This is a genomic window from Listeria valentina (assembly GCF_011800755.1).
GTDB lineage: Bacteria > Bacillota > Bacilli > Lactobacillales > Listeriaceae > Listeria > Listeria valentina.
The window spans coordinates 55824-103901 of record NZ_JAATJW010000003.1 but is presented as its reverse complement, the minus strand read 5'-3'; the positions used below and the strand labels follow the sequence as shown (position 1 = coordinate 103901).

Below are 48078 nucleotides of genomic sequence, written 5' to 3'. Positions count from 1 at the left end.
GATTATAGTATTTGTAAGGATTGGAGATATAAATAATAAATCTTGCGACTCTTAATCAGCGGGTCGGGGGTTCGAACCCCTCATAACCCATTGGGTGCCAAACCCACGGAACAGGTAAACGTTGGTGCGAAAGCATTTGGAAAACGTTTAGGCTGTTCCTTTTTTTTGCAAACAATTTTGGTGACTCTAAAATCATGATAGAACAACAGATAAACATACGCGATCCGTGATGGATGGAAAGCTATCTATCAGATGTCTATCTGAACTAGACCTAGAAGCTGCTTCTGCGGTGAATATGCTATATAGAGATGCACATAAAACCGTAAAAATTACTGGTATTTTATTATAAGTTAAATTGTATGAAACATTCACAAAATATCCACAGATTTTTTGTCGAAGATATGTTAGTCTGAAGTTGTACTTATCCCAGTGTCATCAATTCTCACAGATTGATGGCTTTTTTGGGGAGAATGGGGGGATAAAAAGGGTATTGATTTAGACAGAAGTTTTGACAAGAAAAAATATTAAAATTTTGGAGGGGTTAGCATAGTCAGATAACTACATATGAACCATTTAGAAGTTTTGGATAAAAAGGGAACAAGTGCAAAGATACTATTAATGCAGTGAAAATTAAAAAATGACAGTAAAAGATTAAAATGATGGATGAAATTAAGAATATTGAAAAGCTACATAATTTTTATGCGCTGATGTTAAAAAATGGGAAGATAAATTAAAACTACCTGATATGTCTAGATCTGATTTTAGGCTCTACTAATTTTATCAAAATAATTATGCATAAAAATTAGCTATTCATTGCATAACGAATTTTGTCTAAGGATAGTAAAAGATTTATTGACTTGTAATGCATTTTATTAGACAGAACATACTAAGAGGAGTCGGTGATATTGGAAGAAAAGGAAGGATTTTTAAAAAGCATATTAGACAATGATAATGGAAACGAAATAAGGACCGAAAGTATGATCGTTTCAAAGAATGTTTTGAAGTTACCACATACTACAATTCAATTAAGTAGCATTTCCAAAGTAAATGTAGGGAAAACAGAAAGGAAATTGAAAATCCCGTATGCTGCTATAGTAACTTTAATTATTTCTTGGTTTATTGTTAAATACATTAATGGCTTCTTGGGAATAATTGTTGCGGCTTTATCAATTGGATATATATACAAAGTAATTAAGAATAGACCGGGGAACAAAACGTTTCTTAATTTATTATTAAATTCTGGTATAACGTACAGTGTTTTTTTTCCAGATAAAGAGTTTGCCGAAAAGGTTCGAGGTATTATAGAAGAAGCATTTAACGGGGTAATTAACAGCACTCAAAAAATAGATGTGATTGAAAACCACGTTTATGATATTTCGGGAGATAATAACAGTGTGAATTCTAATAATTCATCTGTTTTAAACGATCATTCTATAAACAATTCTGGTAATAATAATTCAGGAAATAGTTCTATTGGTCATCAATATAACTCTTCAGTAACTCAGGTTTCAAATGACCAATTAGAGTGGAATAAGATTCAAGAAGAATTAAAAAAAGTAGTATCAGCAATTCAAGACCCGTCTTCAACTGTGAAAGTGGCAAGTGAAAAAGCTTTGGAGCTTGCTGAAAAACAAGATAGCACATCATTTATTAATTTTATAAAGCAGAATAAAGGTGAGTTTTCATCTTCTTTATTTAAAGCTGTTGCTAGCGGGATATTGGTGGAGACATTTGCGAAGCTCATTAGTTAAAATGGCGTAAATTAATAAGAAAGCTGAGCTATAGCAAGATTTCGCCAGCATCAATTGAAACACACAAAGATTCTGGAACTAAAAAATAGATAAGGCTAACCAGCTATAATAATAGAACAGAAGTCGCTAAACGAGGCCATTCATGAATGGAGTTGTTAGCACTTCTGTTCTATTTAAGTTTATATTCTAGATTCATTGTCATTGTTTCACATGAAACATTTTAAGATTGAAATTAATATTTTCGGTACACATCGATCGTGTTGCCAAAATTGATATAGTAACGGCCATAGTTGTACATCATCCCGTATTTCTCCCGGTAAGCATCTACTGTGCTCCGCAAAAATTCCTCTGTTACCTCTAGTTGCTCCGCCACTTCATGATATTCCGTTAACCCAAGATAAAAGCATCGGATAATTTCATCAATCGGAACTAGTTCCTCAAATGCACGCCGCCGCGCAAAAATTTCTTGCTTGCGATTGGGTAAATTATTCTGATCTACAATATTCCCGTAAGTATATCTCCAGTGCATCAACTCTTCTATTAGAAGACAGCGCTTTTCAATTTGTGTCTTTCGGCTATCAATAAAAATGGTGCCATCCAGAAAAAGTCCCGGAAGCTTATCTGGCATTTTTTCTTCCTTAATAGTTATAAAATCTTTGTAATCATTCACGAGTTTTTCATACATATTCACTCACTCCCCGCGGTGGAGCCTCTTTTTCATATCTATATACGCCAAAATGTCGCGCATCTCTTCCTCCGTAACATCAGCATCAAGGTGAGCGGCAATCGTTAGCACATGCTCGTTCTTGTCATTTGCACTCGCTCTTGGAGGAAAAAAGGCATCAATCGGTTGATTAAAAATGCCCGCAAGCTGATAAAGAACATCTTGGCTCACTTTGCGCTCGCCATTTTCATAGCGACTAATCGTTTGGCGAGTTGTCTCAAGCTCAGTTGCTAAAGCTCCTTGGCTCATTTGGCTATTTTCACGAAACTGGCGGATTTTATTTCCTACAAATTTGTTGAGCTCCATATCCGATCTTCTCCTTTTATAGAATAGTTTCAGTATAACACGCTGTAACCTATTTGGAAACAATTTAGCGTTTTTAGCACCAATTAATTTACATGTAACCAATTTGGTGCTAAAATACATACAGAGATAAAAATTGGAGGGATTGAAAACATGGAAGGAAATAAGATTGATACGGGAAAATCGATTTTGAAGGGAGGAGGCTAAAAATGGATCAGTACTTACATTCGATTTTTGGAGAAAGCAATGTCATTTTCCAAGTTTTGCTATACTTTCTAGGTGTTAACTATCTATTTCAGCTTTTTCTCGCCATTAATCGAAGAAAAATCACGTGGCGCTTTGCGATTCAGGCCCTTTTAAAGAAATTAGCCATTTTTCTAGTGATCGCGGTCGCTCATCAAACAGACCTTGTCATTGGAGATGGGAATATGGTGCGCGACGGAACGGCCTTTTTTTACCTAGCGAATGAGCTGCTCACAATGATTGAAACACTGATGCAACTAGGGGTGAAGGTCCCAAACGTTTTAAAAAATCTAGTTGAAGTGTTCAAAACAAATGCTGGAGAAAACCATGAAAATAAATAAGGCAAGAAACGCAGGAGTGCTGGATAAATAAAAAATGGGCTAGCGCGATAAAGTGGCACTAGCTCATTTTGATTGGTTTATTTCGAATGCTTCTTGAACATGTTGTGTGTGAAAAACAAGTTGCCTAGTAAGAAAAGGCTGGTCATATAAAACACAATCGGGTATCCAAATGCTGCAGAAACACTTGACCCAATTAGCGGCCCCGCCACATTACCAAGACTTTGCGAACTTTGATTGTATGAAAAAATGCTGCTAAGCGAGTCGCGCGGTGAATTTTTGTTAATCAAGGTGTTGATAGAAGGCATTAGCGCGCCAGTTGTGAATCCAAGCAAGAATCGAAGCAATCCAAGTTCAAGCGGGTTTTGTACCCAAGCCATTGGCACCATGATGATAGCGGCAGCGATAAGTCCGCCAATTAAAACTTTATGATTACCAATTTTGTCACCAAGCTTCCCAAGATACGGGGAAGCAATCAAGGCAGAGATTCCTGGTGCAGAGGTGATAATACCACTAATTAATGAGATATTATTGTCGCTCCCAAGGAGTTCACGAATATAAAGCGGTAAAATCGGACTGATGGAAGTATTGGCAATTTGAATGATAAAAGTCGTCAAGAAAAGACCAAGAATCAGATTTTTGCCTGGCAACCGCTGGAATAACTGCCGTGTTGTAAGCATCTTTTCGCGGATTACAGGTTTGAAATCTTCCTTCAAGAAAAATAAAGTCAGCAAAAAAGTCAGTAATAAAACGAATCCGGTAATGAAAAAAACAGGTCGGTATCCAAATATGTCTGCAAGAAACCCGCCGATTAACGGACCGATCAAAGTGCCCGAAATCGTCCCAGTAGAAAGGAATCCAAGCGTCCATCCGCTTTTATTTTGCGGCGCTTGCGAGGCGACGAGTGCTGTTGCATTAGGTATGTATCCCGATAAAAGACCATTAAGTGCTCGCAAAAGAACCAGCTGATAGACGTTTTGAACAAGACCAAGGCAGCCCATCGTGATTGTCATCCCAAGTGATGCCCGGAGTAGCATCAAACGGCGGCCTTTCCGGTCTGCTAATCTCCCCCAAAATGGCGAGACGAGAGCGGAAGTAAGAGCCGTTGCGCTGACAGCAAGCCCTGACCAAACATTTAACTCCGTATGATCTGTCACGCCAAGGTCTGAAATATATAAAGACATAAACGGCATGACTAGGTTAAAACTGACACCCGTTAGGAAACAACCCAGCCAAGAAATATAAAGATTTCGTTTCCAATTTAATTTTGCATCCAAGAAAAATCGCTCCTTTGTTTGTTTTATCGTACTCCGGTTTTGCTAAATTGTAAACGAATGTGAACATTTTGTGACAAACGATGAAAATACCTTCCGTTTAGCGAAAGATTTGCTAGTTTCTTGTGAATCCCGTTGCTATACTTAAATGGAATGGAGCGGTTCTGATAAGGAGCTTAAGCCATTCAAAACTTCATGAAAAAGGGAGAATCAAGATGAAAAAGACTATAAAAGTAAGTTGTGGAGTTTTAGCTTTGTTGGTGGGCTTGTTTTTACCAAGTTCTGTACTTGCAGTAGAGGCGCCAGAAGTAGACAAAGACGAAAAGGTTGTTAGCGAAAGTCAGGTACAAAACGAAGTCAAACAGCAAGATGCCGTGCAAGAAAATGAATCAAAACAGCTTGAAAAAGATGTTCCAGAAGTGAAACCGGAACAAGGAACAGATAAACAAGCTGAAAAAGCACCACAAGAAGCAGCGAAGCCAAAAGAATCTGTAAAAGCAGATGACAAAAAAGCTGTAGCTAAAAAGGATGCGAAAGTTACAACACCACTTGCTGTAGCAAAAGCAAACGTGAGTGTAGAAATTAATTCAAGCGTTACACCTGCATACTTTGCAGAAGGAAAATCTGGTGTGGCACTAAGCTTTAAAACAAATCCAGTTCTTTCAACAATTGGGAAGAAATCAGTTGTAATTGAAGCAACAAATGGCACAACAACAGAAGAAATCTCTGTAAGCTACACAGTAGTTGATACAAAAGCACCTGTTTTGAGCTTATTTGAAAATAATCTTGAATTCTCGCTAGATGAAGGATGGTTTGCGGACGAATTAGTAGACGTATCGGATAACTCTGGTGACTACGAAGTCTTCTTTGCGGATGGATCGACAACGCTTAATACATCAAAAGCTGGTACGTTTTCTGCGGTAATCGTAGCACGTGATGCAGCGGGAAATGAATCTCGAGTTACATTTACCTATACGGTAATTGATGACGAAGATATGTTTGATTACGCAGCACCACAAATTGATCCAGTGAAATCAACTGCAACAGACGTTTATGGAACAACGAAACCAAATGCTTATGTACAATTAGGAAATGAAAATGGCGACGTTATTGGTGAAGCGATTGCAGATGCAAACGGAAACTTCCATATTCATTTGGCAACACCACTGAAGAGCGGTTCAGTTGTCCTTATCTGGTCGTTTATCCTTGAAACGGGCGAAATGAGCGATATTGGCGTTTACACTTATGGAGATACAAGTCTTTTGGAGAACACAGGTATCAAACCTCTTCAAACAGCGAAAAAACCAGTTAAACCGGCTAAACCAGCAGCGCCAGTTGTAAAAACAGTTGCGAAAAAAGCTGATCCAGCAGCACTTCCAAAAACTGGGGATGCAGAAACAGGCGGACTTGCTGCGGCGGGAACATTTCTTGCTGTACTAGCGGGCTTATACTTAAGAAAAAGAAATTAATAGTTAAGTGAAAACCGGCAGTTTTGTTTCTTGCCGGTTTTCGCTTTAAAAAGACGATCTCCCTTATAAGTCCAGTTTCCATCTGAACTTTTAGGGAGATCGTCTTTGTTTAATTTTTAAGTTTCGCAAATTCTTGTTCGCGCAGCGCTACGCGTCTAATTTTCCCTGAATCCGTTTTAGGGAGCGAATTCACAAATTCAATTCGGCGAGGGTATTTATACGGGGCGGTGATTTTCTTGGTAAACATTTGTAGTTCTCGTTTTAGCTCATCACTGCCCGTGTAACCATCCTTGAGCACAATGAAGACTTTCACGACGGTGCCACGAATTTCATCTGGGCTTGCCACAACCGCAACTTCCTTTACGGCTTCATGGTGCGTGAGCGCATCCTCAACTTCAAACGGCCCAATGGTGTATCCCGAACTGATAATAATATCGTCATTGCGTCCTTGGAACCAGTAATAGTTAGATTCATCGGCGTAAGCCCGGTCTCCGGTGACAAAATAATTACCACGGATGGCTTTTTCCAGCCGTTCAGGTTCTTTATAATACGTCTTAAAGAGCGCCGGGAAATCTTTCCGAACTGCAATATCGCCAATTTCACCTTGCGGAACCGGATTGCCAGCTTCATCGACAATAGCCATATATTCTGGCATAATAGGTTTTCCCATCGAACCTGGACGGATTGGAGTATCAACCAGCGTGCCAATCAGAAGTGTGCTTTCAGTTTGGCCATAACCATCGCGCACTTTGATTCCGAATGTATCTTGGAAAACATTGATAACTTCGCGGTTAAGTGGTTCTCCGGCAGAAACGGCGCTTCTAAGATGGGATAAATCGAATCTATCCAAGTTTGGCACTTTGACCATTAAACGATACTCGGTCGGCGTACAGCAAAGGACATTAATTTGCTGCTGTTCTAGCAATTTCAGTTGGTTTTCAGGTGAGAAACGTCCGCTGTACATGAATCCCGTTGCGCCTTTTCCGAGGACAGAAAGAAACGGTGACCAAATCCATTTTTGCCATCCAGGACCAGCTGTTGCCCAAACGCGGTCATTTTCGCGAATATCAAGCCAGTGATCAGCCGCAATCCGAATATGGGCGTAACCCCAGCCATGAACGTGTACGACGCCTTTCGGGTTTCCAGTTGTTCCGCTTGTGAAAGCAAGTAAACATGGATCATCTCGGTGAGTTTCAACGGGTGTAAAAGTATCAGAAGCCTCTGCCATGACTGCTTCGTAACTTGTCCATTCCGAGTCTGTTTCATCAAGTAAAATGCGCATTTTTACTAAGGAAGCAATATCTGGAATTTTATTAACTTCTTGATGGATTCCTGCATAAGCAATAATTCCTTTCACGCCGGCTTGGTGAATGCGATATTCAAGGTCGTGTGCTTTCAAAAGTTCAGATGCAGGAATAATAATGGCACCAGCCATCCATAAACCCATATAAATCGAATAAGTTTCAAGCAAGCGAGGCGTGATCACAATAATGTGATCTCCTTTTTTAATTCCTGCTTGAGTAACGACATTTGCAAATTTACGTGCTTCAGAAAGTAGCTCGTTATAGCTCCAGCTTCTTTCAGGTTCGCTTGGAGATTTCCAAATCAATGCCGTTTTATCAGAGGCGAATTTTGTGATTTCGTCCGTAATGTTATAAATTTCGGGTGCGATTAAGTTTTCTGAATACAAAATAGATTTCCTCTGTTTAAAAAATTAGTACCTGATATTAAAACATGGTAATATATTTAAATCTAAAAAGCAACTGTAAAGAAAAGTGAGATTATGCTAAGATGAAAAAAACGGTTGAGAAGTGAGGAACGGAAGTGGAAAAAGAGAAATTTATGCGAGAAGCTATAAAAGAAGCTGAAAAAGCACGGGCGCTTGGCGAAGTACCGATCGGAGCAGTTGTAGTATTAGATGGAGAAATTATTGGTCGTGGCCATAATTTACGCGAAACGTCCCAAAACGCAATTACACACGCGGAGCTTCTAGCCATTCAAGATGCTTGCATCAATCGAGGTTCCTGGAGACTTTCGGGGGCAGATTTATATGTCACACTTGAACCTTGTCCCATGTGTAGCGGCGCCATCTTGCTTTCGCGGATTCATAAAGTTTACTACGGAGCGAGTGACCCAAAAGCAGGAACAGCGGGAACACTGATGAACCTGCTAGAAGACGATCGTTTCAACCACACCTGTGAAGTTGAAAAAGGACTCCTGCAGCAAGAAACGGCAGAATTGCTTACCTCGTTTTTTAAGGATTTAAGGGAGCGTAAAAAAAATTACAAGTCCAAAAAAACCGAGTAAGCCTTTTTTACTATTTTAGGGGAATCCCTATTTTTATTTTTATATGTGAAGTTTCGAGCAAAACTCTAGTTCAAGTCTAGCAAAGGCTTCAACTTTATCTGTTTCAATTGTGTACATCAATCTATAAAAAAGCTACTAAAGAACTAAATGATTTTCAGGCGAAATAGGATAAAATATACTGTATACAGAACTAATTCTAGTTTAATAATTTTTCTTATAGTGTTTGCGAAAAAGTATTTTGTAGTGAAATTTACCTATGATTGTGAAAGGGAGAACAACCGCTGGTGGTTGATGCCGAATTTTTTCACAATCTTTGCAAGCGCTTGAAAAAGACATGCAAAACGCAAAAAAAAGGAGGGGAAAAGGGTGGATACTTTGTTTCTAGCCCGCTTCCAGTTCGCATCAACAACGATCTTTCACTTTCTGTTCGTGCCGCTATCCATTGGACTTGTGTTCATGGTTGCGCTCATGCAGACGTTGTATGTTGTGAAAGGAAAAGATGTTTACAAAAGAATGTCGAAGTTTTGGGGACACTTGTTTCTAATTAACTTCGCAGTCGGTGTCGTAACCGGAATCATCCAAGAATTCCAATTTGGGATGAACTGGTCCGATTATTCTCGTTTCGTAGGGGACGTATTTGGTGCTCCGTTAGCTATTGAAGCACTTCTCGCTTTCTTCATGGAATCGACATTTATCGGTCTGTGGATTTTTGGTTGGGATCGCCTCGGAAAAAAACTTCATTTAGCATGTATTTGGCTTGTTTCGATCGGTACGATTCTTTCAAGCTTCTGGATTCTTGCTGCTAACTCGTTTATGCAACACCCAGTTGGCTTTGAATTTAAAAATGGTCGTGCTGAAATGAATGACTTTTGGGCACTAATTACGAATGGTCAACTACTCGTTGAATTCCCGCACGTTATTTTTGGTGCATTTGCAACGGGAGCTTTCTTCGTTGCAGGAATCAGTGCTTACAAGATGCTTAAAAAAGAAGATACAAACTTCTTCAAACGCTCTTTCCAAGTAGCGCTTGTACTTGCTATTATCGGTGGATTTGGTACAGCGTTCAGCGGGCACTCGCAAGCACAATACTTGGTTAAAACACAACCAATGAAAATGGCTGCGACTGAAGGTGTTTGGGAAGATACCGCGGATCCAGCGCCTTGGACAGCGATTGCTGGAATTGACGTGGATAACCGCAAAAATACATGGTCAATTGAAATTCCGTATGCGCTCAGCTTCTTATCTTATTCCACATTAAGTGGTTCGGTAGAAGGAATGAACACACTTCAAGCGCAATATGAACAACAATATGGACCTGGCGATTACATCCCACCAGTGCGCACTTCATTCTGGAGCTTCCGTATCATGGTGGCTGCTGGTATGCTAATGATTCTTTTCGCACTAATTGGTGTTGTACTTGCATGGCGTAAGAAACTCGAAAATGCAAAATGGTATTTACGTCTAATGGTACCAATGTTATTCTTCCCATTCTTAGCTAACTCAATGGGTTGGATCATGACAGAAATCGGACGTCAGCCATGGGTTGTTTTCGGATATCAAAAGACGGCAGACGCTGTTTCGCCGAATGTTTCGGCAGGCTCACTGCTCTTCTCGATTATCGCTTTCTCAACGATTTATTCAATCTTATTGATTGTTTTAGTTTATCTATTTATTCGCGAAATCAAAAAAGGACCTTATGGTGAGAAGAAACAAGAAAAAGTTTCCGTCGATCCATTTGATAAAGGGGGCGACGAAATTGTCACTGAATGAGCTATGGTTTCTGCTGATCGCTGTTTTGTTCGTCGGATTTTTCTTCCTTGAAGGATTTGACTTCGGTGTAGGAATGTCTACACGTTTTATGGCAAGAAACGACTTGGAACGGCGAGTTCTTGTAAACACAATCGGCCCGTTCTGGGATGCCAATGAAGTTTGGCTACTAACAGCAGGGGGCGCAATCTTTGCAGCTTTCCCAAACTGGTATGCGACAATGTTCAGCGGCTACTACATTCCGTTTGTCGTTCTATTACTTGCACTTATTGCACGCGGTGTTTCATTTGAATTCCGTCACCAAAAAGCAAGTGCTGCATGGCGCAATTTCTGGGATTGGATGGTTTTTGTCGGCAGTATCTTACCACCTTTCCTATTCGGCGTTTTATTCGCCAGCTTGATTCAAGGAATGCCGATCAATCATGACATGAATATGCACGCTGGTTTCTTTGATTACATTACAGTCTTCTCTGTTTGGGGCGGCATAACTGTAACAATGCTATGCTTGCTTCATGGCTTGATGTTTATTACGATTCGTACTGAAGCTGAAATTCAAGAACGAGCTCGCCGAATGGCTAAACGAGTTTGGTGGATTACGATCCCCGTGCTTGTTGTTTTCGTAGTGATGGCGTTCTTCTTCTCGGATATCTTCCAAGTGCGTCCAGTACTTGTTCCACTAATGATTGCGGTCGTTGTTGTGATGTACGTGCTTTCAGCGGTGTTCTTGTGGAAAGGGCGTGACGGATTTGCCTTCACATTCGGAGGACTTGGTATTGCAATCACCGTTGCAACACTTTTCGTCGGCTTGTTCCCACGTGTAATGATCAGTTCGATTGATTCAGCATTTGATTTGACCATCTATAATGCGGCATCGGGAAATTACTCTTTGACCGTGATGACGATTGTAGCGGTAACCTTGTTGCCGTTTGTGCTCGGCTATCAAATCTGGAGTTACTATGTTTTCCGTAAACGCGTTTCGAGTAAGGAGAAAATGACGTATTAATGGGAAAAGATCTATTTAAATATAAAGGTATTAAAAAAATACTAGCGATTTTAGCTGTACTCACACTTATTCAAGGTGCAGCGATCATCGTTTTGGCTCGTGCCCTCGCCGATGCAGTGACAGACCTGTTTCACGGCGAGGCACTGTCCTCTGTGGCGTTACAAATGATCCTCTTTACTGGGGCGTATTTTGTACGCCATTTTTTAAATGTCTGGAAAAAGGGGATTGTCTACCGCTACGCAGCGGAAACAGGGAAGCGTATGCGTGAAGAACTCCTTAGCAATTTATTTATCCTTGGTCCGCGCTTTACCCGCGCCGAAGGAACAGGGAAAATTGTGACCATGGTAATGGAAGGCGTGCAAGATTTTAGACGCTTCATCGAGCTTTTCTTGCCTAAATTTATGAATATGGCCATCATCCCAGCGATGATCTGGATTTACGTGGTTACGCAAAATGGGACGTCAGCTTTCATATTATTTGTAACTTTCCCAATCCTCATCCTTTTCCTCATTATTTTGGGGCTAGCGGCCAAAAAACAAGCCGATTCACAATTTGAGTCTTACCGGATTTTGTCGAATCACTTTGTTGACTCGCTAAAAGGACTGGAAACGCTCAAATATCTAGGCTTAAGCCACAATCACGAAAAAAGCATCCAAGGCACGAGTGCAAGATACAGACGAGCGACGATGCGAACACTTCGCGTAGCTTTTCTTTCTTCGTTTGCGCTCGACTTCTTTACGATGCTTTCAATTGCCATTGTCGCTCTTTTCTTAGGGCTAGGCTTAATTAATGGCACGATCACGCTATATGTGGCGCTAGCGATCTTGATTTTAGCACCAGAATACTTCCTGCCCGTTCGTGAACTGGGAACTGACTATCACACGACGCTTGACGGGCAAGATGCCGGTCGGAATATCCAGACAATCATTGATCGTGGCGAAAAGGAAAAAGCGGCGCATCCAGGGGAGCCAGCAGATGCTTACGATGAAACGACTCGTTTTGCGATGGAAGGCATCTCCGTGCGGCATGAAAGCGGTGAGACCGCATCGCTTGCTGGGGCTAACTTCGAAGTAAATGGCTACGAAAAAATTGGCATTATCGGTGCAACCGGCGCCGGCAAGTCGACCATGATTGACATTTTGAGTGGGTTTTTGGCGCCGACAGAAGGGCATTTTGAAATGAATGCTAAAAAACAAGTGATGCTTTCGGATGCAGCTTGGCAACAGCAGGTCACTTACATTCCGCAACATCCTTACTTATTCCATGATACGATCGCCGGGAACATCAAGTTTTACCATCCGGATTCCACACAAGAAGAAGTGGAACGTGCAGTAGGTGCGGCAGGTCTTGCGAGCGTCGTAGCTGATTTAGACGCCGGGTACGGAACGGTTGTCGGGGAAGCTGGACGGACACTTAGCGGCGGCCAGGAACAGCGGGTTGCGCTTGCGCGGGCATTTTTGTCGAATCGAAAAGTAGTCTTGCTTGACGAACCGACGGCGCATCTGGATATTGAAACGGAAGCGGAGCTAAAGGCGCCCATGCTTGAACTTTTCGAGAATCGGCTTGTGTTTTTTGCGACGCACAGACTGCACTGGATGCTCGAAATGGACCGGATCATTGTACTCGATAAGGGACAAATTGTTGAGACCGGGACACACGATGAGTTGCTTGCGAGAAAAGGGTTTTACTACAAGCTAGTAAAAGCTCAGTTGGAGGAGATATAATGCTAAAAAACAGTTGGATCGGTCCTTATATCAAAGAAAATCTCAGACTGTTTATTCTCGTTACATTCCTCGGCGTACTCACATTTTCTGCAGGTGCCGCTTTGATGTTCACCTCAGGGCATTTGATTTCGAAATCTTCGCTCATGCCAGAGTCGATTATGGCTGTTTACGTGTCAACCGTTGGCGTGCGCGCGTTTGGGATTATGCGATCCGTTTCTCGTTACGTTGAACGACTTTCGAGTCACTCGCTCGTTTTAAAGATTTTGGAGAAAATGCGCGTCAGACTCTATCGCATTCTAGAACCGCAGGCGCTACTAATTAAATCGCGCTACCGGACCGGAGATATTTTAGGTTTGCTTGCGGATGATATTGAACATCTGCAAAACTTTTACTTAACGACGATGTTTCCTGCTGTTGTGAGCGTGGTTCTCTATGCCGGCGTTCTCATCGCGCTTGGAGCTTTCTCGATTCCATTCGCGATTTTGATGCTCATTTTGATTGGCTTGCTTGTCTTTGTTCTACCTTGGCTTTCATTGCTTTATGCAAAGGGAAAGAATGCTTATTTGAAGCAAGGAAGAAATGGCCTTTATAGCCAGTTTACGGATGCCGTTTTTGGCTTAAGCGACTGGATGTTTAGCGGCCGCGAAAAAAGCTTTATCAAAGGCTATGAAAAAGATGAAAAAGAGCTGTTAAAAGTGGAAACCAAACAATTTCACTTCGTCAATTGGCGGGACTTTTTCAGCCAGCTGATTGTCGGAGCAACCGTTGTCGTGATGGTTTACTGGAGTGCAGGACAGGCTCATGATGGCGCATTTAATGGAACCTTCATTGCTGCCTTCGTACTGGCCATTATGTCGCTTGGCGAGGCTTTTGTGCCAGTTTCAAGCGCCGTTAGTGATAAATCGCTTTATCAAGATTCACTCGATCGGCTAGACAAAATTGAAGATCCAAGTTTGCCTGACTTTGAACATGAGCTTGAACAAAATGTGCGTATCGAAACGAAGAGCGTAGCACTTGAGGCTCGGGCGCTTTCGTTCCAGTATAATGAAAAAAGTCCGTTTGTCTTGAACCAGTTTGATTTTAAGCTTGAGCAAGGGCAAAAAGTGGCGATGATCGGGCGAAGTGGAACCGGGAAGTCTACCTTTTTGAAACTTGTACAAGGTGCGCTTACGCCGACGAACGGTGAGGTGTTGATGAACGGGGTCAAGGTGGAAGAAATTCGGCCGCAGATGGCGGAAGTAGTCTCGATGCTCAATCAGAAGGCGCATTTATTTAGCACATCAGTGCTAAATAATATCCGGATGGGGAATCAGGATGCGACGGATGAGGAAGTGTATGAGGCGGCACGCCAAGTTAAGATGCATGACTTCATTATGAGCATGCCAGATGGTTATCACACGCAAATGACGGAGATGGGGGCGCGCTTTTCTGGCGGGGAACGTCAAAGGATTGCACTCGCTCGGATTCTTCTGCAAGATACGCCGATTGTCATTTTGGATGAGCCAACGGTTGGACTCGATCCGATTACGGAACGCGAACTTTTGCAGACGATTTTTGAGACGCTTGAAGGAAAATCGGTTATTTGGGTGACGCATCACTTGGTTGGTGCTGAAAAAATGGATACGGTCGTTTTCCTTGAGGAAGGCTCGATTTTGATGCAAGGGACGCACGCAGAACTTATGGCGAGCAAACCGCGGTATCGCAGGCTTTATGAGCTTGATCGGCCAATCAAGTTGAATTAAGATGGGAAGTGGAGCTTTTGCAGTGAGTTTATCTCGGTGCAAAAGCTCCTTTTTTGGTATAATGGTGCCAGAAACGAGGGATGAGACATGAAGGAATTTGTAATGGGCGTTGATATTGGCACATCTAGCACAAAAGCGGTTCTTTTTACGGAACAGGGGAAGGTTGTTCACCGACATGCGATTTCTTATCAAATGAAAACGGATACGCGCGGGAAAGCGGAACTCGATCCGGAACAAGTTTTTGAAGCTGTTTGTGGAGCGATTCGAGGCGTCATGCTAGAAAGTAAGGTAAATAAAGATGAAATTTTGGCGGTCTCATTCAGTGCGGCAATGCACAGTTTGATTTTGGTAGATGAAACGGGAACGCCGCTTACGAAATGTATCACGTGGGCTGACGGAAGAAGCTCAGGCGCGCTTAATCGAATGAAACAAAAATTTGATCTAGAGGAACTTTATCAAAAAACGGGGACGCCGATTCATGCGATGAGCCCGTTTGCGAAATTATGTTGGCTACAGGAAACGGAACCAGAAAAATTAAAGCGAGCTAAACGAATTTGTGGGATTAAGAGCTATGTATTATATCGCTTTTTTGGAAAGTGGGTGATTGATGCATCGCTTGCATCTGGATCGGGTTTATTCAACCCTGTCACAATGAAGTGGGAGCAAACAGCGCTCGACTTAGCGGGTATCCCAGAAAGCAAGCTTCCAGAGGTTGTCGTAGAAAGTGAACAGCTTACAGGGCTTTCGGAAGCGTTGCAAGAGAAGCTGCATCTTGATGCGGATACGCCGTTTGTAGTGGGCGCAAATGATGGTTCACTTGCAAACCTTGGCATTCAAGCGCTTGGTGAATCAGATGTCACGGTGACCGTTGGAACGAGCGGAGCGGTTCGAAAAATCGGGCATTCTTTCTTGCCAGATGAGCATGGCAGAACTTTTTGCTACCGGTTGACGGACGGGTTTTTTGTGCGTGGTGGCGCTGTGAATAATGGCGGGAAAATTGTTGAGTGGGCGCTTGAACAGCTTGCACCGCGTGCGATTCGAAATGAGCGTGACTATGAAAAATTAATGGCGCAAGCAGGAAGAATTCCTCTTGGTGCGGAAGGATTGCTGTTTTTACCGTATCTTTTAGGGGAACGGGCGCCGTACTGGACAGATGATATTCGGGGTGCGTTTTTAGGCTTGTCAGAAAGTCATACGCGCGCGCATATGGTTCGCGCGATGATTGAAGGCGTCACGTTAAATTTATACAGTGTTTACCAAGAAATTCAAGCGGAAGGCGATGTTTTGTACGTAACGGGCGGGATTGCTCGGCAAGAAATTTGGTGTCAGCTTCTGGCAGATGTATTTGGGCATGAAGTTCGCGTGCCGTATACTGTTGAAGGCTCAAGTCTTGGTGCAGCCATTATCGCGCTCGAAGCCTTTCAGAAAATCCAAGGTTTTAAACTGGACGGTGAACCAGAAATCACAGCCCGTTTTTTCCCGGATTCCAAGCGTCATGAACGCTATTTAGCTTGGCATGCAGTTTTTGTAGAAGCCGCAGAAGCGCTTATGACAAGCAATCGGCGAATCATTGAATGGTTGAATGAAAATTAAAGCTGTTTACTTGTCGCGGCTTTTGGGGATAGGTAAGTAAAATTAGAAATGAGGTTGTAGCTTATGAACCGAAAAATTGTTTGGATTGCTTTGATTTTGATTGGGATTTGCTTGCTCGGAACTATTGCTGCAACACTTGTCAGCGTATATTTAGCAGGTTGAAAATTAAATGGAGATTTTACTTGTGTTTTTTTACTAAAAAAGATACACTATTAGTTGAGTCCTTTTTGTAAGGATTCCTAAATTATGGTAGCAAATTTGCCGTGCTAGACGGGGAGATAGCGGCGCCCTGTAACCCGCAATCCGCTCTAGCGGGGTTGAAGTCCTCAACTGAGGCTTATATCTGTTTGGTCAGCCTTTGACACGTGGTGTTGACGATTTGGTCTTGCGCAATGGAAGCCTGTGAACCATGTCAGGTCCGGAAGGAAGCAGCATTAAGCAGTGTTCTTCTATGTGCCGCGAGGTAGCCTGGTCTGAGCTAACGATCAAAGAAGCGCAGGTGGATGTATGTCGAATTGAGGTGCACGGCGTTAAATATGAATTTACTTAAATCTTCTCTTGTTAGAGAAGATTTTTTTTGTTTGTAAAAAAATAATGTAAGCCGTTGGTTTTAAGCTGTTTACTATTAGTTTTATTGTATAAATGTGAAGAAAAATACAAAAATAACATTCGCTATTTTGTTTTTTATCTTATATACTATATTTGTAAAAAATAATAAGGGGGATACTATGAAATTTTTAAAAAGAGGGCTTAGTCTTGTATTTGTATTTGTTTTAGCTTTAACTGTTGTCGCTTGTGGTGAGGAGGCTAAAACCAAAACATTTGAATTAGAACAAAACGGAGCGACGATGGAAGTCACTTATACATACAAAGGCGATAAGGTGCTTAAGCAAACGAGCAAAAATAAAATTCCTTACTCCGCTATGGGGGTAACATCAAAAGATCAAGCGAAGGAAAAGTTACAATCAACTGTTAAGCAGTATCAAGGAATCAAAGGCTTGAAGGAAAATATCACTTACGGGGACAATGCAGTGAGTGAAACCGTTGCAATCGACTATGAAAAAGTGGATTTGGATAAAGTTTCTGGCATTTCTGGCATAATGATAGAAGGCGATGCAAAAAACGGTATCAGCATGAAACAATCAGAAAAAATGTTGAAAGATCAAGGATTTAAAGAGAAAAAATAATAAGAAGAAACTTTGTTTTACTCTCGTTTGATGAGGACGGAGCTTTTAAAAGTTAGCGAAAGCATTTTGTTTTGAATCAAGTGAGAGGATAAGTTTATTAGAAAAGGGTACTTATGTGATCATAAGTATCCTTTTTTTGATTTAAGTTAGTGAATTTGTTCGCTAAAACTGTTAAAATAGGAAATGGATTTGAATTTTGAAGTTGAGGATGAAGTTTATGCAGCGCTTAAAGAAAAAAAGAACCATAGTAATAACAAGTATTCTAATTGTACTTGCTGCTATACTCTTAACTCTAGGAGTTATTTTTGGTGTATTCCAGCGACAAGAGGTGCTAGATAACTATGATGTCGCTTATGAAATGGATGGGAAATTGTATGATGTATTCCCGATTTCATCAACAGATATCGGGCTCGACAAGAAGAAAGACAATAAGCATCTTTATTTCCGGGTGAATAGTTATTATAATCTCGAGTATTTCTTCCGGATTGCTTATAATCAATTTGAGTTAAATAAACCATCTGTGGATAAAAGTTTTGCTGGAAAGCTGGATTATCGCGTGGCAGATAATGCTTACGTGACCCAAGAAGACGTTTTTCGAACAAAGAAGGATCGGTATGCAGTTTATTCTTTCCACAACAAGACGGGGAAAGAAATCTACCGATATGATCCAGAAACCACTTCAACGGATGAGTATGTAACAAGAATCAAGCCGACGATTTTGCAGGGCTACAAAAAAAGCGATATTGCAAGCTACGATGATTTTCTTGATATCACAAAGTTATTCCAAGATAAACTGAATAAGAAAGTAAATGTGCGTGTGGATGATTCCAAGCGCATGGTGATTTTTTCGATTAAAGATAACTAAACAGAAAAAGCAGAGATTCCCGTAAAGCCTTATTATGCGGCTTTACGGGAATCTCTGCTTTTTTTTGGTGCTAGCTTTTCTTTTGGTGGCGTCGTTCAGGGCTTTTCCAGACGCCCGTTCCGTGACCAAGGATAGTTTTCACGGCAGGAATGAAAGTTGTTACAATTGTTGCGGCGCTGAGCATCCAGTAAAACAATAAATAAAGCGGGGAAAAAAGAAAATATTTTAGCTTGCGCCCCTTTGTATCAATCAGTAAAGCCGCAAAAATTTGTAAAAGACCAGCCGTTATTTCAAAACAAACGAAAATACCTGAAAGGACAAGCATATGTAAGGTAGTTTGATATTGCTGTGTGAAGAGTAGGTATCCAAAAGTAAAGGCAAATGTGAGTGACGACAACCAAAAGAAAAACGTCCAGATAATGCTAAGCGTTTGATCAATAAAAATACTAGTTCGACCAATATTTTTGAAGGGGTGGAAAAAAACCTTTTTGAAATTGGCCAGCCAAACTTCGATGCCGCCTTTTGCCCAGCGCTTGCGTTGCGTATAAAGGGACTTAATGGTTTCTGGAACTTCCATGAAGAACATGATATCTTCGGCAAAAAGAGAGTGCCAGCCCACTAATTGATGATCCCAAGCAATGCTGATATCTTCTGTCGCTCGATCTTGTCGAAACAATCCTATATCAATCAATGCTTCTTTCCTGTAAATGGTATTTGCACCACTATACGCATAAATAACTCCAAATACACCTGTTTGAGTACGTTTGATAATACCTACAATGCTTGAAAATTCAACTGTTTGCGATTTTCCGACTAATGTTGAACGGTTTTGCACGATGGCGTTAGAAGTGACGGCTGAAATATTACGGCTTTCTTGTCGAATAAAGTAATTTACGTATTTTTGTAAAGCACCGGGTTCGGGTACGATATCTGCGTCATTGCTTAAAATTAAATCTCCTTTAGCAAAACCAACACCAACGTTAAAAGCGTGTGCTTTTCCTTTGTTTTTTTCAATGCGAATGACGCGAAGTTTATGATGCTCTTTTGCCAATCTTGCAAGAATTTCAGGTGTAGAGTCAGTTGAACCATCGTCCATGACAAGTACTTCGTAGTGTTGATAATCTAATTGTGTTAAAAGATAACTAAGTGTATCTTGAATAATAATCTCTTCATTGTGCACGGGAACCATGATCGTAATAAATGGTTCTATTTCAGTTGGTATGGGAATCCATTCTTCTTGTTTATGACGGAATAAAAAATTATAGCAGATAACGCCTGTGATCCAAGCAATCCCACCTAATACAGGATAAGTTAGTAAAATGACAAATAAAACGGTTAAAAGGAAATCTAGTATTGGAAATCCGGTATTTATTATTTTCATTTTAACGGAACCTCGTTTTCTTGATAAAGTTTTTGGATGCTGTCATCATCAAGATTTTGATCTTCAGAAACTGTATAAGTACGAACAGATTTACGAAATTCTTCTGGACCAAATCGTTTGTTATAGAAAGTATTTAGCGCCTGTTTTCTCTTAGCCAATTGATTTTCATCATGCATGACTTTTCTTTGCAATTGGTGTTTGGTTTGGTGATTGTTCCAAATAGTTAACAGGATAAATAAACCAATGATTAATAAAATAGCAACTAAATAATAGTGTTTTAGAAAGTCAAAAATGCGAAGGGCGGAATCGAAAGCATTATAAACGATGACTTCATTTTGGCGAAAAAGAATGGGAAACAAAATGAGAGCAAATGGCAGAAAAACTAGCAGCCAAGCAAGAAGAACAATAAGCGTTTGACGAATCTTCAATCCCCAGTGTCCCTTCTCAAAATAAGAATCGGTAATCATTTTTTTCCGAATGGATTTGTTCTTTTGAGTGGTTTTCATTACTGGTCACCCTTTTCTTTAGACTTTGAACGGATTTTGGGGATAATAAAACCTGCTAGCCATCCCAAAATGGCGGAAATAGCAATGACCATGAATAATGGAATAGACATTTGTCCAAATAAAAAGTGGACGGTCACGTGTTGGCGGTTAAAAACCATAAATAAGATGATTAGTACAATAAGTATGATATTGATAATCAGCTTGATGGATATTTTTTTAGATTCGTTTTCCAAGGATAACCCCTCCTCAAATATAGATTTTCATGATTAATACTAGTATTCCCGCTAAGTTTTATGAAAAACATCTAGGGTAAACAATAGAAGAATAAAGAGTAAATAGAATTTTTAAGGATCCTTAAGAATTTCTTAGTGTTTGCTATGTATAATGGAGTTTATCAATTGAATGGGGGAAATGGTTTTTATGAAGCGAAAAACGTTTATGGGATGGGGCTTTTTGGTTTTAAGTGTCTTGGTATCCAGTATTGCAGCTTGGGGAATTAGCGAAAATCGGAGTTCAAAGAAGGAACTAAAAGCGGAAGCGACTCCGCAAATAAATTCGGTGAACGAAAAACTGGAGGTTCTAGAAAATAAATATCACGCAAAACTGGGTGTATATGCGACGAACGGTAACGAAAAGATCAAATATAATGCGCAAGAAAGGTTTGCTTATACGTCAACGTATAAAGCGATTATTAGTGGTTTACTTTTGAAAAATCGTACGGAAGAAGAGCTGCAAAAAACAATCTTATTTTCAAAAGAGGATTTAGTCGATTATTCACCGATTACAGAAAAATTTGTGGATAAGGGAATGACGCTCAAAGAAATTATTCATGCGGCGGTGGCATATAGTGATAATACGGCGGGAAATCTATTATTTGATGAAATTGGTGGCACGAAGAAGTTTCAAAAGGCATTAAGAAAAATTGGGGATAATACGACGATTGCCTCTCGCTATGAGACGGATTTAAATTCAGCGGTTCCAGGGGATTTACGCGATACAACGACCCCTGAAGCGTTTGGAATGGATTTACAGCGTTTAACGGATCCTGAATACTTGAATCCACAAGCGTTAAGTTATTTCAAGCAAACTTTAGTTGATAATACAACAGGAGATAAACTCATTCGAGCGGGTGTTCCTGAAGGCTATATTGTAGGCGACAAGACGGGTGCGGGATCTTATGGAACGCGAAACGACATAGCGATTATTTTTAAAGAAAACAGCAAGAAAGCCCCGTTTGTCTGGACGGTCTTCTCCAAAATGGATCAGGAAGATGCGCAATATAACGATCAGCTGATTGCGGACGTAGCCAAAGTGCTAAGCGAAGAATTTGAACTATAAAACTAAAAAACAGAGACTAAGGCAAGCGCTTTTTTGAGCGGATTTGTTCCTTAGTTTCTGTTTTTTTTTTGCAAGAAAGAGAAGTTACTGCACAACGGTAAATTTGATGATTTTGAACCTAATGAGCCTAAAAAATTGAAAATGGCTTCATTGCTTCACTTGTTTTGAAAGGGAGTTTGTCTTCTAAAAAATTTTGCAACTGCTGGAAATTTAAAATTAATGGTTTGAGTTGTGCGAATACCCCTGTAAGGTGAAGTGTTTGCAGAACGGAGTTGACCTTAGTTTCTTTTACTTGTGCCATCTGTGCAATTAATTTAGGTGTGACATAGCTTGGCAAAAGAATGGACGACTCATTTTCTAAGGCTTTCCCCGCTTTTCCTGCTATCTGAAATAAAGTCCACGCTACCTTAATATCTGAGGATCTATCAGCAATTCGTGTGGCAAAGGAAGTCGCGATAAACTGCGTAATGATTTTTTCAAACGTGCGATGGTAGTTATGCGGATCGAGGTGTAAGTGTGATAAGAGAAACTCTTTATTAATTTGAATAATTTCAGTATCGTTAAGAGCAACTACTTGATACGGGAGACAATATTCCGGTTTCCCATCTGCTGGACTTTCAATCAGCGACTCGATATTAAGGACATTTCCTTCGTTTAAAAGGGCCGTGCTAATCATTTCGCCTGTACCGTTTTGAACTTGTACAAGGAGCTCTCCTTCTTTTACGACTAAAACTTGATCGGTAGAAGAATGAACAGTACTATAGCAAACATCATTGGCATGGAAGTAAAGTATCTTCCAAAAAGGTTTATACCAATCTTGCTGAGTAAGCAAAGTATTTAAAAGCATTCTAAGCGCTTCCTTTCTTTTTAGCCTTATTGTTCAGAAATTGAGCGTTTTTTGATCTTCGACATATTTTAGATCTATTGATTTTAAAAAGTCTAATTCCTCTAGGTGAGAATCTTTTTTTATTTGTCTCATTGCTTCTATATTGATTATGTAAAAAACGCTCATTAAAACAACAACTAAACTTTACCGAAAAAAAATTTGAAAGTAAATCTTTCTAGAAGAAAAAAAGAAATGTTTCCAAAGGTAGTTGTCACAAATTCGTCATATTTATATACTTAAGAGGTGGACTTTGTAAGGAGGAATTATTTTGGGCACAATATATGGTTACGTTAGAGTATCAACAGATGAACAAAAAGTTTTTTTGCAAGAGGATGCTTTAAAGAAGTATGGCTGTGATGTCGTTGTTGTTGAGAAAGAATCTGGAAGAAAAGAAAAAAGGAAAGCACTAAGTAATTTGATGAGACGCATTAAGCCAGGCGATACGCTTGTCATCTGGAAGCTTGACCGGTTAGCGCGCACAACCAAGCAGTTAATCACCTTATCTTCAAAACTCCAAGAAAAACAAGTGACATTAGTTAGCTTGCAGGAAAATTTGAATACAGACACGCCGCTTGGCCGCTTTTACTTTACCATTATCGCTGCGATTTCTGAAATGGAAGTGGAAATGATTCGTGAAAGAACGCGCGCAGGGATTGCTTCTGCGAAAAGGAGAGGAAAAACACTAGGTCGGCCCAATATTTCACCGAAACTGGTTCGAGAAATTCAGAAGCTAAGCAAACAAGGCCATTCTGTTATCGAAATTGCACGTCGATGTGAAGTAAGCGGAAATACCGTTTATAAATACATGGCAGAAGAGAAAAAACTACCTTCTTGAGCAAGAAGCAAAAAAGCAAGGTTGGTCAAATTTGTAACCATCCCAGTTCAAAAAAGTAGAAATCAAGAAAAGCGCAGCTTTTCTCGATTTCTACTTTAATTTGTTTATTTCGTTTCGGAATTTTTCGATTCAGTAGATTTTTTTGCTTCGGATTTAGCAGTTTGATCAGGCTTTGGATCATCTGGAAAGACGATCGAAAAAGTATCACGTTTGATTACTTTGCTGTTTCTGCTTTCCTCTGGCATATCAGACTTTAATGCCAATTGAATCACCTCAATTCTACTTGTATTATAGCACAATCACCAGTTCGTGTAGCGGGATACACACTTATCATTTTGCGTGTGTAAAATAAAAGCTCTATCTAGGGCTTGTACACGACTTTTCTGCAGAATACTTGGCATGAAAATTGCATTTTAAATCAGTAAAGGTATATTCATCTGCTGGATTTGATATTGCAAGGTGATAGGCTTAACGTTAAAATAAGAAAAGAGAAGATTTTTTATAAAAGTTTTTTGTGATGACTTTTAAGCCACAATCTCGTAAGTAAAAGTCAGGTATCCGAAAAATCTTCAGAAACTTTTCAAGAAACGGTAGGGATTGTTGGATGAAATTAGCAAATAGTCTGTTTGTAGTTTGTATCGGACTGATGATCGTCATGTTTAGTCCTTCTTTTGGAAAAAACGGTGCAGCAAGCATGCCGATGATGGTTACAGGGCTTGTCATTGTTGTGATCGGAGCGATATATGTTTTTAAAGGTCTTAAAAACAAAAAAGGGCAAGGAGGGGATAAAAAATGAAGGTTTCGCAAAAACTTTATATTTCCCAAAAAGAGTGTTTTACAGCCATTATTAATTCAGTTATTTATGATATTAAAAAATCGACGGGAAAAACGAAACAAGTTCGGCAGCTGCAAGGCTTTTCTTATCAGCGGACAATGTCAAATGGCATGAGAACGACAACAACCATTAGCGAAGTTGTGCCAGATGAAGTCTATCAGTTCACAACAGAAACGCTTTCTAATACACATACCACGACCTATACGATTACGGAAACAAGTGAAAATACTTGTGAAGCCACTTATACCGAAAAAATTGCAGCTGATAAAACGATGCGTAAGATGAATAATGCGATCGTAGGCTTTATGTTTGGTTTCTTTCGGAAAAGACGCGTTCGTAATTTACTAAAAGCGATTGAAATGTCTGTGATTAATGAAAGTAAAGCGAAAAAGAAAGCTTCAGAGCAAGAAGTGAAGCCGGGGAACTGATTTTTAAAAGGGAAAGCATTCACTAGTCAATTTAGTGCGTGCTTTTTTGTCACTTAGTAGAAGTTTCTCCTTATCAAACGAAGGGAAGTAAGCTATAATAGTACTACTAAGATCGAGAGGGAGAGTGGAAGATGGCATATCAAGCATTATATCGTGTGTTTCGGCCACAGTCGTTTGATGATGTTGTCGGACAAAGCCATGTGACGCGTACACTGCAAAATGCAATCACTCAAAATAAAACGTCGCATGCCTATTTGTTCAGTGGACCCCGAGGAACAGGGAAAACGAGTGCAGCCAAGATTTTTGCCAAAGCAATTAACTGTGAAAACCCGGTCAATGGGGAGCCCTGCAACGAGTGCGAAACGTGTAAGTCGATTACAGAAGGCTCAAATCCCGATGTCCTCGAAATTGATGCAGCGAGTAACAATGGCGTCGAAGAAATTCGTGATATTCGCGAAAAAGTAAAGTACGCCCCCACAGTTTCTAAGTATAAGATATATATTATCGACGAAGTGCACATGCTTTCAACAGGAGCCTTTAATGCGCTACTTAAAACGCTTGAAGAACCTCCTAAACATGTGATTTTTATATTGGCGACAACAGAACCTCATAAGTTGCCGCTCACCATCATTTCTCGGGTGCAGCGTTTTGATTTTAAACGAATCACCACACAAGATATTACGGAACGAATGGCTTATATTTTAAACGAAGAAAAAATTCCGTTTGATGAAAAAGCACTTGCCATTATTGCACGAGCGGCTGAGGGCGGAATGCGGGATGCGCTTAGTTTGCTCGACCAAGTTATTTCCTATGGTTCTGAGGAAGTAAGCGTAACAGATGCACTTGAAATCACTGGTTCTGTTTCGCAAAACTTGCTTACAGAACTCGTTAAAAGTATTATGGAATGCGATGCCGAGCAAGCGATCCGAAATTTATCAGCGCTACTTGCGGAAGGCAAAGACCCTGTTCGGCTGGTAGAGGATCTACTCGTTTTCTTCCGAGATATTTTACTTTATCAAAAGGCGCCGCAACTCGAGGAATCACTTGAGCGAGCTGTGGCGGACGAAGCCTTTCAAGAACTTGCATCAGAAGCGAATTCTGTTCGAATTTACGAGTGCGTCGATTTGCTTAACAAGGCGCAACAACAAATGCGGTTTTCCAATCATCCGGGAATCTATGTTGAGGTGGCTGTGGTTCAACTTACGCAAACAAAAGGTTCTATTACTGGTGGTTCAAGCGGTGAATCCGGTGCGAGAATTTCGAATGAAGAAGTTCAGAAACTCCAAACTGAACTGAGTGCGCTTCGTCGTGAAGTGGATGAGCTAAAGAAAAATGGCGTAAAAGCAAGCGAAACTTCTTCAAGTGAAAAATCGAGCCGTCCGAAAAAAGCGGCTATGAATAGCAGCAAGGGCTTTAAAGCGCCAGTGGGCAAGATCAATCATGTGCTTGGCGTGGCAAAGAAAAAAGATTTACAGATGATTCGAAGTGTATGGAGCGAGTTATTATCTATGTTGATTGCTTCGCAGGCGGCGCTTTTAAATGATGCGGAACCCGTAGCTGCTTCGGATGATACTTTTGTGTTAAAATTTAAGCATGAGATTCACTGTCAGATGGCCATGGAAAATGCTTCGTTTGTTGAGACGATCGAAACCAGTATTTCAAGGCTGACGCAGGCTAATTATCATTTTATTGGTATCCCAGAAGATCAGTGGCATGATGTCCGCGAAAACTTCATCAAGCTGCATAATAATGGCAGCGAGGAAATGGATGGCGAGGGTGCGTCTGCGGAAAACGCGAGCGGGGCTGACACAAATTCAGAAGATCAGTTTGTAGCCGAAGCAGCGAAACTAGTCGGTGATGACTTACTTGAAGTAAAAGAATAAATTTTTTTAGAAGAGGAGAATATTTTATGCGTGGAATGGGTAATATGCAAGGTATGATGAAACAAATGCAGAAAATGCAAAAAGAAATGGCGAAAGCACAAGCAGAATTAGAAGCTTCTGAGTTCACTGGAACAGCTGGAGGCGAAATGGTTTCCGTTAAAGTAAGCGGAAAACGCGAAGTGCTTGATGTAGTTATTAAAGAAGAAGTGGTTGATCCTGAAGACGTAGAAATGCTACAAGATTTAGTTCTAGCAGCAACAAATGATGCGCTTAAGCAACTCGAAGAAACGACTTCACAAAAAATGGGCAAATTCACGCAAGGAATGAACATTCCTGGGCTATAAGTTTACGGCGGCAGGACAAAGCTCGTCCTGCCTGCTTTTTTGAAAGTGAGCGATGCAGATGCATTACCCTGAACCAATAACAAAATTAATTGATAGTTTTATGAAGCTTCCAGGGATTGGTCCAAAATCCGCGGCACGTTTAGCTTTTTTTGTTTTGGACATGAAAGAAGATGATGTCTTTAACTTCGCAAAGGCACTTGTTGACGCCAAACGAAACTTAACATTTTGTTCTGTTTGTGGACACATTACGGACCAAGATCCGTGCTATATCTGTTCGGATACGAGTCGCGACCGGAGCGTCATTTGTGTGGTTGAAGAGCCACGCGATGTGATTGCGATGGAAAAAATGCGAGACTATAATGGGCTTTATCATGTTTTGCATGGTACGATTTCGCCGATGGATGGAGTGGGCCCGGAAGATATTAATATTGCTGATTTGATCAAGCGGCTTCAAAATGAAGAAGTCGAAGAAGTGATTCTCGCTACGAATCCCAATGTTGAAGGGGAAGCGACTGCGATGTATATTTCACGTCTTGTGAAACCAAGCGGAATTAAAGTAACGCGTATTGCCCATGGTTTACCAGTTGGGGGCGATTTAGAATATGCAGATGAAGTGACACTATCCAAGGCTCTTGAAGGTAGACGGGAAGTTTAACGGACAATAGAGGTGATTGACGATGGAATCTAGAAGCAGAACGCACAGTGGCAACAAACGACAAGCCAAACGGAAAAGAAAAACGCGGATTGGCAAGCTTCACAAAAGTTATGATGAATATCTGCTCGAACTAATTGAAGTCACACAGGAAAAATGGCAAAAAGAACGGGAGCTGTTAGATCGAAGCTTTGGCTACGATCCGAGACTTGAATTTGAAGTGAAAAAAGCAGAAATGAAATACTTTTATTTGTTTAAGGAAGCTAGGTACCGCCAAATTAGCGGTAGGAAATAAGAAATTATCTGTATAGAGGGTTGTTAGGTTTACCTAGCAGCCCTCTAAATTTTTAAAAGGGAGTGTTTGCTTTGAACCGGGAAATTGAGAATTACTGGTTAAAATATGCAAATGAACATAATTTAAATCTACAAGTGCCAGATTACTGGATGTTTGGAGATGGAAGCAAGAAAATGGGAGATGAGCTAGCGGATTTAGTTCTTGCTGGTAAAAAAACGGGAACATGCGCGGCTAAAGTAGTTTATGACCTTGAAAATGAAGCGATGCCAGTTGTTGGACAATACGATATTGTATTAAATGGTGATGAATTCCCAGTAGCGATCATTAAGTATACGGCGATTGAGGAAGTACCAATGAATGGAAGTATCGGAAGCCTTTGCTTTATCAGAAGGAGAGGGAGACTTGACTTATAATTATTGGTACACGGAACACGAAAAATTCTTTACATGGGAGTTGGAACAGTACGGGATAACGTTCAGACCGGACTTGATTCTAGTATGCCAGACGTTCGAAGTTGTGGATGCCAATCCAAATCAATCATAAAAAAGAGCTTCGTTGCAAATCCTGCAACGAAGCTCTTTTTTAACTCAAAATTCTTCGGGTTCTGTGCGGACGTAAACGACATCTGGCGCATGGCTAACACGTTCTCCGCGATTGAGTTTTTGAATGATTAGCATTTCTTCGCGGGAAAGTTCGAAATCATAGATATCAGCATTTTCGCGGATTCGGTCAGGGTTTTCTGATTTTGGAATGACACTGACATCATTTTGAACGTGCCAGCGGAGGACGATTTGTGCCGGCGTTTTGCCGTATTTTTTCCCGATTTTCTTGAGTGCCGGTTCTTTTAAAGCAACGCCCCGGCCAAGTGGACTCCACGCTTGGTGGACAATACCCAACTCTTCTAAATAACGATGGAGTAAGTGATTCGGGAAGTAAGGATGTGTTTCCAGCTGGTCAACGGCAGGAAGCACATTGGCTTTTGTCATCAAGCGGTCAAGGTGATGCGCTTCAAAATTAGAAACACCAATTGCGCGAATTAAGCCTTTATCGTAAAGTCGCTCCAAGGCTTTCCACGTTTCAAAAAAAGGCTCAATTTTTGGCCAGTGTACGAGGTAAAGGTCGATATAATCCACCTTTAAGCGTTTAAGCGAGTTCTCGAAAGCCTTTAAAGTTTTATCATAGCCTTGTTCTGTATTCCAAACCTTTGTTGTAATAAAATAGTCTTCTCGATTCAAGTTTGAGGAGCGGAAAAAATCACCAATATATTTCTCGTTGTGATAAAACTGAGCAGTATCAAATAAGCGATAACCCGCTAGTACAGCCGCTTCAAGTGAGCGATGTAGTTCGTTCTCATCAACTAGTTTATAGGCGCCAAAACCATGATGTGGCATGAGAACGCCATTGTTTAAACGTACTTTATCCGTAAAAGATTTCATTTATTTCCCCTCCACTCCGTTCTCCATTTCAGGATACCAAAAAACGAAAAATCTTGCACGAGAAAAGGCGAAGCCTGTTTCACGTGAAACAGGCTTCGCCGGTATTACTTCCACTATTTGATTTCGATGGATTTTAAATTTTCTTTGATGACTTCCGGCTTCTCGTCCATTTGAACTTGTGCTGCCGTCGCATAAGCACCTTCTAATATTGGCGCATTGAAAAGAATAATTTCCTTATCTGAAAGTTCCATGACCGTTTCAATATTCATCTTCGCGCTACCAAGATCGTAAAAAGCGTACACTTTTTCAGCAGAATTTTTTTCGAAGGCTTCGTTTACCTTGTCAAAACTCGTTCCAATGCCGCCATCATCTGTGCCGCCTGAATAAGTAATTGAAACATCAGCTGCCACTTGGCTGATAATATCTGAAACCCCTTTTGCTACATCCTTTGAATGGGAAATAATCACAATGCCATACTCTTTCATAGGTCATTCCGCTCCTTCCGATTTTAATAATGCTTGGAACAGCAGGCTGGAAGAATAAGCGCCGGGATCGAGATGCCCAATGGAACGCTCGCCGAGATAAGATGCCCGACCTTTTGTTGCTTTCATATCTTTAGTCTTTTGAAGAGCCGCTTCGATGGCGTCGCTCGTGAACTCATCTTGACGCATTGCATTGATCGAAGGTTCCCAAACATCAATCATCGTTTTTTCACCAGCATGAGATTTCCCTCTGTTTTCAATTCCTTCAAGACCAGCTTCGAAAATATCGGGAAGCTGATCTTTTGTGAGTGTATCCGAGTCTATTTTTTTACTCATATTCAAAAAAGCAGAGCCATATAACGGGCCGGAAGCGCCGCCGACTTTGCTGAGAAGCGTCATCGCGGTCGTCTTAAATACATCTTTTAAAGTAGCGGGCGTTTTTTCTGAAAAAGCCTTTTTCAGTTCCGTAAGGCCCCGCGCCATATTTACTCCGTGGTCACCATCGCCGATCGCTTGGTCCAAGTCACTTAGTAATTGTTTATTTTCGATAACGCGATCTGCAAAATCATCTAAAAATTGAATTGCCCATTCTTTATCTAAAGCCATCCTTAATCCTCCTCCATTATTTCCATGCGATCGTTTGTACAGGGAAATCAAGTAGTTCAAGCCATTTTTCATCTTCAAGTTTTAAAACAGTGAGCGATAAACCAGCCATTTCAAGCGACGTCATGTAGTCTCCGACGATGGTTTTTTGGATAGTTACTCCTTTTTCGCCTAGTAATTCATGGACATCATTTGAAAAGATATATTGTTCCATGAGCGGCGTTGCACCCATTCCGTTTACAAGAACCACAACTTTGTCATCAGAAGCAAATTGATGCTCCTTGTCGATCCGGGCAAGTAGTTGCTTGGCGAGGTCATGCGACGGCATAATCTTCTCGCGGCTAAATCCTGGTTCCCCGTGGATGCCGATTCCAAGTTCGATTTCATCTGCGCCCAGTTCGAATCCGGGGTGACCAACTTCTGGCACGGTACAAGGCGAAAGCGCCACACCAATTGTTTTAATAGAACGAATTACTTTTTCGCCAAGCGCTTTCAGTTCGGAAAGGCTCGCTCCAGCTTCTGCGGCAGCACCGACGATTTTGTGTACTAAAACGGTTCCAGCTACGCCGCGGCGCCCAGTTGTAAAAGTGCTGTCCTCAACGGCGATATCATCATCAACGATCACTTGGTCGACCTTGATATCATCGCCTTCCGCAAGTTCTTTCGCCATATCAAAATTCATCACGTCGCCTGTGTAATTTTTGACGATTAAGAGCACACCTTTGCCTTGATCGGCAGCTTTGATTCCTTCGTAAATTTGGTCCGGCGTTGGTGAAGTGAAAACATCGCCGCAAACGGCTGCAGAAAGCATTCCCTGTCCAACATAACCAGCATGTGCAGGTTCGTGGCCAGATCCGCCTCCGCTTACGAGACCGACTTTTCCGGGCCGTTTATCAATACGTGCAAGAACTCGTGTATCAGAAATACGTTCGATCAGATCTGGATGTGACTTTGCGAGGCCTTCCACCATTTGTTCAACGACTTGATCTGTACCATTGATTATTTTTTTCATCAGCCCTAACTCCTCCTTGAAAAGATGTTTTTACACTTGAAAATTCCCTAGAAAAAGAGGGATGAAACGTAATTTTTGAAATTGCTTACAATATTCGTTTTAAAGGTTCGGAAGTGATACAATAAGGGCATGAAAAAAGGGGGGCTTCTGATGATAAACCAAGAGGAAACACCACTTCTTCAGGCGATCGAACAACATATTAAAAAAAACCCAGTTTCACTTCACGTTCCGGGACATAAAAATGGTGCCTTGTACGGCGGGGATTGGCAAGAAATTTTGAAGTATGACTTGACGGAAATTAGTGGCATGGATGATTTGCATCATCCTGAAAGTGTCATCTTGAAGTCGGAGGAGTTACTTCGGGATGCTTACGGGGCGCGGGAGAGCTTCTTTTTAGTCGGCGGATCGACGAGCGGGAATCTTGCGATGATTCTTGCTGCACTTCGGCATGGTGATTCGGCGGTTGTGGCGCGGGATGTACATAAGTCGGTGATTCATGCGCTTGAACTGGCTGGTGCGGATCCAATTTTTATTGAGCCGAAAAAAGATGCGGTGACTGGGACGGCGGCCGGACTTGATCCAGTGCTGCTGGAGCAAGTTTTGGATGCGAATCCGGATGTGCGTGCCGTTATCGTTACCTATCCGAATTATTATGGGGCGGTTTTTCAGCTAGATCGGATTGTGGCGGTGGCTCATCGTTACGGGGCGCTTGCGCTTGTGGATGAGGCACACGGCGCTCATTTTATTGCGAGTGATGAGTTTCCAAGGGAAGCACTTCGGGCTGGGGCAGATGTGGTTGTGCAGTCCGCTCATAAGACGCTTCCGGCACTTACGATGGGGGCTTTTTTGCATGTGAATACGGATAAACTAGATGTGCGGCGCTATCTTGAGATGGTGCAGTCGAGCAGTCCGTCTTATATGGTGATGGCTTCTTTGGATGTGGCACGGCGCTATGTGGAGCTTTATTCGGATGAGGATTTTAAGGCGTTTTGGAAGATGCGCGCAAAATGGCTGCGATTTTTGGAGAAGCAAGAGCTTGAAGTGGTTTGTCCGGATGATCCGCTGAAATTGATTGTGCGGAAAAAGGGCTTTTCTGGCTATCGAATCGCGGAACGGTTGGAGCAAGCTGGATTCTATCCCGAGCTTGCGGATGCTAAGCAAGTGCTTTTGATTTTACCACTTTTGAATAAAGGCATGGATTTTACGCCGTTTGGGCGAATAAAATGGGAGGAAGGCGACGCCCACCAAGGGGAATCTCGGATGCTAGATTTGGCGGTTCCAGATGTGAGCCGACTTTGGGTCCCGTATCAGCAGATGGCTAATTTGGAGACAGCATTTTTACCTCTGGATGAAGCGGCGGGAGCCGTCGCGGCAGAAAATGTGGCGCTCTATCCACCGGGGATTCCTGGCGTTCTGCGCGGAGAAAAGTTGTCGGAAAGGCAAATCACCTATTTGAAGCAAGTACGTGGCAGACATTTTCACGGGGGAAAAAGGTTGAAAGAGGGATTCATCGAGGTTTTTTTGTGATATAATCAGGGGGTGAAATTTGCTTGAAGGAGAGGAAATAAATGGCGATTTTTATCAGTCTCGAGGGACCGGACGGCTCGGGGAAAACAACGGCAGCGGCATTGCTTGAAGAAAAGATGCGTGCGGCGAAGCTCGATTTTATTAAAACACGCGAACCGGGAGGAAGTCGGATTTCTGAGAAGGTGCGAAATATTGTGCTCGGGATTGGAAATGAGGAAATGGACCCGCGGACGGAAGCGCTACTCATTGCGGGAGCGCGGCGGCAACATGTGGTGGAAACGATTCGTCCAGCGCTTGAGAGTGGGAAACATGTGCTTTGTGATCGCTTTGTCGATAGTTCGCTCGCGTATCAAGGTGCGGGACGTTCAATTGGAATTCAGGAGGTTCTTGACATCAATTTGTTTGCGATCGAAGACACGTTTCCTGATAAGACGTATTATTTTGATGTGCCGGCAGAGATTGGCTTGGCGCGGATTGCTGCGAATAAGGGTCGCGAGATTAATCGCCTAGATCAGGAAGATATTGCCTTCCATAGCAAGGTGCAACAAGGTTATGAGGAAATTATCAAATTGTTTCCAGATCGCTTTGTTCGAATCGATGGTACTGGTTCACCTGATGAAATCACGGATGCGATTTTGGCGGATATTTTAAAAACGATCAGGTGACATGAGATGGAACTAAATGAAGCAAGAGGCATGCAAATTAGTAAAGTCTCGCTTGAAGTTTTGATATAATAGAAAAAAGGTATTTTTACTTTTTTAAGGGGATGATATTGATGAAGTTGATTTTTGCAATTGTACAGGATCAAGATAGCAACCGCCTTTCCGATGCGTTAACGGAAAATAAATTTGGGGCAACTAAACTGGCAACAACTGGTGGCTTTTTGAAAGCTGGGAATACAACCTTCCTAATCGGGGTTGAGGATGATCGTGTGGAGGACGCACTTGACATCATCCGGGACAACTGTAAAGCACGGGAGCAAATGATGACTCCTTCGGCTTCGTTTGGCGTAACGGTGGACACTTACGTTCCGTACCCGATTGAAGTGCAAGTAGGCGGAGCAACGGTTTTCGTGATGCCAGTTGAAAGCTTCCATCATTTCTAAAAACGTTACTTTGTATCTTTCTTTAAGAAAAGGACTTGGCAGAACAATGACTAAAATTGTGATGTCAAGTCCTATTTTTGTGAACGTTTCGACATATTTCAGAGAAAAATCTCCGATTAAATGTATAATAATTTACTTTTTTAAAGAATGGCTCATGATATAATGAAATTGCTTACAAGAAATAAATTTATGTTATTTCTTTTCACAATTCACAAGTCAATTCCAGTCAGATAACCTAACAATTTTCTTTTTTTTTGGGATATTTTTTGGTGTTTTAAACTGAAGATTCGGTTTATTTTGATGCTATTGAAAATTGTCGTCTTGGACTTGTCGATAAAAAAGGGTAAGCAAAATCACATTGCAGAAACGAGGTGAGATTTTGGGTAAACGGAGAAGATTTCATTATTTTGTAATTGGTTGCTTAGCTTTGATTTTTGGTTTAGTGCTACCGCTTGGTGTAAATGGAATTGGTGGTTTCTTGGATCATGCCTATGCATCGAAGAAAATTACACTTTCTGCAGAAAAAGACTATGCTTTTACAGACGAAATGTTTTAATTAACAGTCAGCGATGAGGGTTTGGCGGAAGGTGATCTATTAACCTTAGTACTTCCGAAAAACCTTGTTTTTATGGATCAAAAAACGCAGCATGAAAATCAAATGATTCAGTTTGATGAGAAAAATGAAAAAATAACGATTCCAGCAAAGGCTTTTAAAGAAAATAAAGTTCAACTTTTCATGAAATCTGCAAAAGCTGGCACCTATAATTTGGTAGTCAAAAAACAACAAGAACAAAAAACTGTATATTCTAATTCACTGAGTTTCGTGGTTGTTGATAAAAAAGCAGAAACGGATTTTACGCCGAAGCAACAAGAACTGCCAGGCACCTTGACTAAAACAAGTATGCTAATTCAGCCTAAAATGGCGACTGCTAGAGCTGATTCGACTGCATATGTCACCAGTGCAACTGAAATGGATGCGGCGATGATGGATGCAGCGATTACAGAAGTAGTTATCATGAATGACTTTGCATTTACACAGTTTTCAAGCACTGTTGGCGGTGAATCCAATCAGACAATCCCTGCTCGGGACTTGATTGTCCGCGGGGCAAATCCAGGAGTTAAAGTGGATTTTAGAAGACGAGGCTACCTGATGAGTTTTGCATCTAAAAAAGTCAATGTTCAAGTGCGGGATTTAGATATGTATGGACAAAACTACTGGGGCCCGATCCGCTTGACGGGAACTATTGGAGCAGCCTCTACATTTTCAATTCAGAATTTGAACTATACTGGTGCTCAGTTCACAGCTTCTTACCAAGCAGACTTTTTCGTCGGTGGCACAGTAGTTAATAAATCAGTCAATCAGTATATCAGTCCATTTGATAATGTGGAATATAAGACCCAAGCTAACCAGACCAATTTAGAAGTAACTAACATTACATTCGAAGCAGGTTCGAAATACACAGGAAGCACCGAAAATGCGACTGTTTTGATGCTCGGAACAGGTGGTGCAATAGGAACAGCAACAATTCAAGAAGGCGCTGAACTTAACCTAACTGGAGGAGGAAACGGTCTTACTGGTGAGGGGGAATGGACGACCATCCAAGCAAACGGAAATGTGGACATTGCTAAAAATGCAAAAGTAAACATAACGACACCAAAGGATTCAACTCGTGGTGGGATCGCACTTGGAAGTAATGCGAAACTATTGGTTCACGATGGGGCAACGCTGAACCTAGATATGAATGGCCCGTTTACAGATGCGTATAAAAAGAATCCGATTAACGTTGGAACTGGAGCAGAGTTTAATGTTGCGGATGGAGCATCCTTGACGATTATAGCAAATAATCAAGGCACTGGTACGGGAAGTCTAGTGAAAACAGGCAGTAACAGTTCGTTTGTCATCGGGAAGAAAGGTGTGTTTAAACTTTCATCAGATGGTTCAGGTGCAAAAAATTTAATATCCATTGGTACAACATCAACCTTTAATTTTGTAGATGCAGGCGAAATTGATTTGGATGCTAGACGAAACACGAATGCGAATACGCGAGTCATTTACATGACAAGTGGGACATTTAGTGCATCCATTCAACGAGTTAAGGCCTGGACAGCAGTAGATGCCGGAAATGACGCACCTACTTATGATTGGTTTCCAATGTACGATATGCAGGTTAAATACACGGGAGCCAATGTAACCTCTGCAACAGGTAATAGTATTGTGAATGCAAACGCCGTAGATTTTGAAGCAAATTATCGGACGCAAAATTTTAAACGTGTCTTGTTTGAACACATTGCGGATGTACAAGTTTCACTTGACCCGCTTTCAGATAATTCAGCGAATACGAATAGCCATGTTATTCGAGGCGTTGCTAATCCGGGAGCATGGGTTTTACTATCTGGAGATAGCGCAATTCCAGAGGGGACGATTACTGCACAAGCAGAGTCGGATACAAAGAAATATCATATTAAAGCAGATTCGGCGACAGGTGAATTTGTTTATGTACTTCCAGAAGGCAATTATTTAACGGCAGGAAACACGGTTTCAGCTTACGCATATTTGGATGGCAAAGATGCTACAGCATCAACCGTTGTAGCTGATGAAACGGCGCCAGATAAGCCCAGCTTGAATACCATTAAAGATGTTGATGCCAGTCTGACTGGGAAAGCAGAAGCAAATAGTCTTGTCACTATTTACCGGGCATCAGATAAGGCGGTTCTTGGGTCGGTGAATGCAGATGCTTCGGGAAATTACGAACTTGTGCTTGCTGATTCGGATAAGCCTCTCACACCTTATGTGGGCTATTATGCGATTTCAGCGGATGCGGCAGGAAACAAAAGTGAGCAATCAGATACTAAGGTCGTTCAAGATACGACTCCGCCAAGCGCGGAAGCGGTGAAACAAATTGTTAATCTCAACAAGGCGTTCACGACAGACGCTAAGTCTCTTGTCACAAATGTGCAAGATAATGCAGGTGTAGGGGACGATAATTTGACGTATGCAATCACCAAGGTTCCTGACTTAACTGCAGTTGGTAGTTCAACGGCTGAAGTGACGATCGTGGATAAAGCAGGGAACCACGCGGTCATTGCTGTTCCGGTTTTTGTGAAAGATGGCGACACAACGGTTGCGGAACAAGCAATGATTCAAGCGAGTGACTTTGTTGTGAAGGAAAAGCAAGTGCCAGCTTCGGAAGCAGACTGGGATGCGTTCATTATTAATCAAGCGAAAGCAAAGGCTTGGGGGATTCCAGATGGAGCTGATTTGTCAGCCGAGATTACGGTTGCAGATCGAGGAGGCTTCACGAGAGCAGCAGGAACTTACACCATAAAAATTAAGGTGAAAGATGCGGAGAAAACAATTACAGCGATCGTGACACCGGGAACGCTAAGTATTTCCGAAATTCCGAACACAATCCAATTTGGAACGCAGCAAATTCGTTCGTATGAGCAACAATTGAAACCAGAAAATGAAGCGAAGGTTGTTGTAAATGATGATCGGTCTGATCCTTCGGGTTGGCAACTCACGGCGATGCTCGAGGCACCATTTAAAACGAACGAAGCAGATGAACTACCAGACAGCTTAGTGATTGCAATGAAAGCTGCAGATGGAACAGTCAAATATGAACCGATCAATGAGCAAGGAACAACACCGGTTTTCAACCAAGAAACTGCCAGTGAAGGTTTGACGGAAGTTAATTTAAATCCAACAGGAAATGCGGGCTTGATGCTCGATCTTTTCCCGGGAAATATTCGAAGCGGTAAAGTGTATCAAACAAAAATTGTTTGGACACTTGAAAATACACCATAAAGAGGAGGCTAACGATGAAAAAATATTTAGTGTTTTGTCTGCTTTCGTTGGTCGTATTGTTAAGCTTCACACCGTTTGCGGTTTCTGCAGCAAGTTATGAATCAGATGTTGGACTTACACTTACTGGCGAGCAGCCAAAAGAGCCAGCAGATAGTAAAAATCCGCCAGTGGTTCCGGATAAGAAGGAAAACACAAGTCATCCTGTTAAGCCAGATACGGCTAGTTCTGGAAAAGTATTTTCTGGGAAAGATGCATCTGTAAATCAATCAGGACTCTTACCACATACAGGAGATGTTTCTGATTGGTGGAGCGTTTTAAGTGGAATGCTTCTGCTAGGCGGCCTCGGTATTTATTTACTTGCTACCCGAAAGAATCAACGGCTGCGCAAGAAATTCATTTATTTTCTACTAGGTGTACTTTGCTTAACTGTATTTTCACCGGAAACCTTAGTTTATTCAGCGGATTGGAGTTCGACGACAAAATCGAAAGCAGATCTGACTTACACTAAAAACGCCGGAGGAACAAAACCGGTGGATCCAGATCATCCTGGTGAGGAAATTGTGCCTGAAACAGTTCCGCCAGCAAATCCGGGAACACCGGGACCACTTAGTATCGATTTTGCATCAAACATTCAGTTTGGTTCTCATGAAATCACAGGTCGAACGGAAACTTATTATGCAGCCTTAACACCTGTGAAAGTACTTGCAAGTGGTGCTTCTAAAAAAGTTGCGAATTATGTCCAAGTGACAGATAATCGCGGAACTTTAGGTGGATACCGGCTGACAGTGAAACAAAATGGTCAATTAAGAAGTGATCAGACTGTTTTAGAAGGTGCCGAAATGGTTCTTTTAAACAGCGTATTAAAAAGTGCGACGAACAAAAAAGCACCGCGGAATTTTGAAAAAATCGTGTTAGATGCTAGTGGTAAAAGTGCTAGCGATGTCATTGCTGCCCCGGTAGGAACTGGTGCAGGCACGTGGCTCAACACTTTTGGAAGCAGTACAGAACAAGCAAAAAAAAGTATTCAGGTCATCCTCCCCAAGGAAGCGAAAAAACAAGCTGGTCATTACCGGACTACGTTAACTTGGGAAATGATAGATTCACCCTATTAAACCAAAAAAGGAGAAGAAAAACATGAATAAAACATTGAAAATCACAGCACTAGGACTCGTTACTATTTTAGGGGTATCCGGAACAGGTTATACTGCTTTTGCAGTTGATGGTGGTTCAACGACTTCCAAAGGAGATGTCACTTTTGAAAAGAATACAGATCCAAGTGGCCCGAAAGATCCAGATACAGATAAGCCAGTCGAACCAACTGATCCTGAGGTCACACCGCCAACAAGTGGACCACTAAGCATCGATTATGTTTCGACAATCCATTTTGGAACACAAAAGATTTCTGGGAATGATGAAGTTTATTATGCATCTTTAGATAAGTTAAAAGACACAGAAACTGGGGACATCAATGAAAAACCAAACTTTGTTCAAATTACAGATAACCGTGGTTCGAATGCAGGTTGGAAGCTTACTGTTGTACAAGATGCACAATTTAAAAATGGATCAAGTGAACTAACTGGAGCTAAACTTAAATTAATCAATCCAACATTGAAGTCAAGTAAGAAAACAGATACAAACACACCAACAGCGAGCGAAATCACACTTAACCCAGATGGCACAACTTCTGCTGATGCAATCGTTGCACAAGCTAATCAAGGGATGGGGACTTGGTTTGATACATTTGGTGCGGATGTGACAGAAGCAGCGAAAAGTATCTCGCTATCCGTTCCTGGGGATACTGCTAAGATCGAAGGCAAATATTCAACAACACTAACTTGGACACTTGCAGATACACCAGCTTGATTAGAGGGTGAAAATGATGAAAACGGGGAAAGGTTTCTCGCTGTTAATCGTTCTCGGAATAACCATTTTTCTGGGTGCGCAGGCAACTTACGCAGCAGTAAGCGATTCTAGCGTTCAATTCACGGCTGATGTGGATGGCACGACGCCTCCAGTTAATCCAACCAACCCGGGCGAAGAAGTGACGCCAACGGATCCGGTGACGCCAACAACTGGCGCACTTCGGATTGATTTTGTTTCGCGAATTTCATTCGGAAAACAGAAAATTTTCGGGAAGGATATGGAGTATCATCCACCGTTTTCGACAGTGAAGCGAACTTCGGATGGCACGACGCTTTACGTCCCGCAATTTGTGCAGGTGACGGACAACACAGGTCTTAACGCAGGCTGGAATCTGGAAGTGAGCGGAACGCCATTTAAAACCATTTCGGGCGCGGAGCTTAAAGGAGCAGATCTTACGCTTTCAGGGACCACTTTGCGTTCCAAGTTGGACTCAAAATATACGCCCAGCAAAGTGACATCAAGCCTTACCGTTGGTTCTAGTCCACAGCTTTTAGTGGCGGCTGCGGCGGGTGAAGGCATGTCGGTTTGGACGGCGGCGTTTGGTGACGCGGCAGGTAGCGCGGATGCGCAAAATACGAAGATTACACTTCGTGTGCCGGCTGAGACGGTGAAACTGGCGGACGAGACTTATACGTCTACGCTAACATGGACGCTAAGTTCGGCGCCTTAAAAGAAGCTGATAGACACTTGCGGAGTGTGAAAAAGCATTCCGCAAGTTGTTTATGAAGTGGAAGGAGTTTTGAAAAATGAAGAAAAAATGGTGGATTATTTCCTTTTTACTGGTAGGCAGCTTTTTACTGTTTAGCGGTCCAACCGGGGCAAAAGCGGAAAGCTCAATGGGCTTTTCGGTGAATACGATTCTTCCAGCGAATCAAGTGGATAAAACAAAAACTTATTTTGATTTAGAGATGAAGCCGGGGCAAGTGCAGGAACTAAGTGTGGTTTTGACGAATGCGAAAAACAAAGCCATCACGATTGAAAATCATGCGAATACGGCGATTACAAATGACAATGGGATTGTGGATTACAGTCAAGCGAATCCCAAGCTCGATCAAACGTTGAAATATCCGTTTTCGAAGCTTGCGGATGTGGAACAGACAACAACGATTCCCGCACACGGACAAAAAACGGTGAAAATTAAGGTGACGATGCCGAAGAAATCCTTTGATGGGATTGTACTTGGGGGCTTACACTTTAAGGAACAAGAAAGCCAGAAACAAAAAACGAAGAAGGATGAAAATGTACAAATTGAAAACCGCTATGCATACGTGATTGGCGTGCGGCTAGTGGAAACGAAAAAAGCGGTTCAACCCGATTTAAAACTGAATGCGATCAACCCTTCTCAAATTAATTACCGCAACGTACTAAAGGCGAATTTACAAAATACAAAACCCGTGATTATCCAAGATTTTAAAGTGGATGCGAAGGTGACAAAGCATGGCAGGGATCAGGTTTTATTTCGAGAAAAGAAAGAAAACATGCGGATTGCACCTAATTCCAATTTTAATTATGGAATCAACTGGAATAATCAGGAATTTAAAACCGGCAAGTATACGCTTCATTTAACAGCATGGGGCAGCGGGAAGAAATGGACGTTTACGAAAAACTTCGAAATCAAACGGGATGAAGCAGCCAAGTGGAACGACCAAGCAGTCGAACTGGAACGTGACTACACGATGTGGTATGTGATTGGCGGCGTGATTCTTGTCCTTCTTCTTCTGATCGGCGTGTATTTATTAGGCAGAAAATCACGCAAGAAAAAGGAAGAGGAGTAATAGATGATCATAAATAAGCCGAGCAAAGCGGAAAGGCTTTACTCGGCTTATTTTAACACTTATTTTACGCGTAATTTTTGACCAACATAGATAGTGTTGGAAGATAATTTATTTAGCGATTTAATTTGAGCAACAGAAGTTTTATTTTTGGATGCCAAGCTCCAAAGAGTATCCCCTTTTTTCACGGTGTAGTAAGAAGCTTGAGCGTTATTGTTGCCAGGTTTTGGTGCGCTCACATTTCCATTTGTTCCAGCTGAAACTTTCAAGACTTGTCCAACATGGATAACATCAGATTTTAAGCCATTCCAACTTTTTAGGTTGGCCACAGAAACACCAAATTTGTTCGAAATACGCCACAAAGTATCGCCAGAGCTCACTTTATAAGTTTTTGCGGGAGCAGAAGAACCGCCGCCTGCATTTGAATTTCCAAGATTTGAGCCACCTTGAGCTGGTGGTGCGACCACTGTTCCTTTTTTCACGATTAGTTTTTGGTTTACGTAAATCGTGTTTGATTTTAAGTTGTTCATGGATTTTAGTGCCGCAACGGAAATACTATGACGTGTTGCAATACGCCACAAAGTATCACCTTTCTTAACCGTGTAAAAGACATCCGCTGAAGAGCCCGCATTTCCACTTCCTGGTGTGTCAAACTGCGTGAGGTTATACGTTTTAATCAAGTTATTGAGTTTTACACTGTAGCTTGTATCTGTTGCGTATGTACCAGTCAGCGCTTTTGTTGCATCTAGGTATGAATTGGTATTGCTCTTCCATGCGCCTGCATAATAATTGGGGTTCCACGATGGGCCGCCTTTGATAACACGGGCATAATCTTCAAGTGATTGATGGTAAGAAGGGTATTTGCGGAAATAAGCATTTACGGGGTAAAGATTTCCTTTGCCGTCATCTTCCATCGTTTGTTTTAAGACGGATTGACCATTGTAAGAGCCTTTGATACCAAATAAGTTATAGTTTGGTGCCGAACCTAGCATGCTCGTTCCGTAGGCACTTTCTAAAATAGCTTGTGCCATCATAACGGAAGCATACAAGTCGTTTTGGGACGCAATTTGCGATGCACTGCCGCTAACTTGGTTGATAAAACCTTGGACCGTTGCAGTGGAACGCATTGTCGTTTTTTGAATGTTGCTGTAAGTTGCAGAAGCGGAATAGCTTGCTAGTGGTTGTGCCACTGATGCTGCTTCTACATTTTGTTGCGATGTTGGAGCTTCTGCTGCAGGTGTATGTACTCCCTTATCTTGATTGTTTGCTGCCACTTCATCAGCGCTAACTGTTGTTGCATAGGCAGGAACGATAACGGAACTTGCTGCAGCTGTGAAACCAGCTAATGCCACGCCTTTTTTCAGCGCGTCTTTTTTGTGTTGATCCTTTTCTTGGAGTTTAGCGGCTTCAATTCTCTCTTTTCTACTTACGTTCATGAATGCTCACCTCTATTATTCAATAATTTACAGACTTTTGTCATCCTTTTTATTATCGCACGTTTTTAGCCTGATAACCATCCAAAAAAGATTACAATTCAGTTTCAATTGATAGATATACAAAAAGTTGTCACATTTATTGAAATGTAAGCCTCTACAAGGTCAAAAAATAAGTAGCTTGAACATTTTGTAAGGCTCTGCTATACTCTAGTTAAGTAAGTACTTGCTTTAGGCAGTGAGAGGAGCAAATTTGTGATTACAAATGAATCGATTATGGAAGCCACTTTAGAAATGGTTGCCAAAAATGGAATCAAAGGTTCAACAACGAGGCAGCTTGCGGAAGCTGCAGGAATCAATGAAGCGACGATTTTCAAGAAATTCAAAAGCAAAGAAAATTTGATTCACATGACGCTTGAATTTCAGTTTGAAGCAATGAAACAAGAAATTGATAATTTTTTTGCAAAAGAAGTCACAGATAGCGAAATTTTCTTGCGTGAAGTAAGCCAATTTATTTTTAAACTTTACGATCAGCACCGCTCCTTCATGGTGATTTCTGTGAAGGAAATTGGCAGCAAGGATATGGAATTTATTAATCCAACGATTGTTGAATATTTATATGAAAAAGTAGATACTAAAATGAAAAATTTTATGGACCAAAAAGGGAGAAAAGAGCAGTCTGAAATGGTTTCACTCGTACTGAATAGCGTGATTCTGCTCACGATGGTGGAGCGTGTCAATGATGATATTTACGAACGACCACCCAAAATTTCAATTGATGCCGAAATGCTCGCGAACGTCCTTCAAAAAATCATTCATTAAAAAGAAAAGCCAAAATCCGGCAAGAAAGCAGGGTTTTGGCTTTTTCGATTTTGTGGGACTAAAAGATAAGTTAAAGTAGGGCCTTGTAAAGCGTCAAAATGTCGTGGAGAGAGGCTTCCCGCGGGTTCCCGCCTGTGCAAACATCTTTTAACGCATCACTTGCAATGGACTTAAGATCTGCTTCCTGAACGCCCAGTTCACTTATGGTTTGTGGTATCCCTACCGCAATTCCAAGGTTTTTCACCGCTGTTACCGCTTTTTCACGGACTTCTTTAAGTGGAAGGGCTGCTGCATTAGGAACACCCATCGCGATTGCAATATCCCGGTATTTTTCGCCCGTTTCCGCTTTATTGTAATCCATCACAATCGGAAGAAGCGAAGCACAAGCAACGCCATGTGGCACATCGTACCAAGCACTTAATGGGTGAGCCATGCCGTGAACGAGTCCAAGCCCTACATTTGAGAATCCCATTCCCGCCATGTATTGTCCGAGTGCCATTTCTTCGCGCGCCTTTTCGCTACCAGAAACAGATGCTTCAAGCGCGTGGCTGATAATTTCAATTGCCTTTAAATGAAGCGCATCAGTGAGTGCCCAAGCGCCCTTTGTGATATAACCTTCAATTGCATGAGTCAAAGCATCCATCCCTGTTGCCGCCGCAAGTCCTTTTGGCATTCCGAGCATCATATCGCTGTCGACAAATGCGCAAACCGGGATGTCATGCGGATCTACGCAAACAAATTTCCGATTATTCGCCGTATCAGTGATGACGTAGTTGATTGTAACCTCGGCTGCAGTTCCTGAAGTCGTTGGGACTGCAAGAATCGGCAAGCTGGGGTTTTTCGTCCTCGGTTCCCCCTCAAGGCTCAAAATGTCAGCGTGTTGGGGATTTGTGTGGATAATGCCTATTGCCTTCGCCGTATCGATAGGGGAGCCTCCGCCCACTGCCAAAATATAATCCGCGGCAGAGGCCTTAAGCTTATGAACCCCTTCCGTCACATCTTTCATAGAAGGATTCGGTTTAATCCCATCAAATACCTCAAAATCCAATTGATTTTGCTCTAAAATCGTCGTAATTTTATCTAGAAGTCCCGACTTCACAATTCCTTGGTCTGTTACAATCAGACCTTTTTGAAAAGCACGTTTTTCCACTTCCTCTGCAATTTTGGAAATCGCACCTTTACCAAAATAAGAAGTTTCATTTAAAATCATTCGGTTTACCATATTAACAGCTCCTTTGTTAATCGTTTCACAATAAATAGTATAGAATTGGAGCTGCAAGCGAGCAGCTCCAATTCGCTAGGCAAGGTAGAAAACTTGCACCAAGTCCTTTGAGACGGGACTGTTATCTTCGTTAGATTTCATGATGGGAGCCATATATGCCCACCATTTTTTGCAAATCTCAGTTTCCGCGATTTTATCATAAGCTGCCTTATCGGCAACTTCCAGATAAGCGAATAAAATATCTGTTGTAGGATCTAAGAAGATGGAGTAATTCGATGCACCATGTTCCTTTAAAGCTTGCTCCATCTCAGGCCAAAGTTCATCGTGCCGCTTTTTATATTCCTCTTGCTGACCTTCGTATAAATACATAATTGAAGCGATCCGTTCCATGTGAGTTAATCCTCCTTCAAATAGCCAACTTTTGGGGTAACACCAAATCTTGCGCCTAGCTGAGCTAGCTCGTCATCAGTAATCGTTTGCTTGGCCCCACCTTGCGCACAAACAATCGTATATACTTGTGCTGCTTTTTCAGCCGTTTCGATCAAGCCAAATGTTTCATCCATTGTTTCTCCAGCACCATAAATGCCGTGATGTGGCCAAACAACGAGCCGCGTTTCCTTCATTTTTTCCGAAGTTGCAATCCCAATTTCGTTGGTTCCCGGAATTAGCCAAGGAACGATCCCGACACCTTCTGGGAAGACAACGAGGCATTCCGTACACATTTGCCAAAGCGTCCGTGTAAAGAGGCGCTCATCCAGTTCATGCGTGAACGTCATAGCCAGTAAATGCGTCGCGTGACAATGCATCACAATCCGATTTTTGGGATTCACAGTAAGCCGAGCAATATGACTCATCAAGTGAGAAGGGAGTTCGCTTGTTGGCGTTCCGCCGTCCGTATAACCCCACAGCACCTCGACGCCAGCGCCATCAGCCGCGATCCGGATAATTCCCAAGTTTTCCGCCGGCGCATTTGCCACATTTTTAAAATATTTTCCAGAACCTGTGACAAGAAAATACTTCCCAGCGAGGGCTTTTCCGTCAAAGTCCATCGGTATCAATCGAAGCACATTAGCGGGATCAAGATAAGGCGTAATTTCGCTTTCTTCTAAGAGGTAGCTAATGTTGCCGCCATTTCTTTCATCCCAACCTAAGCGATACAAATTTGAAGTAGTTTCAATCATTTCCCGAAGAAAAGGGGCATTTTCTATATTTTCCATCAAAAAGGACTCCTATCTATTTAAAAGTACATTTTTTTCATATTCGCGAACTTCTTTTAGCCAGTCGAGACCAATCGGAACCCCATTTTGTTCACAGAACTTGTTCCAAATGTCGCCAAATGGGAAGTCTTTCAACTCTTCCGTGAATACCATCCGCGTTGTGAAGTCATTTTCAAGCTCCATTTTCTTCAAATCATCGGTTGGTTCAAGGAAAGCTTTAAGAAGCGCTTTTTGTGTGTTTCGCGTACCGACAACCCAAGCAGCAACACGGTTAATCGTTGCATCAAAGAAATCGAGTCCGATATTTGTGATTGGTAGCAAATCGTTACGAACCAGTTCGCGGCCAATTTCAGTTAATTCGTCATCCATTAAGACCACGTGGTCGCTATCCCAGCGAACAGGGCGGCTTACATGCAACATAACGCCTTTAGAAAACAGTGCTAGTGAAGAAAGCTTGTTCGAGATAAATTCAGTAGGGTGGAAATGGCCTGCATCTAAGCAAATCAGTTTGTCACGAGTCAAGCCGTAGCCCATATAAAATTCGTGGGAGCCAACTGTGTAGGCTTCTGCACCCAGTCCGAACAATTTGCTTTCTACCGCTTCTTGCGTATAGTTTTCATCTAGTTTTTCTTCAAAAATTTCATCGAGCGCTTCCATCAAGCGTTTGCGAGGAGACAAGCGGTCGATCGGGTTATCTTTCATTCCGTCTGGCATCCAGAAATTATTGATACAAGTTTGGCCGAGTTCTTTTCCGAAGTATTCCGCGATTTTCCGGGAGCGCTTGCCGTGCTCAACCCAAAAATCACGCACTTCTTTGTCGGGAGACGCAAGTGTGTAATTATCCTTGAACATCGGGTGCGAGAAGAAAGTTGGGTTGAAATCAAGTCCCAATCCTTGTTCCTTTGCCCAGTCTACCCATTTTGTGTAATGTTTTGGTTCGATCGTATTGAGATCTACTTTTTCATCCGTATCCACATAAATCGCATGCAAGTTCACCTTGTGTTTCCCTGGGATCATCGCAAACGCTTTTTCTAAGTCCGAACGAAGTTGTTCCGGCGTATGTGCTGCTCCTGGATAATTTCCCGTTGCCATGATGCCGCCCGTTAATTCGCCACCGGGGTTCAAAAAGCCCTTCACATCATCGCCTTGCCAGCAGTGCATCGAAATTTTAACATCCTGTAATTTTTTCAGCGCCTCGTCTGTGTCCACTCCGATTGCTGCATAGCGTTCTTTTGCCGCCGAATAACGTTTTTCTACTTCACTCATTATAAAAGCCTCCTTCGATTAGTTCCGAATCAGCGCCGCGTAGCTTTCAAGCGCCTTCGTTTCCTGCATTTGTTCTGGAATAAATTCTTTTATTTCAAAAGACTCGCGGATTAAATCGCGTGCATCCTGCACGCTCCCGATTTCGCCTTCTGTAATTAGTTGAACACTTAAGTTCCCAATTGCTGTTGCCTCTTGAGGTCCGGCATAGACCTTAATGCCAGCTAAATTCGCTGTAAGCTGATTGAGCGTCTTGACGTTGCTTCCACCGCCGACGATATAAAGAGCATTAATTTCCTTCGAAGTAATTTCTTTCATTTTTTGAAGAGCCTGCGCATAACAAAGTGCCAAACTCCCGTAAACACAATTGGTTAGTTCCCCGATTGATTCCGGAACCGGCTGCCCCGTTTCCCGGCAGTAAGCTTGAATTTCCTCGATCATGTTATCTGGATTGTTGAACCGCTCGTCATTCACATCAATGATGGACGTAAAGAATTCTTCTTTTTCGGCCAGTTGTGCCATCTCGGCAAAGCTATACTTATAATCCGTTTGGCGCGCAATTTCCTGCACGATCCAAAGCCCCATGATGTTTTTTAAGAAGCGATACGTGCCATAGGCACCCCATTCATTTGTATAGTTTTCCTGAAAGGCAAGTTCACTTGTAACAGGCGTCCGTAGCTCCATCCCAAGAAGTGACCAAGTGCCGCTACTTAAGAAAGCCCAATTTTCATCTTCGGCGGGTGTCCCGACAACCGCCGAAGCCGTATCGTGAGTCGCGACCGT

Annotated in this window: 48 protein-coding genes, 1 other RNA gene and 1 pseudogene (1 of these 50 cut by a window edge); 31 read left to right on the top strand and 19 right to left on the bottom strand. The window is 41.8% G+C overall.

The features are described from left to right. The first annotated feature begins 905 nt into the window (after positions 1-905). Positions 906-1751 carry a hypothetical protein gene (locus HCK02_RS01740; protein ID WP_167628430.1) on the top strand — a complete coding sequence of 282 codons (846 nt, stop codon included), beginning with the start codon at positions 906-908 and terminating at the stop codon, positions 1749-1751. Positions 1752-1983: 232 nt separating this feature from the next. Here HCK02_RS01740 and HCK02_RS01735 read toward each other — a convergent pair whose 3' ends face one another. Next, a complete protein-coding gene (locus HCK02_RS01735) occupies positions 1984-2436 on the bottom strand; it encodes an ImmA/IrrE family metallo-endopeptidase (RefSeq protein WP_167628429.1) in 453 nt (150 codons plus the stop codon). Positions 2437-2442: 6 nt separating this feature from the next. After that, positions 2443-2781, bottom strand: coding sequence for a helix-turn-helix transcriptional regulator (locus tag HCK02_RS01730; protein WP_167628428.1), 339 nt, complete (start codon positions 2779-2781; stop codon positions 2443-2445). A 206-nt stretch (positions 2782-2987) separates the two neighbouring features. Here HCK02_RS01730 and HCK02_RS01725 point away from each other — a divergent pair, with 206 nt between their 5' ends. Beyond that, positions 2988-3362, top strand: a complete 375-nt coding sequence (locus tag HCK02_RS01725) for a phage holin family protein (RefSeq protein ID WP_167628427.1) — start codon at positions 2988-2990, stop codon at positions 3360-3362. A gap of 77 nt (positions 3363-3439) precedes the next feature. Here HCK02_RS01725 and HCK02_RS01720 read toward each other — a convergent pair whose 3' ends face one another. Further along, the gene (locus tag HCK02_RS01720; protein WP_246215504.1) at positions 3440-4636 is read right to left on the bottom strand and encodes a multidrug efflux MFS transporter; all 1197 of its coding nucleotides are present in this window, start codon (positions 4634-4636) and stop codon (positions 3440-3442) included. Positions 4637-4848: 212 nt separating this feature from the next. Between HCK02_RS01720 and HCK02_RS01715 the strand changes: the two genes are divergently transcribed. Beyond that, on the top strand, positions 4849-6102 hold the full coding sequence (locus tag HCK02_RS01715; RefSeq protein ID WP_167628432.1) for an LPXTG cell wall anchor domain-containing protein: 1254 nt from the start codon (positions 4849-4851) through the stop codon (positions 6100-6102). Positions 6103-6211: 109 nt separating this feature from the next. Here HCK02_RS01715 and HCK02_RS01710 read toward each other — a convergent pair whose 3' ends face one another. Then, entirely contained in the window at positions 6212-7792 is a 1581-nt protein-coding gene (locus HCK02_RS01710; RefSeq protein ID WP_167628426.1) for an acetate--CoA ligase, read from the bottom strand. Between the two features lie 134 nt (positions 7793-7926). Here HCK02_RS01710 and tadA point away from each other — a divergent pair, with 134 nt between their 5' ends. From tadA to HCK02_RS01665, 9 genes are all read left to right on the top strand, one after another. Beyond that, positions 7927-8409 carry a tRNA adenosine(34) deaminase TadA gene (tadA, locus tag HCK02_RS01705; RefSeq protein ID WP_167628425.1) on the top strand — a complete coding sequence of 161 codons (483 nt, stop codon included), beginning with the start codon at positions 7927-7929 and terminating at the stop codon, positions 8407-8409. Positions 8410-8775: 366 nt separating this feature from the next. Continuing rightward, positions 8776-10179 (top strand): cytochrome ubiquinol oxidase subunit I, encoded by a 1404-nt coding sequence (locus HCK02_RS01700; protein ID WP_167628424.1) that lies wholly within the window; start codon positions 8776-8778, stop codon positions 10177-10179. Next, a complete protein-coding gene (cydB, locus tag HCK02_RS01695; RefSeq protein ID WP_167628423.1) occupies positions 10166-11179 on the top strand; it encodes a cytochrome d ubiquinol oxidase subunit II in 1014 nt (337 codons plus the stop codon). Before HCK02_RS01700 ends, cydB begins: the two co-directional genes overlap by 14 nt. Further along, entirely contained in the window at positions 11179-12903 is a 1725-nt protein-coding gene (cydD, locus tag HCK02_RS01690) for a thiol reductant ABC exporter subunit CydD (protein ID WP_167628422.1), read from the top strand. Before cydB ends, cydD begins: the two co-directional genes overlap by 1 nt. Beyond that, positions 12903-14645 carry a thiol reductant ABC exporter subunit CydC gene (gene cydC / locus HCK02_RS01685; RefSeq protein WP_167628421.1) on the top strand — a complete coding sequence of 581 codons (1743 nt, stop codon included), beginning with the start codon at positions 12903-12905 and terminating at the stop codon, positions 14643-14645. Before cydD ends, cydC begins: the two co-directional genes overlap by 1 nt. An 87-nt stretch (positions 14646-14732) precedes the next feature. Beyond that, on the top strand, positions 14733-16238 hold the full coding sequence (locus tag HCK02_RS01680; protein WP_167628420.1) for a gluconokinase: 1506 nt from the start codon (positions 14733-14735) through the stop codon (positions 16236-16238). 261 nt (positions 16239-16499) lie between these two features. Beyond that, positions 16500-16766: signal recognition particle sRNA large type (ffs, locus tag HCK02_RS01675), an RNA gene on the top strand. A gap of 200 nt (positions 16767-16966) precedes the next feature. Then, on the top strand, positions 16967-17425 hold the full coding sequence (locus tag HCK02_RS01670) for a YehR family lipoprotein (protein WP_167628419.1): 459 nt from the start codon (positions 16967-16969) through the stop codon (positions 17423-17425). A gap of 217 nt (positions 17426-17642) precedes the next feature. After that, complete coding sequence (locus tag HCK02_RS01665; protein WP_167628418.1) at positions 17643-18290, top strand: hypothetical protein; 648 nt, start codon at positions 17643-17645, stop codon at positions 18288-18290. A gap of 70 nt (positions 18291-18360) precedes the next feature. On the opposite strand, the gene HCK02_RS01660 is transcribed toward HCK02_RS01665, so the two are convergent. Genes HCK02_RS01660 through HCK02_RS01650 form a run of 3 tightly spaced genes read right to left on the bottom strand, consistent with a single transcriptional unit; the run spans position 18361 to position 20410 of the window. Continuing rightward, entirely contained in the window at positions 18361-19671 is a 1311-nt protein-coding gene (locus tag HCK02_RS01660; RefSeq protein ID WP_167628417.1) for a glycosyltransferase family 2 protein, read from the bottom strand. Beyond that, positions 19668-20177 (bottom strand): hypothetical protein, encoded by a 510-nt coding sequence (locus tag HCK02_RS01655; RefSeq protein ID WP_167628416.1) that lies wholly within the window; start codon positions 20175-20177, stop codon positions 19668-19670. Before HCK02_RS01655 ends, HCK02_RS01660 begins: the two co-directional genes overlap by 4 nt. Beyond that, entirely contained in the window at positions 20177-20410 is a 234-nt protein-coding gene (locus HCK02_RS01650; RefSeq protein WP_167628415.1) for a LapA family protein, read from the bottom strand. Before HCK02_RS01650 ends, HCK02_RS01655 begins: the two co-directional genes overlap by 1 nt. 187 nt (positions 20411-20597) lie before the next feature. Here HCK02_RS01650 and bla point away from each other — a divergent pair, with 187 nt between their 5' ends. Then, complete coding sequence (gene bla / locus HCK02_RS01645) at positions 20598-21515, top strand: class A beta-lactamase (RefSeq protein WP_167628414.1); 918 nt, start codon at positions 20598-20600, stop codon at positions 21513-21515. A 127-nt stretch (positions 21516-21642) separates the two neighbouring features. Here the strand turns inward: bla and HCK02_RS01640 are convergent, their stop codons facing one another. Continuing rightward, complete coding sequence (locus HCK02_RS01640) at positions 21643-22362, bottom strand: Crp/Fnr family transcriptional regulator (protein WP_167628413.1); 720 nt, start codon at positions 22360-22362, stop codon at positions 21643-21645. A 307-nt stretch (positions 22363-22669) separates the two neighbouring features. On the opposite strand from HCK02_RS01640, the gene HCK02_RS01635 reads away from it, so the two are divergent. After that, positions 22670-23236, top strand: a complete 567-nt coding sequence (locus HCK02_RS01635; protein ID WP_167628412.1) for a recombinase family protein — start codon at positions 22670-22672, stop codon at positions 23234-23236. Between the two features lie 104 nt (positions 23237-23340). Here the strand turns inward: HCK02_RS01635 and HCK02_RS01630 are convergent, their stop codons facing one another. Then, positions 23341-23499 carry a hypothetical protein gene (locus HCK02_RS01630; RefSeq protein WP_167628411.1) on the bottom strand — a complete coding sequence of 53 codons (159 nt, stop codon included), beginning with the start codon at positions 23497-23499 and terminating at the stop codon, positions 23341-23343. A gap of 341 nt (positions 23500-23840) precedes the next feature. Between HCK02_RS01630 and HCK02_RS01625 the strand changes: the two genes are divergently transcribed. From HCK02_RS01625 to HCK02_RS01595, 7 genes and pseudogenes are all read left to right on the top strand, one after another. Next, entirely contained in the window at positions 23841-24032 is a 192-nt protein-coding gene (locus HCK02_RS01625) for a DUF3188 domain-containing protein (protein WP_115753646.1), read from the top strand. Beyond that, on the top strand, positions 24029-24499 hold the full coding sequence (locus HCK02_RS01620; protein WP_167628410.1) for a DUF3284 domain-containing protein: 471 nt from the start codon (positions 24029-24031) through the stop codon (positions 24497-24499). The genes HCK02_RS01625 and HCK02_RS01620 overlap by 4 nt, the downstream gene beginning before the upstream one ends. A gap of 131 nt (positions 24500-24630) precedes the next feature. Next, entirely contained in the window at positions 24631-26382 is a 1752-nt protein-coding gene (dnaX, locus tag HCK02_RS01615) for a DNA polymerase III subunit gamma/tau (RefSeq protein WP_167628409.1), read from the top strand. A gap of 26 nt (positions 26383-26408) precedes the next feature. Next, positions 26409-26726, top strand: a complete 318-nt coding sequence (locus HCK02_RS01610) for a YbaB/EbfC family nucleoid-associated protein (RefSeq protein ID WP_115753649.1) — start codon at positions 26409-26411, stop codon at positions 26724-26726. A 58-nt stretch (positions 26727-26784) separates the two neighbouring features. Further along, entirely contained in the window at positions 26785-27381 is a 597-nt protein-coding gene (recR, locus tag HCK02_RS01605; RefSeq protein WP_167628408.1) for a recombination mediator RecR, read from the top strand. A gap of 22 nt (positions 27382-27403) precedes the next feature. After that, positions 27404-27673 carry a YaaL family protein gene (locus tag HCK02_RS01600; RefSeq protein ID WP_167628407.1) on the top strand — a complete coding sequence of 90 codons (270 nt, stop codon included), beginning with the start codon at positions 27404-27406 and terminating at the stop codon, positions 27671-27673. A gap of 149 nt (positions 27674-27822) precedes the next feature. After that, a pseudogene (locus HCK02_RS01595) lies at positions 27823-28216 on the top strand (ASCH domain-containing protein). A 44-nt stretch (positions 28217-28260) separates the two neighbouring features. On the opposite strand, the gene HCK02_RS01590 reads toward HCK02_RS01595, so the two are convergent. The 4 genes from HCK02_RS01590 to dhaK form a co-directional block, all read right to left on the bottom strand. After that, positions 28261-29109 (bottom strand): aldo/keto reductase, encoded by an 849-nt coding sequence (locus HCK02_RS01590; protein WP_167628406.1) that lies wholly within the window; start codon positions 29107-29109, stop codon positions 28261-28263. A gap of 113 nt (positions 29110-29222) precedes the next feature. After that, a complete protein-coding gene (dhaM, locus tag HCK02_RS01585; protein ID WP_122865678.1) occupies positions 29223-29594 on the bottom strand; it encodes a dihydroxyacetone kinase phosphoryl donor subunit DhaM in 372 nt (123 codons plus the stop codon). Positions 29595-29597: 3 nt separating this feature from the next. Then, positions 29598-30197, bottom strand: a complete 600-nt coding sequence (gene dhaL, locus HCK02_RS01580; RefSeq protein ID WP_115753653.1) for a dihydroxyacetone kinase subunit DhaL — start codon at positions 30195-30197, stop codon at positions 29598-29600. 16 nt (positions 30198-30213) lie between these two features. Continuing rightward, positions 30214-31206, bottom strand: a complete 993-nt coding sequence (gene dhaK, locus HCK02_RS01575; RefSeq protein ID WP_167628405.1) for a dihydroxyacetone kinase subunit DhaK — start codon at positions 31204-31206, stop codon at positions 30214-30216. 150 nt (positions 31207-31356) lie between these two features. Between dhaK and HCK02_RS01570 the strand changes: the two genes are divergently transcribed. From HCK02_RS01570 to HCK02_RS01530, 9 genes are all read left to right on the top strand, one after another. Beyond that, positions 31357-32733 (top strand): aminotransferase class I/II-fold pyridoxal phosphate-dependent enzyme, encoded by a 1377-nt coding sequence (locus tag HCK02_RS01570; RefSeq protein WP_167628404.1) that lies wholly within the window; start codon positions 31357-31359, stop codon positions 32731-32733. A 41-nt stretch (positions 32734-32774) separates the two neighbouring features. Beyond that, positions 32775-33398, top strand: coding sequence for a dTMP kinase (tmk, locus tag HCK02_RS01565; protein WP_167628403.1), 624 nt, complete (start codon positions 32775-32777; stop codon positions 33396-33398). Between the two features lie 110 nt (positions 33399-33508). After that, positions 33509-33838 (top strand): cyclic-di-AMP receptor, encoded by a 330-nt coding sequence (locus tag HCK02_RS01560; RefSeq protein WP_167628402.1) that lies wholly within the window; start codon positions 33509-33511, stop codon positions 33836-33838. A 379-nt stretch (positions 33839-34217) separates the two neighbouring features. After that, a complete protein-coding gene (locus HCK02_RS01555; RefSeq protein ID WP_167628401.1) occupies positions 34218-34394 on the top strand; it encodes a hypothetical protein in 177 nt (58 codons plus the stop codon). A gap of 21 nt (positions 34395-34415) precedes the next feature. Continuing rightward, positions 34416-37643 (top strand): pectate lyase-like adhesive domain-containing protein, encoded by a 3228-nt coding sequence (locus tag HCK02_RS01550; protein ID WP_167628400.1) that lies wholly within the window; start codon positions 34416-34418, stop codon positions 37641-37643. Positions 37644-37657: 14 nt separating this feature from the next. Next, positions 37658-38755 (top strand): WxL domain-containing protein, encoded by a 1098-nt coding sequence (locus tag HCK02_RS01545; protein WP_167628399.1) that lies wholly within the window; start codon positions 37658-37660, stop codon positions 38753-38755. A gap of 22 nt (positions 38756-38777) precedes the next feature. Continuing rightward, positions 38778-39506: a WxL domain-containing protein gene (locus HCK02_RS01540; RefSeq protein WP_167628398.1), complete on the top strand. Its 729-nt coding sequence runs from the start codon at positions 38778-38780 to the stop codon at positions 39504-39506. A gap of 13 nt (positions 39507-39519) precedes the next feature. Continuing rightward, positions 39520-40236, top strand: coding sequence for a WxL domain-containing protein (locus tag HCK02_RS01535; RefSeq protein ID WP_167628397.1), 717 nt, complete (start codon positions 39520-39522; stop codon positions 40234-40236). 76 nt (positions 40237-40312) lie between these two features. Then, positions 40313-41341, top strand: coding sequence for a WxLIP family cell surface protein (locus HCK02_RS01530; RefSeq protein ID WP_167628396.1), 1029 nt, complete (start codon positions 40313-40315; stop codon positions 41339-41341). Between the two features lie 59 nt (positions 41342-41400). On the opposite strand, the gene HCK02_RS01525 is transcribed toward HCK02_RS01530, so the two are convergent. Further along, positions 41401-42774 carry a LysM peptidoglycan-binding domain-containing protein gene (locus HCK02_RS01525; protein ID WP_167628395.1) on the bottom strand — a complete coding sequence of 458 codons (1374 nt, stop codon included), beginning with the start codon at positions 42772-42774 and terminating at the stop codon, positions 41401-41403. A gap of 252 nt (positions 42775-43026) precedes the next feature. Between HCK02_RS01525 and HCK02_RS01520 the strand changes: the two genes are divergently transcribed. Continuing rightward, positions 43027-43593, top strand: a complete 567-nt coding sequence (locus HCK02_RS01520; RefSeq protein WP_167628394.1) for a TetR/AcrR family transcriptional regulator — start codon at positions 43027-43029, stop codon at positions 43591-43593. A gap of 70 nt (positions 43594-43663) precedes the next feature. Here HCK02_RS01520 and fucO read toward each other — a convergent pair whose 3' ends face one another. The 5 genes from fucO to rhaB form a co-directional block, all read right to left on the bottom strand. Next, the gene (gene fucO / locus HCK02_RS01515; RefSeq protein ID WP_167628393.1) at positions 43664-44815 is read right to left on the bottom strand and encodes a lactaldehyde reductase; all 1152 of its coding nucleotides are present in this window, start codon (positions 44813-44815) and stop codon (positions 43664-43666) included. Between the two features lie 75 nt (positions 44816-44890). After that, positions 44891-45205: an L-rhamnose mutarotase gene (rhaM, locus tag HCK02_RS01510; RefSeq protein WP_167628392.1), complete on the bottom strand. Its 315-nt coding sequence runs from the start codon at positions 45203-45205 to the stop codon at positions 44891-44893. A 5-nt stretch (positions 45206-45210) separates the two neighbouring features. Then, positions 45211-46032 carry a rhamnulose-1-phosphate aldolase gene (gene rhaD / locus HCK02_RS01505; RefSeq protein WP_425482828.1) on the bottom strand — a complete coding sequence of 274 codons (822 nt, stop codon included), beginning with the start codon at positions 46030-46032 and terminating at the stop codon, positions 45211-45213. A 12-nt stretch (positions 46033-46044) separates the two neighbouring features. After that, complete coding sequence (gene rhaA / locus HCK02_RS01500) at positions 46045-47298, bottom strand: L-rhamnose isomerase (protein ID WP_167628390.1); 1254 nt, start codon at positions 47296-47298, stop codon at positions 46045-46047. Between the two features lie 18 nt (positions 47299-47316). Beyond that, positions 47317-48078: the 3' portion of a rhamnulokinase gene (gene rhaB / locus HCK02_RS01495; protein WP_167628431.1), read on the bottom strand. The gene runs 687 nt beyond the window's last position; only the last 762 of its 1449 coding nucleotides appear in the window; the start codon falls outside the window, past its right edge; its stop codon occupies positions 47317-47319.

Coding starts and splice junctions, on each gene's coding strand:
- HCK02_RS01735 (WP_167628429.1), bottom strand. CDS start 2,436: ATGTATGAAAAACTCGTGAATGATTACAAAGATTTTATAACTATTAAG.
- HCK02_RS01730 (WP_167628428.1), bottom strand. CDS start 2,781: ATGGAGCTCAACAAATTTGTAGGAAATAAAATCCGCCAGTTTCGTGAA.
- HCK02_RS01725 (WP_167628427.1), top strand. CDS start 2,988: ATGGATCAGTACTTACATTCGATTTTTGGAGAAAGCAATGTCATTTTC.
- HCK02_RS01715 (WP_167628432.1), top strand. CDS start 4,849: ATGAAAAAGACTATAAAAGTAAGTTGTGGAGTTTTAGCTTTGTTGGTG.
- cydD (WP_167628422.1), top strand. CDS start 11,179: ATGGGAAAAGATCTATTTAAATATAAAGGTATTAAAAAAATACTAGCG.
- cydC (WP_167628421.1), top strand. CDS start 12,903: ATGCTAAAAAACAGTTGGATCGGTCCTTATATCAAAGAAAATCTCAGA.
- HCK02_RS01680 (WP_167628420.1), top strand. CDS start 14,733: ATGAAGGAATTTGTAATGGGCGTTGATATTGGCACATCTAGCACAAAA.
- HCK02_RS01670 (WP_167628419.1), top strand. CDS start 16,967: ATGAAATTTTTAAAAAGAGGGCTTAGTCTTGTATTTGTATTTGTTTTA.
- HCK02_RS01665 (WP_167628418.1), top strand. CDS start 17,643: ATGCAGCGCTTAAAGAAAAAAAGAACCATAGTAATAACAAGTATTCTA.
- HCK02_RS01660 (WP_167628417.1), bottom strand. CDS start 19,671: ATGAAAATAATAAATACCGGATTTCCAATACTAGATTTCCTTTTAACC.
- HCK02_RS01655 (WP_167628416.1), bottom strand. CDS start 20,177: ATGAAAACCACTCAAAAGAACAAATCCATTCGGAAAAAAATGATTACC.
- bla (WP_167628414.1), top strand. CDS start 20,598: ATGAAGCGAAAAACGTTTATGGGATGGGGCTTTTTGGTTTTAAGTGTC.
- HCK02_RS01640 (WP_167628413.1), bottom strand. CDS start 22,362: ATGCTTTTAAATACTTTGCTTACTCAGCAAGATTGGTATAAACCTTTT.
- HCK02_RS01625 (WP_115753646.1), top strand. CDS start 23,841: ATGAAATTAGCAAATAGTCTGTTTGTAGTTTGTATCGGACTGATGATC.
- HCK02_RS01620 (WP_167628410.1), top strand. CDS start 24,029: ATGAAGGTTTCGCAAAAACTTTATATTTCCCAAAAAGAGTGTTTTACA.
- dnaX (WP_167628409.1), top strand. CDS start 24,631: ATGGCATATCAAGCATTATATCGTGTGTTTCGGCCACAGTCGTTTGAT.
- HCK02_RS01610 (WP_115753649.1), top strand. CDS start 26,409: ATGCGTGGAATGGGTAATATGCAAGGTATGATGAAACAAATGCAGAAA.
- recR (WP_167628408.1), top strand. CDS start 26,785: ATGCATTACCCTGAACCAATAACAAAATTAATTGATAGTTTTATGAAG.
- HCK02_RS01600 (WP_167628407.1), top strand. CDS start 27,404: ATGGAATCTAGAAGCAGAACGCACAGTGGCAACAAACGACAAGCCAAA.
- HCK02_RS01590 (WP_167628406.1), bottom strand. CDS start 29,109: ATGAAATCTTTTACGGATAAAGTACGTTTAAACAATGGCGTTCTCATG.
- dhaM (WP_122865678.1), bottom strand. CDS start 29,594: ATGAAAGAGTATGGCATTGTGATTATTTCCCATTCAAAGGATGTAGCA.
- dhaL (WP_115753653.1), bottom strand. CDS start 30,197: ATGGCTTTAGATAAAGAATGGGCAATTCAATTTTTAGATGATTTTGCA.
- dhaK (WP_167628405.1), bottom strand. CDS start 31,206: ATGAAAAAAATAATCAATGGTACAGATCAAGTCGTTGAACAAATGGTG.
- HCK02_RS01570 (WP_167628404.1), top strand. CDS start 31,357: ATGATAAACCAAGAGGAAACACCACTTCTTCAGGCGATCGAACAACAT.
- tmk (WP_167628403.1), top strand. CDS start 32,775: ATGGCGATTTTTATCAGTCTCGAGGGACCGGACGGCTCGGGGAAAACA.
- HCK02_RS01560 (WP_167628402.1), top strand. CDS start 33,509: ATGAAGTTGATTTTTGCAATTGTACAGGATCAAGATAGCAACCGCCTT.
- HCK02_RS01545 (WP_167628399.1), top strand. CDS start 37,658: ATGAAAAAATATTTAGTGTTTTGTCTGCTTTCGTTGGTCGTATTGTTA.
- HCK02_RS01540 (WP_167628398.1), top strand. CDS start 38,778: ATGAATAAAACATTGAAAATCACAGCACTAGGACTCGTTACTATTTTA.
- HCK02_RS01535 (WP_167628397.1), top strand. CDS start 39,520: ATGATGAAAACGGGGAAAGGTTTCTCGCTGTTAATCGTTCTCGGAATA.
- HCK02_RS01530 (WP_167628396.1), top strand. CDS start 40,313: ATGAAGAAAAAATGGTGGATTATTTCCTTTTTACTGGTAGGCAGCTTT.
- HCK02_RS01525 (WP_167628395.1), bottom strand. CDS start 42,774: ATGAACGTAAGTAGAAAAGAGAGAATTGAAGCCGCTAAACTCCAAGAA.
- fucO (WP_167628393.1), bottom strand. CDS start 44,815: ATGGTAAACCGAATGATTTTAAATGAAACTTCTTATTTTGGTAAAGGT.
- rhaM (WP_167628392.1), bottom strand. CDS start 45,205: ATGGAACGGATCGCTTCAATTATGTATTTATACGAAGGTCAGCAAGAG.
- rhaD (WP_425482828.1), bottom strand. CDS start 46,032: ATGGAAAATATAGAAAATGCCCCTTTTCTTCGGGAAATGATTGAAACT.
- rhaA (WP_167628390.1), bottom strand. CDS start 47,298: ATGAGTGAAGTAGAAAAACGTTATTCGGCGGCAAAAGAACGCTATGCA.